The sequence below is a fragment of the Gemmatimonas sp. genome (assembly GCF_046594945.1).
Taxonomy (GTDB): domain Bacteria; phylum Gemmatimonadota; class Gemmatimonadetes; order Gemmatimonadales; family Gemmatimonadaceae; genus Gemmatimonas.
The window spans coordinates 1-56,782 of the sequence record NZ_JBKJRB010000162.1 but is presented as its reverse complement, the minus strand read 5'-3'; the positions used below and the strand labels follow the sequence as shown (position 1 = coordinate 56,782).

Sequence of the window (56,782 nt, the reverse complement as noted above, 5' to 3'; positions counted from 1 at the left end):
CGGTCTTGATCGTGCTTGGGTTCAAGTCGTCGGCGGCGTTAGGCGCGGCGTACGGCATCGCGGTCACGGGAACCATGGCAATTACCACGCTCCTCTTCGCGGCGGTGGCGCGGACGCGTTGGAACTGGCCGCTCTGGCAGGTGCTCGGTCTTGCTGCCTTCTTCTTCGTCGTTGACTTCACGTTTTTGGGTGCGAACGTGATCAAGATTGCCGACGGCGGTTGGGTGCCGCTGGCGCTGGCGGCCGCCTTGGTGCTGCTGATGACCACCTGGAAACGCGGGCGAAACGCGTTGCAGCAGTTGCTGCAGCGGGCCAGCTTGCCGCTCGACCTGATGCTCGATGAACTGGGCCGTCGGCCGGCTCACCGCGTACCCGGTACGGCCGTGTTTCTCACCAGCGACAGCAAGGGCGCGCCGGTGGTGCTGTTGCATCATCTCAAGCACAACAAGGCGCTGCACCAGCAGGTCGTCCTGCTCTCCATCACGTCGAGCAACGTCCCGGCCGTCCCTCGCGAGGAGCGGGTATCGGTGGAGCCGCTCGAGCACGGCTTCTGGCGGGTGCAGGCGCGCTACGGCTTCATGGAGAGCCCTGACGTCCCGGCGTTGCTCGTTCAGTGCGCGGAGCATGGCATCGTCGCCCGACCGATGGAAACGAGCTACTATTTGGGGCACGAGCGCGTCATCCCCACGGGACCAACCAAGATGGCGGGTTGGCGAAAGCGATTGTTCGTGCTGATGGCGCGCAACGCGCAGTCAGCGGCGCAGTTCTTCCAACTCCCGTCGAACCGGGTGGTCGAAATGGGAGCGCAGATCGAGTTTTAGTCGCGCGGTACTTTCGAATGGAGGATCAGCGCATGGGTGCCAGCAGTCACGACTTGTTCGGCCCGCCGGCCGATTCCGGGGGCGATTCCGGGGGCGATTCCGCGGGCGAGGGGGCGCTGCCCGGTGGCTACGGCCGTCCACCGGCCGGCTACCGGTTGCCGCCGGACACCCGTCTTGGTGCCGTAGAGTTGCAGGTCAGCGATCTCGCGCGCTCGCTCGAGTACTACCAGCAGGTACTCGGCCTGTCGGTGCTCGCGCAGGACGATCATTCGGTGTCGCTGGCCGGCGTCGGAGCGACGGAACCGGTGGTGGTGCTGCGTGACGTGGCTGGTACGCGCCCCGTGACGCCCGGCTCACGACTCGGGCTCTATCACTTCGCGATTCTGCTCCCCGACCGGGCCGCGATGGGTCGATTCATTACGCACCTGTCGGCGATCGGCGTACGCGCGGGCTCCAGCGATCATCTGGTGAGCGAGGCGCTGTACCTGCAGGACCCCGATGGTCTCGGCATCGAGGTGTATGTCGACCGCCCGCGGGACGCGTGGCGTCGCGCCGACCGGGAACTCATGATGGCGACCGATCCGCTGGATCTCGCTGATCTCGTGCGCGCCGCACACGGAGCACCCTGGACTGGCATGCCGATCGACACCGTGATGGGACACGTCCATCTGCATGTGGGCGAGCTGGCCAAGGCCGATGCGTTCTATGCGGAAGGGCTGGGCTTCGATCGAATGGTGTGGCGCTATCCGGGCGCGCTGTTTCTCGGCGCCGGCGGTTATCACCATCATGTTGGTATGAACACGTGGGCCCGCGGGGCATTGGCGCCTGGCCCAAACGACGCGAAGCTGCTGGTGTGGACGATCGTGCTGCCCACCGTCGAGGACGTGACCGAGCTTCGAGCACAGCAGCTGTCGCGTGGAATCGCGCTCACCGACGAGTCAACGGGGATACGTGTGGCGGATCCGTGGGGTACGCCGGTACGCGTTCGAGCTCGTGTGTAACCGGAGAGATCCGGCCACCCCTTCGTGTCGGCACATGCACGGGGCCACACGCCATGCGCCGTGCGCTCTAGCGGGTCAACCGCAAAACGGTACCTTCTGCATGAGCCACTATGCAGTTGGACGCCGCCTACTTCGTTATAGCGCGACCCACTCCTCCAATCATACCCGCCCATGTCCTCGCCTCTTCCGCATCGCCGCCGAGTTGGTCGGATTACGCTGACGACCGTTGTGGCGCTTGGCGCGGCCTCGTTACTCGGCCTTGCGGTAGCGCATGACGAGAAGCCGCTTGCCGCGCAGGACACGGCGCCAGACTTCGCGAAGGATGTCGCGCCGGTGCTCTATCGCAACTGCGCCAGCTGTCATCGTTCGGGTGGTCTCGGTCCGTTTTCCATGATGGACGTGGACTCCGTGAAAGCGTACGCCGACGACATCCGCGACGCCGTGCGCACCGGATACATGCCGCCCTGGCACGCGGAAGGACCGCATGGCGTCTTCAGTAACGACCGTCGCCTGTCCGATCTCGACAAACAGACCATTCAGCGCTGGGTTGATGGCGGCGCCAAGGTCGGCAACCCGAAGTCGTTGCCGCCCGCACCGCGCTTCGCGTCGAGCTGGGAGCTTGGAACGCCCGATGTGGTATTCACGATGCCCGAAGCGTTCACCGTGCCGGTCTCGGGGACGATCGAGTATCAGTACTTCGAGGTGCCCACCAACTTTACTGAAGACAAGTGGGTGCAGGCCGTTGAAATCATGCCGGGTTCGCGCGAAGTCGTGCACCACGTGATTGTGTCGGCGCTTCCTGCGAGAACGGCAACCGCTGCTGCGGCCGCGTCGGATCCGACCGCGTCGGCTGCACGGCCGTCTGCGCCAGCCGCGAAGCCACCGATTTCGGTTGACGAGAATAGCAAGATCCCCGACGATCCGCCCCGTGTGGACACGAGGCATGCCCCGCGCATGCGCAATGGGACCACGATGATCGGCACCACCGCTCCCGGTACGAACATGGTGCGCTTTCCTGAAGGCACCGCCCTCCGCATCCCGGCCGGAACCACGCTGGTTTTCCAGGTGCACTACACGGCGCACGGCCACGAAGTGCAGGATCGGTCGAGCGTGGGATTCCAGTTTGCCAAAGCCGTGCCCGCCGAGCGGGTGTATGCGGGCGCCTTCTTGAATGCCAAATTCACCTTGCCGGCGGGCCAGAAGGATGTCATGGTGCCGAGCACCATCACGATCAACGAGCCCGTCAAGATCTACGGCCTGTTCCCGCATACGCACGTGCGGGGAACCCGCTGGGAGTATACGCTGGAGAAGCCGGATGGGACCCGTGAAGTCATCCTCGACGTGCCGCGTTACGACTTCAATTGGCAGACCTACTACATGTTTGCCACGCCGCTGGAGCTGCCGGCGGGTGCGAAGATCACGTCCAAGGCGTGGTACGACAATTCGGCGAAAAACAAGCACAACCCCGATGCCACGGCCAACGTGCACTGGGGCGATCAGACCTGGGAAGAGATGCAGTACACCGGCATGCTGTACTCGGTAAATAGCCGGCGGCTCGCGCCCGCGCCGAAGTAGACGTCAGTCAGCTCATGACCTCAGAACACGCGGATCGGCACCACGCGGGTGAGATTGATGATCTGCTTTTCGGAGCGATCGGCGGCGGCGCGCTGAATCAGCGTGTTGGCGTTGTTCGCGCCGGTACGTTCCAGCACCAACGTTGCGAGCCAGAGTGCAACGGCGTTGGTCACGCGAAGCGATCCGTGCGACACGGCTTTGCCGACCGACGCCGAATCGTTCGTGCCGTGAATCGTGCGCGGCATGTCGTACACGAGCTGAGCGCGGCCCAATGGATTCTTCGGGTCGCCGGGCTTTCTCGGTTCGCGCTCGTCAGCCCACGTCTCATCGGGTGGAATCCACTCGGGATTGAGCACGACTTGGTTGATCGCCCACGATCCCGCCTGGGTGGGCCATTCCGTCGAACCAATCGCCACCGGATGCACGGCCAGCGTGTCGCTGCCCGCACCGAGCACGCGGACCAGGCGGGCGGCGAGGTCGACCTCGAAGCGAATGTCAGCGGTGTCGGCCGCGACGGATCGGCGCGCGGTGCTGTCGGCTGCGCGGAGGCTGCTGTCGGTCGCACCGGCGGAGCGGTTGCGGTCGGCGGGCGCGGTGTCGCGACATGCGCCGAGGCCAATGCCGACGCACAACATGGAGACCAGTGAGCGGACGATGAGTCGGATGAGTTGGGGCACAGCGGGGTCCGGTTGGGGAATGCCGCCGTTTGTGGCAAGGAGCGTGCTCAGGCGCCGACCAGGGGACCGTCGCGTAAGCACGAGTTATGCATCGGGACGGTTGGCTGCGTACACGGTGGTGACGTCAGTGCCCCGTGGCTGGTGTTTTACTCACATCGGATGGAGGCTCTATGGTTTTTGAATCTTGGCGTACGATGCAGGGAATTGGCGCGGCGCTCGTGATCGGCTCGCTGGTCGCGTGCGGTGGGGACAAGGGATCGGTGGCAGACTCGGCTGGCAGCAATGCCATGGCTGCCTCGGCGGACTCGACGGCTATGATGGCGCCGGCAGGGGCTCACTGGAACGCCACGCTCCAGTCGATGGCTGGCACGAAGGTCGCCGGCACGGCCTCGGCAATGGCCGGTACGTCGGCCGGAACCACGATGGCTGAAGTCACGATCAGCGGGGCGCCGGCGAATGGCGAACATCCGTGGCACATTCATTCGGGCACGTGCGCGAGTGGCGGCGGTATCGTCGGACCGGCCACGGATTACATGCCGATCAAGGCCGATGCGAGTGGGAATGGAAAGTCGATGGCCACGGTAAACATCGCCGCGCCGACGTCCGGTGATTATCACGTGAACGTGCACATGTCGCCGACCGACATGAAGACCATCGTGGCCTGCGGCGACCTGAAAATGGGCGCGATGTAATCACGAACCAGCTGTACGGTTGGGCGCGGTACCTCCGCACCCGATCGTATTTGCCGCTCGTAACTCGTCGGTCGTCAGCAACGCGCTGGCGACCGACGAGTCGCTTGCGCGAGGGACCTCCGAAGCGCTGGCTCACGCCGCGTGAGCCACGGTGAGCCGAAAATCGCTCCGAAGCCGCCTTCTCCAATACGGCCGTCTTCGATGCCGCATTTCCCGACCCTCACCAGACTCCCTGATGACCCGACACACCTATGGACTGGCCCTCGCGGCGTCGGCGTGCGCGCTGATTGCCGCCTGCAGCGGTGATGCCACGCAGCCGACCTCGGCCGCCGCGACTGCGCTCGTCGACCACCACGGTGCCCATGCGAAGATTGCGACCGGCTCCCTGACCGTCGACCAAAAGCAGGGAATCGCGGCCGCTCGGAATGCCACGGCGCGCTTTCACAAATTCAGCGTGGCACAGGACGCCGGCTACACGGTGCAGTTCCCCGTGGGATGCGCGCAGCGTCCGGGTACTGGCGCTCAGGCGTACCACTACATGAACGGCGCGCTGGTCGACAATACCATCGATCTCGAGCGCCCCGAACTGCTGATGTACGAGCCGCAGCGGGACGGATCACTCCAGCTGGTTGGCCTCGACTATGTCGCGCCGCGACCGGACGGCACGATGGAGAACCAGCCGGCGCCCCTCCTCGGGATGGAGTTCGCACCGCTGGTCGTGCAGGGTGTGAGCGTCTGGGCGCTGCACATCTGGGCGTGGCGGCCGAACGCCAACGGGGTGTTCACCCCGTGGAATCCCGCTGTCAGCTGCCAGTATCAGTTCCAAGACTGAGATTCGGCCGCCGATGCGCTGATTTCGGCAAGTTCTCCGCCTTTGCATAGTGGAGGCACTGGACGCTGGCCGTCCGGTGCCTCCCATGGCAGTATAGCTACGGCGCGATTCCTCCTCCCGACGGACGTGACATGAGTACCACGGACACGAGCGATCAGGGCGACATCACCAAACTGCTCCAGCACGCCGGCAACGGTGACGCGTCGGCGCTACACCGCGTGCTAGGCCTGCTGCACAATCGGTTGCGGGGCATCGCCAGCCGACAGCTGGCCGGGGAAGGGGAGGGGCATACACTTGAAACCGATGGGCTGGTGCACGAGGCCTATCTGCGTCTCGAGGGACTCGATCGAATGCAGTGGCGTGACCGCCAGCATCTGTTGGCAATGGCGACTCGTACCATGCGCCGCGTGCTGATCGATTACGCCGACCAGCGACGCGCAGACAAGCGCGGTGGTGGAGTGGTGGCCGAGACGCTAGGGGCGGCCGACGCGGCCCTGGCCGCGGTCGATCGTCGCGCCGACGAACTACATGCTTTGGACGAGGCACTCGAGCGCCTATCGGCGCTCAATCCGCGGCAGAGTCAGGTTGTCGAATGTCGATTCTTTGTGGGACTGAGTGTCGAGGAGACGGCGGAGATGCTCGACCTGTCACCCGCCACCGTGAAGCGGGATTGGACCGCTGCGCGGGCGTGGTTGAACCGAGAGCTGAGCGCGTGAGCGAGCCACAGGAGGGCGGGTGGACATCGGTGGAGGCGCTCTTTCACAAGGCGCTGCAACAGCCGTCACAGGCGCGACGCACGTGGTTGGCTGACACGTGCTCGGACGCGCAGGTGCGGGCTGACGTCGAGGCGCTGCTGACTGCACACGGACGTCGCGGTATCCTCGACGAACTGATCGACGATGTGATGGCTCCGATGCTCGCGTCGCGCACGCCGTCGCCGATGCTCCTACACTCCATGCCCGCCGGCTCGCGCTACCGCGTGATCGAGCGGCTTGGCGGTGGCGGCATGGGCGTGGTCTATCGCGCTCGCGATGAACGGCTCGACCGCGATATCGCGCTCAAGTTCCTGTCGGCGCACCTGAGCGCGGACGTCACCGCGAAGAAGCGCTTTCTGATCGAAGCCCGTGCCGCCGCGGCCATCGAGCATCCGAACATCTGCACCGTGCACGAGATCGGTGACACGGCGGATGGGCTGCTGTACATCGTGATGGCCTGTTATGACGGTGAGACCCTCGATCGTCGAATCGCCCGTGGGCCGATGCCGTTCGATGACGCCTTGCGCATTGCGGGCGAGATCGCGCGCGGACTGTCGAAGGCGCACGAGCGCGGCATCGTGCACCGAGACATCAAGCCGGCCAACGTGATGATCACCGAGGATGGACACGTCAAGATCCTCGACTTCGGTATCGCCAAGCTCGCCGATGTGACCAGTATGCAAACGGTCGGAGCCATCGGCACAGTGGCATACATGAGTCCCGAGCAGGCCTTCGGCGAATCGGTGGACCATCGCACGGATATCTGGTCGCTGGGGGTGGTGTTTTACGAAATGCTTGCCGGTGTGCGACCGTTTCGCGGACGCGGCGATCAGGCCGTGCTGGTGTCGGCGCTTACCGCTGATCCGGTACCCCTCGCGAGCGTGCGCCCCGATGTCCCGGCCGCCGTGGAATCGCTGATTCGGCGCATGCTGGCCAAGCGTCCCGCTGACCGCGTGGCCAATGCCGCCGAGCTCATCGCCGCGATTGCATCCTGCGGCTTGGCGCCGGCAGCGCCGGCCATCGCCGCGTCTGCCAGCATTGCTACTGGTGAGCCTGAACGCGACCACGTGGAACGTCGTGACAGCGCGCTCACGCGGGGCGGCGAGCGCCGGCAGGTTACGGTGGTCGCCTGCACGATCGATGGGCAGGATGCGCTGGTCGAGCGCCTCGATGCGGATGAGTCGGAACGCGTCATCGCCCGATTGCATGAGGCGGCGGCCGAGGTGGCCACGCAGAACGGGGGCATCATCAATCAGTTCGCCGGCGACGATCTCGTGATGCTGTTCGGTGTGCCGACGGCGCACGAAGACGATGCCGTGCGCGGTGCGCGCGCAGCATTGGCGTTGCGCGAACGGGTCGCGGAGGTGGCCGCGACCCTCGACGCCCGATTAGCCGCGTCGCTGCGCCTGCGCGCCGGTATCCATGTAGGGGCGCTCGTCGCGCAGCGTCTGCGCAGCGGGGATCGTCGCTTCCGTATCAGCGGCGCGCCCGCCGACATGGCCGCGCGGCTCGCGGCGGCCGCCGATCCGCACGCGATTCTGGTGAGCCCGGAGGTTCGTCGTCTGATCGCGGCCTTCATGCTCATGGAGCCCTCGGCTCACGTCGTACTGCCGGGCGATAGCACGCCCGCTACGCCGCACCGCGTCCTCCGCGAATCCGATGCACGGTCACGGCTCGATGTCGCCGTGCGCGCTGGCCTGACACCGTTCGTTGGTCGTGCCCGGGAGCGCGCGGTGCTCGCGGAGAATGTCGAGAGGGCACAACACGGACAGGGTCATTACACCGTGCTCATCGGTGAAGCGGGCGCGGGGAAGAGTCGCTTGTTGCATGAGCTGCGCGGTGTGGCGGACGCGCAAGGTTTGCGCGTGATCGATGGACGTTGTGATGCCTATGGCGCGAGCACACCGTTCCTGCCGTTCGTCGACGCCGCGCACGATCTGCTGGGCCTACCGCGCGAGCAGAGCACGCCAGAGCGGCACGCCGTGGCCGTTGCCGCCGTGCGCGCGATTGACCGGTCGCTTGAAGAGTATTTGCCCTTCTATCTCACCCTGCTGGCGATTCCGAGCGAAGCGTATCCGGTGCCCGACGTGTTGCGTGGCGAGCGCTTTCAGGGCGCCATGCTGGAAGCGATCGCGGCGCTGTACACTCTCGGGTCGCGCGCGACACCGACCCTGCTCCTCCTCGAGGATTGGCATTGGGCCGACGAGGCGTCGCGCGCCGCCCTGCGGCAGCTCGCTGAGGTCGTGCCAGCGGCTCCACTCATGTTGGTCGTGACCTCACGCCCGGATAGCGCCACCGACTGGGGCAGCGCCGAGCATCAGACGCTGTTGCACCTCTCGCCGCTCGACGGTGCGGCCTCGGCGGCGATTGCGCTCGCGGTGTTCGGGGCCGATCGCATGTCGCCGTCACTGGTGGCGCGGTTGCATGAGCGTACCGGTGGGAATCCGTTCTTCCTCGAAGAGGTGTGCGAAGCGCTTCGCGAAGAGGGCAGCGTCACGGTGCGCGACGGCGAGGCGGTGGCCGCCGCGGACTCCGAGGCACTGCATGTGCCGGAAACCGTGCAGGGGGTACTGCGCGCGCGTATGGATCGCCTCGACGCCGAGACCGCGGAAGTGCTTCGCGTAGCGGCGGTCATCGGGCGGGAGTTTCCGCGCGGCGTATTGGAAGATGTCGTGGAATCGCCGACGGATATCATGCGCTCGCTCGAACGGCTCAAGTCGTCTGGTCTGGTGCAACAGATCGCGGTGGTACCGGAACCGGCGTTTCGCTTCAAGCATGCGCTCACCGAAGAGGTGGCGTACGATAGCTTGCTGGAACACCAGCGTACAACATTGCACGATGCCGTCGGTCGCGCCATCGAGCGGCGATACGCGGCGCGCCTCGACGAACATGTGGAACGGTTGGCGCACCACTTCAGTCGAGCTGATGCCTGGTCCGATGCCGTACGTTATGGCATGCAGTCGGCTGATCGTGCCATGAGACTCAGTCAGAACGCCGACGCGCTGCACACGCTCGAGCGAGTCGAGGCCTGGGTACAGCGGCTGCCCGACGATCACGCACGTCGCGATCTCCTGGCCGACACGTTGTTGCGGCAGGAGCGCCTGAGTGAGATGCTCGGCTTGCGTGCGCGCCAGCTGTCCATCGTGGATGCGCTGATTTCCGCGCTTGCACCGTTCGGTCCATCCGATCGACTGGCGCAGGTGTATCTGCGGCAAGGGGACGCGTACACGCTGCTCAAGCGCTTTGAAGCGGCTGATCGCGCACTCGAAACGGCGTTGCGGATCTCCCGGGAACGCGCGGACGCGCAGGGCGTGCGGAACGCACTGCGCAGCATCGCCTTTTTGCGCTCGCATGAAGGGCGTCATGAGGATGCGCTCGCGAAGATCGAAGAGGTCTTGGCGTTGGGCAGGGCCGCCGGCGACACACGGGCTCAAGCCGGCGATCTGGCCACGATGGGCAATATTCTGCGTGCACTCGGGCAATTGGAACGTGCCCTGGCCGTGCTCGAGGCCTCGTTGGAACGGACCGAGGTCAGCGATCACCCGGAACGGTACGGCGCGCTGCTGAACGTGATGGGGACCATTCATCGCGAACAGGGAAATCTCGACACGGCACTGGAGTTCTTCCGTCGTACCGAGGCGTATCTCTCGGTCACCGTGTACGCCTCATTCTCGCTGACGTCAATTGCCCATATCCAGCTACAGCAGGGACGCGTCGAGGAAGCGCTCGCGACGTATCAGGATTTGCTCCGCTTGAACCGAACGGCAGGCTTCGTCGAGGGGATCGCGCTTGGCTGTCGTTCACTGGGTGAGGTGATGGTGGCCCTCGACCGTCACGCAGAGTCGGTGCCATACCTCCACGAATCCGCCACGCTGTTCGCACAGATCGAAGATTACCGCAATGAGGCGCTGATGTGGCGTCGCCTTGCTGGTGTGTATGAACACGGCAGGGCACCGGAGCAGGCGCGCGCGGCATGGATCAAGTCGCGCGCGTTGCACCAGCGCCATACGAGTCTCTCGAATGAGGCCGAGGCCGTCGAAGGTATCGCCCGCGCCGAACGTCAGCTGAACACCGGTCACCAGCACGTGGTGGAGCGTTACGAAGAGGCGATCGTGCTGGCGGTGCGCGAGGACGATCGCCTTCGTGAATTGGCGATCCGCAATTCGCTCGGCATTGTGCACTGGCAACACGGCGCGTACGCGGACGCGGTGCGCGAGTATGAGGCGGCGCTTCGCATTTGCCGTGAAACCTCCGACCGGGTGCACGAAGGGCTGATTCTGAACAGCCTCGGCGCGTCGCTCAACAAGCTGCGTCGCTGGGATGAGGCGTTGACCACGCTCACCGATGCGGTGCGCGTCAATACGGCCAGCGGTGAGCAACAGCTGCTTGGTCACGCGCTCTCGGCACTCGCCGATGTGTGCATCGGCCGCGGACGTTTCAACGCCGCACTCGATTACCTGCAGTCGGCGATGACCATCCGGCTGACGTTGGGCGACGTTCGTGGCGAGGGATGGTTGTTCGAACGAATGGCGCGGGCGCACCGCGCGCTCGGGAATCACGTCGAAGCCGCGAGCGCGACGCAGCGCGCCGTGCGGATCGCGCAGGAGGTTGACGACGTCGCGTTGGGCGAGGTACTCACCGCGAGCCCGCAGGCCGCGGCGCACGTTGTATCGTAGGGACTCCCGGTCCTGTAGGCTCTCTTTTCACTCTCGCACTCACTCACCATGCCGCACTACATCATTGAGCGTAACGTCGGATCGCTCACTGCCGATCAACTGACCGCCGCCGGTCGCATGTCCAACTCCGTGTTGGCGGAGATGCCCGAAGTGGTGTGGGTGAAGAGTTATGTGTCCGATGCCGAAGGGAAGATTTACTGCGAGTATATCGCGCCGAACCCGGAAGCGGTGCTCGAGCACGCGCGGCGAAGCGGTATCCCTGCGAATAAGATTTCCGAGGTCTCCCTCGAGATCAATCCGGCGATGTTCATGTAGGGTCAGTCGTCAACGGCGGCGGGGCATGGTGCCGTCGCCGCGCGGGTCCCCATATTTCACGGGCACCCGCCAACCCTGACTCGTCCGCCCTATTCGGAGTTGCACGATGATTGCTCGTTCGACGTTCCGCGTGATCGTGCTCGCCACGCTGCTCTTGCCGGGACTCCTGCCTGTTCTCGTGCCGCGCACCGCTGGCGCACAGGATCGCTCGCAGTCGCGATCCATGGTGTCGTCGAAGCAAGGCGTGGTGGCCAGCGAGAGCGTGCTGGCGTCGCAGGTGGGCGCGTCGGTGCTGGAGCGTGGGGGCAACGCCATCGATGCGGCCGTGGCGATGAATGCGATGATGGGGCTCGTCGCCCCCATGAACGATGGCATCGGGGGTGATCTGTTTGCGATCATCTACGAGGCGAAAACGGGGAAACTCTTCGGACTGAACGCGTCGGGGTGGGCGCCCACAGGCCTCACGGTGGCGCATCTGCGCGCCAAGGGACGGGTCACGATGCCAGCGCGTGGGATCGATGCGGCCACGGTGCCTGGCGCGGTGAATGGTTGGGAGAAGCTTCTCACTCGCTTCGGCAAGAAGCGCTTCGCGGACGTCCTCGCGCAACCAATCGCCTACGCCGAGGCTGGATTTCCCGTGGGCGAAGTGGTGAGCGTGTTTTGGAAGGACAGCGAGAAGGTGCTACGCGAAGATGCCGCCACCACGAAGACGTTTTTGCCTGGCGGCCGGCTGCCGCTGTCCGGCGAGTTGTTCCGCAATCCCGAACTGGCGTGGACGTATCGCCAGATCGCGGCTGGCGGCGCGGCCGCCTTCTACAAGGGCACCGTGGCAGCCAAGCTGCTCGCCAGCAGCAAGAGCCATGGTGGCACGATGACCGCCGCTGACCTGGCCGAGTTCGACAGCGAATGGGTGGAACCGATCTCCACGACGTATCGTGGATGGACCGTGTACGAATTGCCGCCGAACGGACAGGGTATCGCGGCGCTCGAGATGTTGAATATCATGGAGACGTTTCCGCTCGCTACGATGGGTCACAACTCGGCGTCGGCGCTGCATCACATGATCGAGGCGAAGAAGCTCGCGTATGCCGACATGCAGCAGTACGACGGCGATCCGCGCTTCGTGAAGATCCCCGTAGGCGCGATGCGCTCGAAGGCGTATGCCGCCGAGCGCGCGACGTTGGTGAACGCGTCGAAAGCGAACTGTGATGTCAGCGCGGGCACACCCAGCGGCACCGACAATGGTACGACCTACCTGAGCGCGGTGGACAAAGAAGGAAACATGATCTCCCTCATTCAAAGCAATTACTCCACCGTAGGCTTTGGCGCAGGGATTTCCGTGGCCGACGCCGGGTTCGTGTGGCATAACCGCGGCGCCGGATTTTCCTTTGATCCCGCCAGTGCCAACGCGCTGGCCGGTCGGAAGCGTCCACTGCACACCATCATCCCCGCGTTCATGGAGAAGGGCGACACGCGCGTCGCGTTCGGCATCATGGGTGGCTGGAATCAGGCCCAGGCGCACGCCCAGTTCGTATCGAATATCGCCGACTTCGGGATGAACATTCAGGGCGCGCTCGATGCGCCGCGCTTCACGAAGGAAACGTTTCCCGGATGCGATGTGAACTTCGAGTCGCGCATCGCCGATGGCGTGCTCAAGGCACTGGCCGCGATGGGGCATGAGATCGTGATGCGCGGCGACTATTCGAGTACGCGCATGGGAGCCGGGCAGGCCGTGATGCGCAATTACACCACGGGCATCAACGCCGGTGCGTCCGATCCCCGCAAAGATGGGTCGGCCGTGTCGGAACTGCTGCCTCTGCGGTCGAGCACACCGGGCGCGGTAAAGCGCTAAGCGATTCGGCGACCGCACTTGACAGTCGGCACCCGCACCCGCACCTTCTGGTCGTGAACAGACCGATCGGTCTAGCGGCGGCAGCACCGGAAGAAATGCATGCAACCAAGCAGCGACTCATCCTCGCCGGCCTTGGGCTGATGCTCGCGCGCGGCTACAACGCTGTGGGCGTTCAGGACGTGCTCTCCGCGACGGGCGTGCCGAAAGGATCGTTCTATCACCATTTCGCATCAAAAGAAGACTTCGCGCTGCACGTGATTGATGGCTATCAGGCAAACGTGCACGCGCTGCTCCATGCCACGCTCACGAATCGGAAGCGTGCTCCGCTCGACCGGATTCGTGATTTTTTCGATGGCGTCCGGGCCGCCTACGCCGCCGAGGGCTACCTCGGCTGCTTCCTCGGCGCTCTCGGGCAAGAACTTTCGGGCGCGAGCGAGGTTTTTCGGCACAAGATCGAAGGCTGTCTTGCCCAAATCTCTGGCGGCATCGGATGCTGCCTCGATGAGGCCCGCACGACCGGCGACATCGCAGCGTCAACGGATACGACCGGCATGGCGGACTTGCTGGTCAACGCCTGGGAAGGTGCGGCCCTACGCTCTCGGCTGGCGCGCAACTCGCACCCATTTGACCCGGTACTGGATTTCTACTTCACGGCCATGACGAAGCACTGACTCATTTTTTTGGCGCCACGAATAGACCGATCGGTCTATTCAATGGTCGGCGCGATAGCAGTCCGGGATTCGCGGCGTGGTTCACATAGGAACCGCGTGTCGTGAGACGGCCCGGCTGAAGGTCCACCCCCGAAAACCGGAGGTTCGAATGAAGTACGTCCTTATTTGCACGAGCACATTGCTGCTTGGCCTGTCCAGCGCTGCCGCTGCTCAGGCTACGCATGCTGCGGCGGCGTCCACGGTGTCGGGCGATCGCGCGCTTATCGCCAATGCACTGAGAGCGGCGCCAGCGTCAATCGCGGCCGGCGCGACGGTCGTGGGACACGACAAGCGCGTGCTCCGAAAAGGGAGCACCGACTGGGTGTGCATGCCGGATATGCCGGACGTCCCGAATGACACCCCGATGTGCCTCGACGCGCCATGGCGCGCACTCATCGACGCGTGGATGAACAAGAAACAACCATCGGTCACTGCCGTCGGTTTCGGCTACATGCTGCAGGGAGACATGCCCGTGAGCAATACCGATCCATTCGCGACCGCTCCGACGGCCACCAATCAATGGCTGCCAAATGGAGCGCCGCACGTCATGATGCTTCTTCCTGACCCGCAGCTGTTGAACGGCATTTCGGCCGATCCAAACAACGGAGGCCCCTTCGTGATGTGGAAGGGGACACCGTACGCGCACGTGATGATTCCGACGTCCAAGCGCTTGAAATAATGTCGCGGCGTCGTGCTCGTACGGTGTGATGCTGGCGCGCGAGGTTAGAGGACCTTTCGTCCCTGAATCACCCGCACGAGTATGACGACGACGGCGATTACGAGCAAAATATGGATGAGTCCGCCCATCGTGTAGGCGCTGACCATGCCGAGCAGCCAAAGCACGACAAGGATAATGGCGAGTGTCATGAGCATGGTGCGTTCCCGAAAAAGGTGGCAAGTCGTGATGCGAGTCGGCGTACCCAAGTGTGGACGCTGAACCGTAAAGCGATCCCTACTGCAATGGTAGTGCCACGAACTCAGCACGACCCGTCGTCGTGTCCCATCTCGCTACGCCAGCGCAGCATCCCGCCAGCCACGGACGCCGCGCGAGGGAAGCCAGCCGCCTGCAGCCGGCGCACGGCATCGGCGCTCCGCGTACCGCTGCGGCAAATCACGACCAGCTCCCGCGCGGGGTCGAGCGAAGCCATCGCGCTCGCCAGCGTGCCGAGTGGAATCAACCGCGACCACTCGATCCGGGAGCGCAGCGCCTCATGCGGCTCGCGGACATCGATCAGGTCGAAGTCGTCTCCGCGTGCTCGCCGCGCCGCGAGCAGGGCGGGGGTCATTTCCGGTACGGCCTCAAAAGTCGCCACCGAAGCCGGGCCCGCCACGCCGCAAAACTCGTCGTAGTCGATGAGCTGCGTGAGCGTGCGTGTGCCGCACGCCGGACAGTTCGGATCGCGCGTAATTGTGACCGATTGGAACTGCATCGCGAGTGCGTCGATCATGAGCAGACGCCCGGCGAGCGTTTCGCCTACCTTTAGAATGATCTTGATCGTTTCGGTTGCCTGGATCGTGCCGATAAGTCCTGGCAGCACGCCGAGCACGCCACCCTCGGCGCAATTCTGCACCATGCCCGGCGGTGGCGGTTCTGGATACAGACAGCGGTAGCACGGCCCGTGCTCCGTCGCGAACACCGAGGCTTGCCCGTCGAACTGAAACACCGATCCGTGTACGTTCGGCTTGCGGAGCAAAACACACGCGTCGTTCACGAGGTAACGCGTGTTGAAGTTGTCGGTGCCGTCGATAATCACGTCGTAGCGACCGACCAGATCGAGCGCGTTCGCCGACGTCAGCCAGACGGCGTGCAGCTCGAGCTGGACATGTGGATTCACGTCCAGCAGCCGATCACGCGCCGAGTCGAGCTTCGCGCGCCCCACGTCCCGCGTGCCATGCAGCAGTTGCCGCTGCAGATTCGTCACGTCCACGACATCGTGGTCCACCAAGCCGATGGTTCCGACGCCAGCGGCGGCGAGGTACAGCGCGGTGGGCGAGCCCAGTCCGCCAGCCCCGACGATGAGCACGCGTGCGGCCTTGAGCCGCTGCTGCCCTTCGAGCCCGACGCCCGGGAGCGCCAAGTGTCTACTATACCGATGAAGCTCGTCGGCGCTGAGCGGCGGGAGATCGGTGTCGGGACGGGCGTGGCGGTGCGCTGGTACGTCCACGATGAATTCCGGGAGGAAGTGGAGTCAAACCTGAAACACACGTTGGTCACGGGCGCTGCCGATCGCAATCGTGCCGATTCCTGAGACGACCCGTATACTTGCGATTGTCTCTGCAAGCGAGGAGCACGCGATGAGCCGAGTTCGTGTACTGGTGGGCACGCGAAAAGGTGCCTTCATCCTGACGTCGGATGGCGCCCGGAAGTCCTGGTCGGTGGATGGTCCACATTTTCCCGGATGGGAGATGTACCATCTCAAGGGTTCGCCGGTCGATCCCGATCGTTTGTATGCGTCGCAATCGAGCGGCTGGTTCGGACAGGTGATACAACGCTCGGACGACGGCGGCACAACGTGGGCGCCGGTGGGCAACGCGTTCGCGTATGACGGCCTGCCCGGCACGCACATGTGGTACGACGGCACGCCACATCCGTGGGAGTTCAAGCGGATCTGGCATCTCGAGCCGTCGCTCACGGATCGCGACATCGTATTCGCCGGTGCCGAAGACGCGGCCTTGTTCAAGTCCGCTGATGGCGGTGTAACCTGGCATGAATTATCCGGGCTGCGCGGACATGGATCGGGTGCGCACTGGCAGCCGGGCGCGGGGGGGATGTGCCTGCATACGATCGTGCTCGATCCCACCGACGAGAACCGCATGTACGTCGCGATCTCAGCCGCCGGCGCCTTTCGGACCGTCGATGGCGGTGTCACGTGGACGCCGATCAACAAGGGGCTGCGGTCGGGTCAGATTCCCGACGAGGACGCTGAAGTGGGGCACTGCGTGCATCGTATTGCCATGCATCCGTCCAATCCGCAGCGCCTTTACATGCAGAAGCATTGGGACGTGATGCGGAGCGACGACGGCGGCGATCAGTGGCACGAGGTGAGCGGCAATCTGCCCAGCGATTTCGGCTTCCCGATCGCCGTGCACGCGCACGAACCGAATACGATTTACGTGGTGCCGATCACGAGCGATGCACATCACTTCCCGCCCGACGGCAAGCTACGCGTGTATCGCAGTCGCACCGGTGGCGATGAGTGGGAGGCGCTTACCGACGGGTTACCGCAACAGGACTGCTATGTCAATGTGCTGCGTGATGCGATGGCGGTGGATACGCTCGATTCCTGCGGCATCTACTTCGGCACCACCGGCGGTCAGGTGTACGTGTCGAGTGATTCGGGTGATCACTGGGATACGATCGTGCACGATCTGCCGGCGGTACTGTCGGTCGAAGTCCAGACGTTGCCATGATCCGTGTCGTGTTGCCATCGCCGTTGCGGGTCTTGGCGCAGGTCGGCGCCGAGATCGCGGTGCCGGTACACGGCGAGGTCACCCTCCGCCGCGTGCTCGATGTCGTGGAATCGCAGTATCCCGCCTTGCGCGGGACCATTCGCGATCAGGTGACCCAGCAGCGGCGGGCATTTGTGCGGTTCTTCGCGTGCGAACGCGATCTGTCACATGACTCGCCCGACGTGCCGCTCCCGCCGAGTGTGGCCGCGGGGGAAGAGCCACTGCTGATCGTTGGCGCGATGGCTGGAGGGTAGCGAGTGGCCGTGCGCCTTACTCGGTGTGTGCCTGCTGGCTAACGTTGGATATGTCCAACTTCAGTTTCGAAACGACGCCGCGAGTGATCTGCGCAGACGGTGAGAGCGAGCGGCTGGGCGATCTGATCCGTGAATTCGGAGTCAATCGTCCGCTCGTGGTCACCGATCGTGGCCTCGTCAACGCGGGGCTGCTCGAGCCGATGCTCGCGTCGCTTCGCACGATGGGATTCGACGTCACGGTGTTCGCCGACGTGCTGCCCGATCCGCCCGCGTCGTGCGTGGAGGCGGCCGTGGCGATCGCCCTGGCGTCGCAGGCTGACGGCGTCATTGGCTTCGGGGGAGGCAGTTCGCTCGATGTCGCCAAGCTCGTGGCCCTGCTGTCCCGCTCCGGAAAATCACTCGACGCGATGTACGGCGTCGGATTGGCCGTTGGGCCGCGTTGGCCACTGATCCAGGTGCCGACTACGGCGGGCACCGGCTCCGAGGTCACGCCGATTGCGATCGTGACCACGGCAAGCGGCGAGAAGCAGGGCGTCGTGTCGCGTGTGCTGTATCCCGATGTCGCGGTGCTTGATGCCACGCTCACGGTGGGACTTCCCGAGCGGGTGACCGCCATGACCGGCATCGACGCGATGGTGCACGCCATCGAGGCGTACACCAGCCGTCATCGCAAGAACGTGCTGTCCGATACGCTCGCCATGCGCGCGCTGCGGCTGCTCTCCGATCACCTCGGCACGGCCATCGAGCACGGCGCTGATCTCGCGGCGCGTCGCGCCATGCTGCAGGGATCGATGCTGGCTGGTATGGCCTTCGCCAACGCGCCGGTGGGCGCTGTACATGCGCTGGCGTATCCGCTTGGCGGACAGTTTCACGTGCCACACGGGTTGAGCAATGCGCTGGTGCTGTTGCCCGTACTCGAATTCAATCTTCCGGAGGCCGAGGCGTCGTACCGTGAACTGTCGGATGCTATACGGGCGAGTGAGCGCACGTGGCATCGCAGCGCCAGCGGACGCGCCTTCGTGGATGCGATGGCCACCATCGTGGGTGAGCTCGGTCTCGAGCGCACACTCGGTGAGGTGGGCGTGATCGAAGCTGACCTTCCGGGGCTCGCGACAGACGCTCTGAAGGTGCAGCGGCTGTTGGTGAACAATCCCCGCGACGTCAACTACGACCAGGCGCTCGCCCTCTACCGCGAGGCATTGTGACCGGCACGACCGAGATGCGCGCACACTATGCGCACCTGACCGCGCTCGACACGCGGTGGATGGACAATGATGTGTACGGTCACGTGAACAACGTGGTGTACTACAGTTTTTTCGACACCGCAGTGAACCGGTGGCTCATTGAGCGCGGAGTGCTTGACATCACCGGCAGCGCGGCCATCGGTCTGGTCGTGGAAACGCAATGCCGGTACGCGTCGCCGATCACGTTTCCCGATCGTGTGACCGCCGGTATCCGGGTGGTCCACCTCGGACGATCGAGCGTACGCTACGAGTTGGCGCTCTTTCGCAACGACGACGAGTCGCCAGCGGCCACTGGCCACTTCGTGCATGTGTATGTTGACCGCGTATCACGCACGTCGGTGGCTATTCCTGATACAATGCGGCAGGCGCTCGAGACCCTACGCGTGTCGCCTGCATCAACCATGTCGTCTTCGACCAGCTGATTTCTATGCGCGCGGTTATCTGCAGTTCCTTCGACCAACCAGAAACGCTCACCGTCGAAACCGTCCCCGATCCCGTTGCCGCGGCCGGCGAGATCGTCGTCGAGGTGCATGCGGCCGGAGTGAACTTTCCTGATGCGCTGATGGTGATGGGGCAGTATCAGGTCCGTCCTCCGCTACCGTTTACCCCCGGTGGCGAAGCCGCCGGCGTGATCAGCGCGGTCGGTCCCGGTGTGAGCCATCTGCAGGTCGGGCAGCGAGTGGTCGTGTTCACCAGAACGGGCGCGTTCGCCGAGCGACTGTGTGCGCCGGCGTCGTCCGCGACACCAATTCCTGAATCGTTGTCGTTCGAGGTTGCCGCCACGTTGCCGCTGGCCTTCGGGACCGCGATGCACGCGCTGATCGATCGCGCGAAGATCGCCAAAGGGGAAACGCTGCTCGTGCTCGGCGCATCCGGCGGAGTGGGACTGGCCGCCGTGATGATCGGCAAGGCGCTCGGCGCGCGCGTGATCGCCGCCGCCAGTACCGACGAGAAGTTGGCGCTGTGCCGAACGCATGGCGCCGATGACGTGATCAACTACACCACCGAATCGCTGCGAGATCGTGTGAAAGCGATCACCAACGGGCTTGGACCGGACGTGATCTGTGATCCGGTGGGTGGTGACCTCACCGAGCTCGCATTCCGCAGCATCGCGTGGGGTGGGCGCCACCTTGTGATCGGCTTTGCCGGTGGAGCGATTCCGTCGCTGCCCCTCAATTTGCCGCTGCTGAAGGGAGCGTCGGTGGTGGGTGTGTTCTGGGGATCGTTCGAGCAACGCGAGCCGGTGGCGAATGCGCGCCATCTTTCGCAATTGATGGACTGGGTGGTGAACGGCACGATCTCGCCGGTGGTAAGCGCACGGTACGCGCTCCATGAGAGCGCGTCGGCGCTGCGCGCCATGCTGGAGCGACGGGTGGTAGGGAAGGTTGTGGTCGTCGCAACGCACTGATCATAGAGGCCCATCTTGGCTCAAACCGCCGTCATCATCCGCGCCGCGACGCCGGCCGATCTCCCGGCTCTCGGCCGTCTGGCTGTGCAGCTCATGCAGACGCATCACGACTTCGACCGCGCGCGCTTCATGGCGGTCACGTCGCAAACCGAGCGCGGGTACGCCTCGTACCTCGGTCGTCAGCTCGGCCAGTCGAATACCGTTGTGCTCGTGGCCGTGCACGATGGCGACCTGTGCGGCTACGCGTGGGGGATTACGGAAGGCGTGGACTACATGGCGCTGCGTGGTCCGGCCGGCGTACTGCACGATCTCATCGTCGACGCAGGATATCGCGGGCGCGGCGTAGGTGGGTTGCTGCTGAACGCTGCGACGGCGGCACTCCAGCAGATTGGTGCCACGCAGTTGGTGCTCTCGACCGCCGCGCGCAACGAAAGTGCCCAGCGTTTGTTTTTGCGTCACGGCTTTCGGCAAACCATGATCGAGCTGACGCGCGACCTGTAGTACGGGTCGTGCGTGGTATGAATCCGATAGTCGCGATGAGGCGTATCCCTCGCACAACGCAGCCGCGACGGCTGCCACCTCAACGTGACTTTACGGAGACCGTTCAATGCAAAGCGCACTCAAGATGTTTGTCGTTGCCGCCATGGTCGCCTTGCCGGCTGCCGTTCAGGCGCAAGGCATGATGGCTGGCACCAAGATGGTGGGCGGCGCCGCGATGTATCCGACCAAGGATATCATCGACAACGCGGTCAACTCCAAGGATCACACCACGCTCGTGGCTGCCGTGAAGGCGGCCGGACTGGTCGAGACGCTCAAAGGCAAGGGTCCATTCACGGTGTTCGCCCCGACCAATGCGGCGTTCGCCGCGTTGCCCGCCGGCACGGTGGACAACCTGCTCAAGCCCGAGATGAAGGCAGCACTCACCGGAGTGCTCACGTACCATGTGGTCGCCGGAAATATGACCGCCAAGGCGATCGTGAAGGCCATCAAGGCCGGCAAGGGGACGGCCACGTTGACCACCGTGAATGGTGGCAAGCTGATGGCCATGATGCAGGGCAAGAAGGTCGTGGTGAAGGACGAGAAGGGCGGGGTGGCCACGGTCACCATCGCCGACGTGAAGCAGTCGAATGGGGTGATCCACGTGATCGACCACGTCTTGCTGCCGGCTAAGTAGTCCGAGAGCAGTTCGCTTGATTACGTTATGGGGAGGATGCACACGAAAAGCTCCTCCCCATCTCGTACTCCCGAAGGCGTCCTCCGCGATGTCTTCGGGTTCGATGCGTTTCGTCCAGGACAGCGCGAAGTCATCGACGCGGTGTTGGCCGGCAAGGATTGTATTGCCTTGATGCCCACGGGCGCGGGAAAGTCGCTCACGTATCAGCTTCCGGCGCGACTGCTCGAGGGGACGGTGCTGGTGATCTCGCCGCTCATCTCGCTCATGAAGGACCAAGTGGATGCCGTCGCCGGTCTCGGGTTCTCTGTGACTGCGATCAACTCTACGTTGGACTTCGACGAACGCCGCGCCCGGATGGACGCGTTTCGCGCGGGCGAATATGAACTGGTGTTCCTCGCCCCCGAGGCCCTCGACGGCTACCTCGGCGAGTTCGTGGGCGACTGCCCGATCTCGCTGCTGGTGGTGGACGAGGCCCACTGCATCAGTCAGTGGGGGCATGATTTCCGCCCGTCGTATCGTCGGCTGCAGGGGCTCAAGGAGCAGCTTGACGTGCCGGTACTGGCGCTGACGGCCACCGCGACCCGTCGGGTTGCCCTCGACATTCTGCGACAGCTGGGCATGCGCAAGCCAGCTGGCTTCAAGGGTTCGTTTTTCCGGCCGAACCTACAGATTGCCACGCGCAAGAAGGGGCAGGGCGGTAATACGCGCGCGGAGATTCTGGCCCTCATTCGTGCCCACGACGGTGAGAGCGGCATCGTGTACTGCCAGAGCCGCAAAGGGGTGGATCAGACGGCCGAGTTTCTCTCCACGCAGGGAGTCCGTGCGCTGCCGTACCACGCCGGTCTCGAACCGGAGGAGCGGGCGCGCAATCAGGAACTGTTCAAGCGCGACGACATCGACGTGATTGTGGCCACGGTGGCGTTCGGGATGGGGATCGACAAGTCCAATGTGCGGTTCGTGATCCATCGCGACATGCCGAAGGACATCGAGTCGTGGTATCAGGAGATCGGCCGCGCCGGTCGTGACGGACTGCCCAGCGATTGCGTGATGTTTTATTCGTGGGCCGATGTGAAGCTGCACGAACGCTTTCTCGACAATCTCGATGATGAGCAGGTGCGCGAGCGGACGCGACTCGCGACGGTGGCGTTGTTCGATCTCGTGGAACGCTCGCGGTGTCGCCATCAGGCGCTCGTGGCACACTTCGACGAAGCGATCGCGTCGTGCGGGAGCTCGTGCGATGTGTGTACCGGACATCGTGCCGACGAGCGCATTGCGGAACTGGTGGAGTCTCAGGTCGGCACCACTCGTGGTCGACGCGCGGCCGTACCCACCGGCGGGCGCACGTCGCGCGGTCCCGATGCTGCGATGCTCGACGACCCTGAGCGCGAGTTGTTCGAGCGATTGCGCGCGGTGCGACGCGAACTCGCCGACGACGCGGGTGTGCCGGCGTATATCGTGTTCGGCGACAAGGTGCTGCTCGAGATGGTGGCGCGTCGGCCGGGTAGCCCGCGTGAGTTGCTGCAGGTGCCGGGCGTGGGCGAAGCGAAACTGGAGCGCTATGGATCGGCGTTTCTCGAGGTGCTGCGTGGCGGTTGAGCGCTACGCAGTGGCTACGCGCGTACGGACTCCCACGCGCGCCGCACACAGAGCACGTCTACCCAGCGTTCGATGTACGTCATGTCAACGTCGCCCTCATTGATTCGAAGCAGCGCTCGCACGTCTTCCAGTTGGCGTGACGAGGCGCCGAGGGTGGCCCACTCCAGCTTCGACAGCACGATATCCTCGAGGGTGGCGACGGCGAGCTCGACCCCGAGAAAGTGGACGAACTCACGGCGAGCGAATTCCCCTTCACTGAATGTCCGATCCTTTCGGACAATCAGGTCGGCCTTCCAGCCGGTGTTGGGATCCACCACGTTGAACATCCCGCGAAACGCGAGTGCATCACTCGCCGCCTCTTCGGACACATACAATCCGGCGTCGAGAACACACTGGAGGAAATCGCGAAGCTGAGGCGCCGTTGGATCAATCACGGCGTCCACGTTCATCGTTGCGCGGCTCGCGCCACGATAGCCGGCGGCGACCGACCCAGTCAGCATGAACGGGATACCCGCGTAGTTCAGCGCGCGACTCAAGAACTGAACAAGACTCTCGAGACTCACGTGGATCGAACCACGATGGGACCATGGCGCGCCGCCGGCAACAGCGATTCACCGGCGAGTAACTCCACGAGCTCGATCACGGATCTGTCAGGATACCGTCGGCGCAGTGTGGACAGCGAGACGGCCCGCATCGATTCGCTCAGCGCAAGTGTGGCTCGCAGACGCTCAAGCGGCGTCTGGCGTCGCAGAGCGTCTTGGACCACCTGTACTGCGGCAACGGACGTGTCGTGCATTGAGGGAATATACGAACTGCGCTATGGGATGGCGGGTAATTCGCGTGAGCTCCTGCCGGTGCCGGGCGTGAGCGAAGCGAACCGGGAGCGCGATGGATCGGCGTTTCCCGAGGTGCTGCGTGGCGGTTGGGCTCGGCGTGAACGGCAAAGCTGAGCTGGCTCGAAAGCTGCGGTGTATGAGTCTGTCACTCGGGTGATGTATCAACCTGAGATGATATTCTCTTCAGGAGGTCCAGTATGCGGCAGTCCATTCGTCAGCTCATCACGCTCTCGGCGATTACGCTCAGCGTAGCCAGCACCACAGCGCAGGCGCAGGGAGCGAGCCAAGGCAAAGCCAAGAGCGGTCAGCGCGCGGTGAAGCAGGTACCGCCAGGTCTCGCCAAGAAGCCCGGCGGCATGCCTCCCGGTCAGTACAAGAAGCGCTACGGCACGCGCGAAGGCGCAACGGTGCTGGGCGATATCTTCGGGCGGAACGGATATCCGGTGCGCCGCATCACACCGTTTGGTGAGTCACAGTACGTGTACTACCGGATGCCCGACGGCACGGAGCGCCGCGCCATCGTGAGCCCGGGCACAGAACGTCTGCGTTTCAGCAACGTACCGAGCACGCTATTGGAGCAGGTCATTGCGCAGCTGTATCGATGAACATCTGCTGAGCAGCGTTCATCATTGCTGGCTTCGTCCCGTGTCACCGCCCTCGCGGTGGCCCTTCTCTCGCACCCGCCGCGGCATCGGCAAAGGTCGGGTCTGTTCGCAGGCGTTTATCCATTACGGGAGGCACGGCGTGGCACAGTGGAGCATGGGGAACGGAAGCACGGTGCGGCGAGCACGTGGCTTTACCACACGTCAGCACGGCAATCTCCGCACGTGGTCTGTGGTGTTGCTCCTCGTTGTCGGCTGCAAGGGCCGCCGCTCAGAACCGGACGTCGCACAGGGGTGGACGCCGAGCCGTGGCGATATCGTAATGGGCGTGCCATCGAGCGCGGTCACGTCGTCGATCCAAGCGCAGCTCACGACTCGGCCGGCAACGATACCCGCCGGTCGTTGGAAGAACATGCAGCAGCTCTACGCGACCTACGGCAACGTGCCGCTCTGGCTGGAAGAAGACGGTTTCAATCAGGCGCGGAGCAAGGCGCTGTTGCGTGCCGTCGTCGATGCCGGCACCGACGCGCTCAATCTCGATGCGTATCCGCTGGAGGAATTGGTCACCACGGTAGGCGCGGTCCGCAATACGAAGCAGGCCACGGCCTCCCAGCTGGCGAGCGCTGACGTACTCCTGACCTCGGTCTACGTGGCGCTCGCCGAAGATCTGTTGATCGGGCAGGTCGACCCCAAGTCGATCGAACAGGACTGGCATATCGCCGTGGGCCACGAGTCCATCGACAGCGCCGTGGTTCGCAGTTTGCGCGATCCGCTTCTCGACTCGGCCATCGCGCGCATGCGTCCGCGCGACCCCGAGTACGACGAACTGCGCCGGTCGCTGGTGACCTTCCGCGGCATCGTTGCCGCGGGCGGTTGGGGATTGGTGCCCGCAGGAAAGGCGCTAAAACCGCGTCAAACGGACACCCCACGCCGACTCGCCGCGCTGCGCGAGCGACTGCGTATCGAGGGCTTCGGATCCTCGCCAAGCGTGGCCGGGAGCACCGCTGGTGCCAACGCGTACGACGTGGGGCTCGCTGGGCTCGTGGCCGACTTTCAGGCGCGGCACGGCATTGCGGTGGACAGCATGCTCGGCGCGGAAACCGTCGCGTCGCTGAACGTCACCGCGCAGTACCGACTGGCGCAGATCGCCGTAAATCTCGAGCGCTATCGCTGGATGCCGCGATCGTTCGCGGGACGCTACATCATCGTGAATGTCCCTGCCTTCCGGCTCGAAGCCCACGACTCGACCGGCGTGCTCGACATGAAGGTGATCGTCGGCGAGGAATTCGATGGCAAGACCACTCCGGTATTCGCCGACTCCATGGAAACGGTCGTATTTCGTCCATTCTGGAACATCACGCCGGATATTCAGGCGCAGGAAACCGCCCCCAAGATCGCGGCCGATTCGAAGTACATGGAATCGAACGACCTGGAATACTTCAAGGATGGTGGCGAGACTCGCATCCGGCAGAAGCCGGGACCGAAGAACTCGTTGGGGCTGGTGAAGTTCATGTTCCCGAACAAGTTCAACATTTACCTGCATGACACGCCCGACGGCGCCCTGTTCGAGAAGGATGTGCGCGCGTTCAGTCACGGCTGCATTCGTCTGGAAAAACCGGACGAACTGGCGCAGTGGGCGTTGGGTTGGGAGCCGGCGCGCGTCGATTCCGCGATGCAGCAGGGGGGGGACAACCAATCCACGAGGCTCTCGAAGAAGATTCCCGTGTACATCGTGTACGCGACGGCCTACGAGCGCGACGGACAGCTGTACTTCGGCAATGATCTTTATAGCCGTGACGCTGACCTCGTGAAGGCGGTGTCGTCGAGCATTTCACCGACGGCGGGTGCCCTGCAGAGTCTCGACGCGCTGCGCAAGCTCGTACAGGAGTGATTCGTGATTGCCGACGTTCGCGCTAATTCGTTCGGAGGGCTGTGCTGTCGAGCGCGGCACGCAGGCCGCGTGCGAGCGTGACCGCGTCGCCGTTCGCCCAGAAATGCATGAAGAACAGGCGCGGGTCGTCGCTCAGCATGTGGTTGTGCAGGCTGGTCACTTCGATACCCGCGCCACGCAGCGCACGAATCACCGGGTTTACCTCGGTCGCGAGCAGCACGAAGTCGCCGGTGATTGCCGCCTTACCGCCGCCAGTGGGTTGGAAGTTCATCACGGTCCCCAAGCCCATTGCTCCCGGCACGACCATGCCTCGCTCGCGAATGGTCTCCGGGCGCGGCGCGTTCACCTGATACACGCCGCCATTCGTGCGACCGGTGTATCGGAGTGCTTTTTCCACGCCTGCGGTATCCAAATCGATGCGCGGTGCGCCGGCGCTCTGGGCGGGGGCGGGCGGGGCCGGCGCGGGCGCGGGCGCGCTGGTGAGTGCGATCGCGGCCCGCACCGTCTCGGCGATCTTGACCGCGTCACCGTGCGCACTGACGTGCAGGTACAGCACACGCGGCGTTTCGCGTATCACATGGTGGTGCACGGCGGTCTGCTCGATGCCGCCTTGCTGCAGGCGAGACATCACAGCGGGTAGTTCAGTCTCGGTGACCACGAGGTCGCCCATCGCCATGACGGCGTTGTCGGCTCCCGTGCCGTGCATGGCGATCCAGCCCCCCAGAGCCATCGCGGGGCGGAGCACGACGTCGCCAAGCGGGTCGGTGACGACAACGCGTAAATCACTGCGCGGGAAATTGTACCGATGCACGTCGCCCGGCTGCGCTAGGCCGGCGCGGCCCATCGCGACATCGACGGTCTTCCAGTCGGGCGCCGCGGCGCGGGAAGACATCGTTTCACGCTGAACCGAGCTGCAGCTGACCACGCCAACCATAAGCAGGGTGCCGAGCACGGCGGTCACACTTCGTGTCGGACGCGGGGCGAGGAAATTCGAGCGGAAAGTGCGCAAGGTCGCTCAAGGCAGAGGGTACAGTCGCGTAGGGGCGTGTGAACTTATACTCGCACCGCGATGCCGGACGACGCCTGAGCGCAATATGACCCACCGCGTTTTTGGGATCTTCAGCTCACTCGGCGACGTTTAGTCGCGTGAGCGCGCGAGGCTTCGAGGCACGCGCGTACGGTCGCGGCGCGGCCCGCCCGTGTTCGTCGCCCGCCGCTATCCCTGACTGGAGTTGTCGTCGATGTCGTACACGATTGGCCTGCTGGTGGTCACCTTTGTGGCGTCGCTGGGTGGGCTGATGCTGTTCATCTGGTCGATGTCCAAGGGGCTGTTTGGTTCGGCCGACGCCGCGAGTCGCGTGATCTTCGGCGCCAAAGAGGTCGGACTGATTGAAGACCCGGCGGCACGGACCGCGGGGGCGCAGGACGATCTCCAAGAGACGATGAACCGCACGGGGCACACCGGCGAGTTCTCCATTCTCTCCGTGGAAGAAGCCGACGAGCGCGCGGAGCAGGATGCATCGGGGCGTTGGCCGGTGCTGCTGTCCATCGGATTCGCCGTGCTCTGGCTGGTGTTGGCGTCGATGTTCGGTTTGATCGCGTCAATCAAACTGCACGGTCCGGACTGGCTGGTGAGCAACGCGTGGCTGACCTTCGGACGGATCCGCCCCGCGCACCTGAATGCCGTGGCGTACGGCTGGTGCAGTCTCGCCGCGTTTGGCGTGGCGTTATGGCTGATGCCACGGCTGCTACGTACGCCACTGGTTGGGGGAAAGACGGCAGCCGTTGGCGCCGTGTTGTGGGGGCTGGGCGTAAGCGCAGGAATTATCGCCATTCTCACTGGCCACAGCGCCGGTCTGGAATGGCTCGAATTCCCGTGGCAATGTGATGTGCCCATGGTCATTGGCGGCACCATGATGGGCGTCGCCCTGCTGCGCACGCTGCGCAATCGCCGCGTGGAGCACCTCTATGTGTCGGTGTGGTACATCGCGGCTGGCCTGATCTGGCTCCCGATCCTCCTGATTGTCGCGAACTGGCCCGGCTTGCACTTCGGCGTACAGCAGGCAGCGATGAACTGGTGGTACGGTCACAACGTGCTCGGCCTGTGGTTCACACCGATCGGCCTCGCCGCGATCTACTATTTCATTCCCAAGGTGTTGGGAAAGCCCATCCACTCGTACAACCTGTCTCTGATCGGCTTTTGGACGCTTGCGTTTTTCTATAGTCAGGTGGGTGGTCATCACCTGATTGGCGGACCGGTGCCAGGCTGGCTGATCTCGCTCTCCATTGTGCAGAGCATGATGATGATCGTGCCGGTCACGGCAGTGGCGATCAATCAGCATCGTACCTCCTGGGGACATCTGGGCGCGCTCCGTCACTCACCGACGCTTCGTTTCGTCGTGCTTGGCGGCATGATGTACACGCTGGCGTCGGTGCAGGGGTCGATTGAGTCGCTGCGCATGGTGAACACCGTCACGCACTTCACGCACTACACCGTGGCGCACGCACACCTTGGCTTGTACGGATTTTTCTCGATGGTCATGTTCGGGTCGATCTACTTTATTCTGCCTCGCGTGCTCGACTGGGAATGGCCGTCGGCGCGCCTGATCAGTGCACACTTCTGGCTGGTGATCGGTGGCTTCGCGACCTACTTCGTGGGACTCTCTATTGGCGGTTGGCTGCAGGGGCTCGCCATGCTCGATGCGGCGCGACCGTTCATGGATAGTGTAAACATCACCAAGCCGTACCTGCTGGTGCGCACGATCGGCGGAACGCTGATGACGCTGGGTCATTTGGTTTTTGCGGCGCATGTGGCCATGATGCTGATGCGGCGTGGCAGCCAGCGGAATGGCGCAACGTTACTGCGTCGTCGGTCCGGCCCGCCGATATCCAGCCCGGCGATTGCGGGCGGTGCCGTATGAAGCGCGATCAGGAACTGGATGTCACACGGCTCATTGCCGGTGCGCTTGCCATTGTGGCGTTTTCCATTCTGGCGCTGGTGGTGATGCCCTACGTACTCACTGAACGCACGCCCAGATCAGGCAAGCCAGCCGCGTACACGGATGCTCAGGCCGCGGGCCGCGCGGTCTACATCGCCAACGGGTGCGTCTATTGCCATTCGCAGCAGCCGCGTGATCCGAGTATCGCTCCCGACGGTCAGCGAGGATGGGGGCGCCCTTCGGTGCCCGACGACTACGTCCGCGACAAGCCGCACCTTCTCGGCACTATGCGGACCGGTCCGGATCTGTTCAACATCGCGGTGCGGCAGCCCAGCCGCGATTGGCACCTCGGGCATTTGTATCAGCCGCGGGCGTATTCGCCCGGGTCTATCATGCCGGCGTTTCCGTTTTTCTTTGCCGAGCGTCGCGGGGCGCTGCAGTCGGGCGACATCGAGGTGTTGCTGCCACCGGGCGTGGCCCCCGCCGGCGTGCGTATCGTTGCGCGTGAGGAGGCGAAACGACTCGTGGACTACTTGCTGTCGCTCGATCACAGCTATCCGGTTGACGCCTCGGCCGGTAAACGGAGGATGCGATGACAGGCGACGGATTGCCGCCGCGCCAACGGGAAAATCAAGACCCTGATGAGCAGGTGCGTCCGATCCCGCGATTAGTGATTGGCATGCTGGTGATCGGTGTGGCGTGGGGTGCGTGGTATCTCACCCGCACCAGCACCGACGTGAGCCCGCTGTTCGGGGACGCGCGCACCGTGGCCGCATTCAACGCGGCTCCCGCATCGGATCGGGTCGATGGTGCGCAGGTGTACGCCGGCAAGTGTGCGGCGTGTCATCAGGCGTCGGGTGCCGGACTTGCCGGCATATTTCCGCCGCTCGCCGCTTCGCCGTGGGTGACGGGCAGTGAGCAACGCGTCGTGCAGATCTTGCTGCATGGTATTCAGGGGCCGATTGATGTGTTGGGCACCACATACAACGGCCTGATGCCGTCGTGGAAAACGTTGTCTGACGCCGAGTTGGCGGCTGTCGCGAGCTACGTACGCGGTGCCTTCGGCAATCAGGCACCCGCAATTACTGCCGAGTTGGTGGCGGCCGAGCGCGCGGCGACGGCGTCGCGGGTGACGCCGTGGACCGGCGGCGCCGAGCTCGAGTTGGTGAAGTAATGGCCGCGCGCGCGGCGATCGGGTTCGCTGTATCTGCCGCGTTGGTGGTGGCCATGCTGGGCGCGGCCACGCGCGGCTTCTCGGCCCTTACCACCGATTCGGCTCGTGCCCTCGATGTTGCCGCGACACCGGTGACCGTGCCAAGGATTGGACTGCTGGACATGCATCGGGCAGCACACACGTGGCGCGATGGCCAGCGCAGCACGATTGTCGATTTCATCTACACGCGCTGCGTCACGGTGTGCAGCGCACTAGGTGGCGTGTACCGGACGCTCCAATCGGATATCCGTGCGCGCGGGCTGCAATCGCAAGTGCGCTTGCTGTCGGTGTCGTTCGATCCGGTGTGGGATACCCCACGGCGACTGGCGCCGTACGTCCAGCTGATGCGTGCCGATCCCACGATCTGGACCATCGCGACCGTCGCCGATTCGAGCACCCTCACGGTGGTACTGCAGGCCTTCGGTGTGCGCGTGATCGAGGATGGCGTAAACGGCTACGTGCACAATGCGGCGTTACACGTGGTCGACCCCGATGGGCGGCTGGTGGCGATCCTTCCGTTTGACGCGATCGACGAGGCGCTTGACGTGGCGGCGAGTCATTCGCGCGCGCGCACGATCCGCCGATGACTACGGGGCGCATGGTCGTCGCCGTAAGTGTCGTGGCGGTGACCATCATCGCGCGCAACCCGCTCGAGCAGACGATGCAGCGTCATATGTTGATGCAGCTGCCGATGCTGTTCGGGGCAGGGATGCTATTCGGGTACGCCGCACCGCCGCGGAAGGACGTCCCTGCGATGGGGCGCGGATGGAATGTGCAGGGCGTGGCCGGGTTGCTTTTCGCGAGTGGCGTGCTGGCCACGTGGATGGTACCTCGCGCACTCGACGCCGCGGTCGAGCATGTCGCCATCGATGCGCTCAAGCTGCTGTCCGTCGTCGCGGCGGGAGCGATCGCGTTGCACTCCTGGCACGTCGCCAGTACGATCGTGCGGACTTTCGTACTCGGCAACATGGCGTGGATGACGGCCACGATCGGGATGCTGTTGCTGGATACGCTGGTGCGGCTGTGTACGAGTTACGGCTCGTCGGATCAACACGAGACGGGCATCGCCATGATCGCGCTCACGGTGGCCGGGGTGGCCGGGGCAGCGGTGTACGCGTTGTGGGTGCCCCGCCGGCAACCGGCTTGATCGCGGTGCCGGCGCACAGAATTGACGGCGTGTTTGGCATGCTGTTCGTGAGCTACATGTTCATGCAGGGTGTCAGCTGCTGGCATCTGCTGGCATCTCGAGCTGCAGATCGTGCGGAGGGCCAACAGCGGCTTGGCCGCGTGGTTCGCTCCGGTCTTTACCTGGCGGCGACGCACGAACCCATTGGTCATTCGAGGGGCTGCTCTGGGCGTTGTGGTCGGACACCATGAGGCTAATACCGCCGACCGGGCGTGGAGCCTCGCCATCCTCGCATTCGCCTCTGTCGAGCACGTCAACTATTGCGTCCGGCAGCTCATGCACGACACAGCGGCTGATGTCGCATGCCTGCGGCGGTACCGTCGACTCAGGCACGCGCTCGCTTGCTTAGTCGCCTTGTCGACGCGCCGATGCCCGCCCTGTACGCGCGCTTGTGCGCAGCGAGAACCCCGAGAAGGCGGTGGCGTAGCTGCGGCAACATTCCCGGTAGGGCATCCCGCGACGCGCGTGAGGAGTTTCGTCAGGGCAATACGCGGGCGAGATGACACTGACGCCGCTCCTAGGTAGCGTACGTCATGCTCGATACCCCTGTGTCTCCAATGCCTCGTGACGCGGTACCCGCGATGACCCTGGCCGAATGGCAGGCCCGCGCACTGGCGCACTTCGAGCGTGTGCAACAGTGGACGCGGCCACGCCGAGCACGGCGTGCTCGCGGGGAGTCGCATCCGGTGTACGACTTCCTCTTCCAATACTACTCGTATTCGGCAGGGCACCTGGAGACGTGGCACCCCGCACCGCATGAGGCCTTGCTCGACACCCCAGAGGCCCGCGAGCGCTTCAACGGGCCCGTATATCGTGTCACCGACGGCGTGATCGTTCGCGACGCACGCGCCCTGTCGTCTGGCGGCCGTGAGAAACTCAAGGCCGCCATGCACATCCTGACGGCCACGCGCGATCGGCCCGCCAACTTTGGCTGTTTCGGAATGCACGAGTGGGCGATGGTGTACGGCGGTCATGACGTGCGCCATGCGCAGATCGCGCCGCTCCGGCTTCCCCAAGAGCAGGTAAACGCGTTGGTGGAGAGTCGCCCTGTGGCCTGCAGCCACTTCGATGCGTTCCGTTTCTTCGCACCGGACGCGAAGCCGATGAACCGCGTGCAGCTCGAGTGGGACACACGCTATGACCGTGAGCAGCCCGGCTGCATTCACGCCAACATGGATCTGTACCGCTGGGCGTTCACGTCGATGCCCTGGATCGGGAGCGATCTGCTCTGGCAGTGCTTCGAGCTGGCGACGGAGCTGCGGGTACTCGACATGCAGGCCGGTCCATACGACCTCCGCGCTATCGGCTTCGACCCGGTTCGGGTGGAGACGTCCGAAGGGAGAGACGAATACCAACGGCGTCAGAGGGACCTGAGCGCGCGCGCGACGGTGTTGCGGGAGCGGTTGATCGAGGTGGTTGATGCGCTCGGTATCACATCGGCCTAAGGGCCGGTGCGTTACGCCGCCGAGCTTGGTGTGACCACGGTCAGTGTCTGCACGGTAGCGGACTATTGGCGCGTGTTCAAGCAGTTGGTGAACACGTTTCACTTCCCCCCCCCGCCGATCATGCGCAGCAGGCTCCGCAACTTCTACACACGGCTCACCGACACGCTTTGGTTCATCCCGAGCATGATCGCCTTGTTCATGTCCGCCCTGGCCGTGGTCATGGTCGAGCTCTCGTCGCTGGTCGATGCGGACGCGCTGGCGCGATTCCCTCGTGTGTTCGGAGCGAGTGCCGACAGTTCCCGGGCGCTGTTGTCGGCAATCGCGGGCGCGATGATTACGGTGGCCGGACTCACCTTCTCGCTCACCATGGTCGCGGTTACACAGGCGTCGACGCAGTATACGCCGCGCATTCTGCGCAACTTCATGCGCGACCGCGGCAATCAGACGGTCCTGGGCGTCTACGTCGGGATGTTCGCGTACTGCATCCTGGTCGTGCGCACCATTCGCAGCGGCGACGACGGCCAGTTCATCCCGGCACTTGCGGTCGTGCTCGGCATCGCGCTCGCGATCGGGAGCGTCGGCATGCTGCTCTTCTTCGTGCATCACATCGCCAATGCGTTACAGGCCTCTACCATCATCCACCGGATCACGGTTGAGACGCTGGTGGCCGTTGGGCGTGCCTTTCCCGCGAGACGTGGCGAACCGTTGGGCAACGGAACTCCCGACCACGCGGACATTGGCGGCATACCCGCGAATGCATGGCAATCGGTAGCCACCCGCGCCACGGGCTATGTGCAGTCGGTCGACAACGACGGACTGTTGGAGATCGCCGAATCGATGAACATCGTGGTGCGGCTCGTGCCCGCCGTGGGGGATTTCGTGATTGAGGGCCATCCGGTCGCGTGGGTGGCGTCGTCACCCGTTTCAGGACAGGGTGTGCGTCTTGCGCCCTCCGCCCAGCGCGATGTGGCGGGGACGCTGACCATCAGCAGCTATCGCACGGTCGATCAGGACGCCGCCTTCGGCATCCGGCAACTCGTCGACATTGCGCTCAAGGCGCTTTCTCCCGGCATCAACGACACGACGACGGCAATCACCTGCATCGACCACCTTGGCGCCATTCTCGTCAGCGTCGTGGGTCGGCCAGACGTCTCGGGGACTCGCGCTGTACGCGGCATCGTGCGCGTCATTGCCCCGGCGCCGACGTTTGCGTCCCTGCTGGCATTGGCATTCGATGAAATTCGTCAGAGCGCGACTACCAACGTCAGCGCCCTGACCCGCCTGCTGACCACCATCGCCACCGTCGCCAGCTGTCCGATGGAGGACGAGCGCCGCGCTCATCTTGGTGATCAGATCGTGCGAATTGCCGAAGCGGCGCGGCACGTGCCGTTGCAGTTCGACCGCACGCGCCTGCTTGCCCTCGTGGAGGAAACGCGCACGACGCTCCGCTCGGGACCGCGCTGAACTGAACCATTCCGATAACCGTCGGCGCATGGCAACGAGCACATCTTCTGTGACATGTGTGAGACTGCGGCCTGTTCCCACTGAACCAGGCGTTGGCGGTTTCACGTGGCCCGGATTTCGCACGGGGTTCGGCACACTGAAGGGACCACTGCTGAGGAGACAACCTTGTGAAACCGACGTTCACCGGCGCCCGGGATGCACCGCTCCGCCGCGAGCAGGCGACGACGGATGGGCATGAGAAGGACCAGATGAGGCATGGCTCGTACGGTCGATTTGCGGCGATGATCGTGACGTCCACTGCGATCATGTTCGTCCTGATGTACTCGCTGGTGTACCGGCCGGAGCATCTGTGGTTCGCTGACACGCGCTTTCTCATGGCGCTCTACATGGGCGCCATGATGGCGGTGGTCATGTTGGCGTTCATGCAGGGCATGTACCGCAACAAGACGGTGAACGGGGCGATCTTCGGAGGGGCAGCCGTCGTCTTCGTGGTCGCACTCTACCTCGCGCGCAGTCAGTCGACGATCGGCGACGTTGCCTACATGAAGGCGATGATTCCGCACCATTCGATCGCGATTCTCACGAGCTCGCGTGCAGCGATCAGCGACCCGCGAGTGCGCGCGTTGGCCGACAGCATTATCGTGGCGCAGAACCGGGAGATCACCCAAATGGCAGCACTCATACGCGAACTGGAGCAGCAATAGCTTCGCGCCCGCCACCCAAGCCATCCGAGCCGGGCGAGGGGCTCGCGCACGAGCGCTTCCAGCTGCTGAGGCAGATCGGGGAAGCTGTCGAGCGTCCAATGACGCTGCTGGCGTTCGTGTGGCTCGCGCTGATCATGGTGGAGCTGACCGCCGGCCTATCGCCGGTGCTCGAGACGCTCAACATCGTGATCTGGGCGCTCTTCGTTCTGCAGTTCGTGATCGAGTTCATCATCGCGCCGCGCAAGGTCGCCTACCTGCGTGAGAACTGGCTGACGGCGATCTCGCTCGTACTTCCCGCGTTCCGGATCGTGCGGCTTGCGCGCGTGGTGCGCGCGATGCGCGCGGCTCGCGGGGTACGGCTCGTTCGCGTCGTCAGCTCGGCAAACCGCGGCATGCGAACGCTCGGTCGCGTGATGGGCCGCCGCGGGCTCTCTTACGTTCTTGCCCTCACGCTGCTCGTGAACCTGCTCGGCGCCGCCGGCATCCTCGCCTTTGAACGGGAGAGCGTCGGCGGCGGGATCGACGGGTACGGCAGTGCGCTGTGGTGGACGGCGATGACGCTCACCACCATGGGTGCAGACTTTTTCCCGCTCACAGCTGAAGGGCGGTTGCTGGGCCTCCTGCTCGCGATCTACGGATTCGCGGTGTTCGGTTACGTCACGGCGTCGATCGCGAGTTTCTTTGTGGCGCGCGACGCCGAGGAGGGTGATGGCGAGCTCGCCGGCGCGGCGCACATGGCGTCACTGCGCGACGAGGTGGCCGCACTTAACCAGCGGGTGGAGACGCTGCTGGAGCGCCTAGCGGCGCCGGCGCGTCTCTCGTCGCCAGAAGAGCGACGCCCCCCACCACGTCACAACGAGTGACAGCCCGTCGTGTCGCAGCGCGCCCCGCGCCCAGCTTGCACGCACTTACGCGTGTGGACGGGCGTGCGCCCCCTCGGAGAATTCCTCGACCATTTTAGCGTTGAAGTCGTCGAGATCCTTTGGGCTGCGGCTGGTTACGAGACCCTGGTCGGTGACCACCGATTCGTCTACCCAAGTTGCCCCGGCGTTCGTCACGTCCGTGCGAATCGAAGGATATGAGGTCATGCGTCGACCGCTCGCTGCACCAGCCTCGACAATAAGCCACGGCGCGTGACAGATCGCGGCGACCGGTTTACCGGCCGAAATGAAATCACGCACGAAGGCTACGGCATCCGAGTTGGCGCGTAACATGTCAGGATTCATCACGCCACCTGGCAACATCAGCGCGTCGAAGCTGTCGGCTTTCGTGTCCGGTACCGTACCATCCACCGTGACGGTGTTCTCGGACCACCGTCCCTCGGTCCATCCGCGTATGCTGACCGCAGATTTCTCAATGGAGATAACGCTGATGTTCGCACCTGCCGCCTTGAGGGCCGCGAGTGGTGACATGAGCTCTGACTCCTCGAAGCCGTCGGTCGCCAGAATCGCTACCTTTCGATTGGAGAGATTGTACTGATGTTGGTTGATATCGAGCACTGCCATATGTTGTCGCCTGAGTGAATGTGTGGAGCGTGCACTACGCTGCATGACGACAGTTGTACCGGTGCAAAACTCATTCCCGACTTCATGTGACCCCGTGACACACTCCGCCGAACGCCACAACGACGAGCTTATTCCAGCCGACGAACAGGAAGCCACCAAGCCGGCCGGGACGATTCTTCGACAAGAAATCGCGATCGGCGAAGAACAGTTGGAGCGTAAAACATCCGGACTGTTGCTGTCGGCGGTGAGTGCCGGACTCGACATCGGGTTCGCGCCGCTGATGGTCGCGTCCGTGCTCGCTGCGAGCCCATCGGAGACGCTAGCGTCGCGACTCATCGGTGCCATGGTGTACGCCATTGGCTTCATCATTGTGATCATCGGTCGATCCGAGCTCTTCACAGAACACACGACGCTCGCGGTTCTACCTCTCCTGTCGGGCCGCACCACGGTGTCGCGCGTCGCGCGCCTCTGGTCGCTCGTGTACGTCGGCAATATCGTGGGCGCTGCCAGTTTTGCCGCCGTGGGAGCACCGCTGGGCGTCGGTCTGGGTCTCTTCATGCCAGCGGACGTGGCACGCATGAGCCATCATCTCACCGATTTCAGCACCGTGGTGATTTTCGGCAGCGCCATCGCCGCGGGCTGGATGATGGGCCTCGTGTCATGGCTCGTAACGGCCTCACGCGACACGATGGCTCAAATCCTGATCATCCTGCTTGTTGCCGGATCCATTTACTTCCTGCACTTGCATCACTCCATCGCGGGGAGCGTGGAAGTGCTGATGGGCGTGTTCGTGGGCGGTGTTCCCTTCGCGGAGTACCTGCGGTTTCTTGGCCTGGCGACCGTCGGGAACGCCGTTGGCGGCATAGTGTTCGTGGCGCTGGTGAAGTACGGACGCGTGTCGGCGTCGGAGACGGCGTCACCACGGCATAGCTAAAATTCGCTGCGCTGCGCGCGATCCGATTCGACATGCTGGTGGGCACGGGCATCACACGCGACGTCGAGGAGAGTCGCAGCACCAAACCGTACGCCAAGGGGCGGCCACCAGCCGAGTACGAACGAGGATGGATCACCGGACCGTACAACGCGCCGCCGATCGCACCCTAGACCACGTGCATCATGACGAACGCCACGATTCCCATCATGCCCAGGTTGGACAGGAAGGCTCCGGGTGGCGAAATCGGCTTCGGTATGCGGGGGGTGCATCATCGGTATCATGCCCATCGTACGGTCACCAGCGTTCCCAGCATCGAGTCGAGGTTGGCTGCCATTCGGCTCCGCATAACACAAGCCGTGCTGGAGATGCATTGGCACCACCGTCACGCACTTCGAGTCCACGCCAGCCGAACGGTCAGTTCGGAATAGCGGCTCAAGGACCGTGGCGAACTGCGCCGACGCGCTCCATCGACTGTTCCGTGTGCAAACTCAATTCGTCGCGTTCGACCGTGGCGAGCGCCAGCAGCTGGCCGTCGCGTTCGAAGGTCACCGCGATCGCAGGGTCGTCCTCAGTGCTTTCGACTCGTATCGCGTCCCAAGCCTTGGCGTGTCCGACGTAGCTGATGGACATGTCGTAGTGTCTACTCCAGAAGAACGGGACTGGTGCAAATCGCTCGCGCGCACCGAGGATGTTACGCGCGGCGGCCTGTCCCATACGCTGTGCCAGCGCCCAGTGCTCCACGCGTATGCGCTCGCCGCTGTGGGGGTCGGGCCACCGCGCGATATCGCCGGCGGCGAAGATGCCAGGCACGCTGGTCTCGAGGTACTCGTTCACGAGGACGCCGCGATCGAGCGCGATGCCCGCGGCGGTGGCCAACTCGAGCCGCGGATGAACGCCGACGCCAACGACCACCAAGTCGGCCAGGAGACGCGTCCCGTCATCGAGCACCACGGCGTCGTGGTCGATTCGGACGGGCGTGTGCCCAAGGTGGAACGACACTCCATGCTTCTCGTGCAGATCGCGCACGACGGCCCCCAGCTGCGGTCCGAGCACACGCTCGAGCGGAAGCGCATCGGGCGCCACCACGTGCACGTCCAAGCCCCGGGCACGCAAGGACGCCGCCACCTCGAGTCCGATGAAACTCGCCCCGACGACCACCGCGCACCGCGCCGTCTCCGTGGCGGCAATCACGGCACGGCCATCCGTCAGCGTCCTCAAGTAGTGCACATGCGGACGGTTTTCGCCCGGCACATCCAACCGAATGGGCTCGGCGCCGGTCGCGAGCAGCAGCGCGCTGTAGAGCACATCGTCGTGTCCGGCAACGCTGACCGACTTGTCGTCCGGGTTGATGGACGTGACGCGTCCACGCATGATGTAGATGTCGTGCTGCGCGTAAAAGCCCTCGGGACGCAGCGGCATGTATGCCTCCGGCGCGTTGCCGGCGAGAAAATCCTTTGAGACATTGGGGCGATCGTACGGGGCCTCCTCCTCGACATCCACCAACGTCACTTCCCCGTCGAATCCCGATCGGCGGAGCATTTCGGCGGCGGCCGATCCGGCGGCGCCGGCGCCAACGATCACCACGCGCTCGAGCTCGGTGATACGGTCGTCGTTCGCGGGCACGCGCATGGTGGGGGCGAGCGGGTCCCGTTCGATCTTATTCGTTACCATCACCTTGCCGCCGTGCTGTTCAACCTGCCAGCATGCGACCGGCGACAGGGCCGGCGCGCGCAACGCCTCGCCGGTGCGCACGCTAAAGCAGGCGTGATGCCATGGGCAGCGAATCGTCTCGCCGTCGAGCACGCCTTCGGCCAAGGGGCCGCCGTAATGTGAGCAGTGCGCGGAAATTGCGAACACGTCATCGCCATTTCGCGACAGGAGTACGGCCTCGCCGTTGGCGTGCCCCAGCAGCATGCCATTCGGTGCCAGATCGCTGAGCGTGATGCCACGACCGAGATCGGGCCCGGTAAGCGTCGAGTGTTCGATGGTCATCTGCCCCGAAGTAGAAGAAAATTACGAAAGCACATGCAGGAATCTCGCCGCAACGCAGCGGAATGGCCGATAACCTTGCTCCGTATCGAATGGGCACGGTGACTATGGGGTATGAGCCCGTTCGCGAATCCAGTGGTCACTCATCACTGTTGCTGCGTACTGATGCGCATCGCCCCCGCGAGATGCCGATCGTCTCGCCCTGCACGCGTGCGTGAAGCACGGGAGTTCATCATGATTCGCACAAGTCGACGTACGTTTCTGTTCACCGCCGCGCCGCTCGCCTTCTTTCCGAGCACCGCACTTGCCGCATTGAACGCCTGCTCCGGAGATGTCGCTATGTCCAACGCAATTGAAGGCACGCTCCAAAATGGGCAGGACGTCGTTCGCAAGCTCGACAAGCCTCACATAGAGTGGAAGAAGGAGCTCAGCAACGGTCAGTACGACGTACTGTTCAACGAAGCAACCGAACGCGCGGGCAGCAGCCCGTTGGATGGCGAAAAGCGGTCGGGCACTTTTGTGTGCGCGGCGTGCTATCTGCCACTGTTTACTTCAACTGCGAAGTTCAACAGCGGAACAGGCTGGCCGAGTTTTTATGAATCGATTGCCGGGCATGTGGAAACGAAGCGAGACTTCAAGCTCATCTGGCCACGTACCGAGTACCATTGCGCTCGTTGCGGAGGGCATCAGGGGCACATCTTTGACGACGGCCCAAAGCCCACCGGCAAGAGGTACTGCAACAACGGCATCGCCTTGCGATTCGTGCAGACAAGCGAGAAACTTCCAGAACTGAGAGGCTAACGCATGCGACGGCTTTTTGCTCCAGTTGCGCTCTCGCTCGCGTTGGTTGGCTGCGGCCCGAGCGACAGTGATGCGCGCACCGGCCGTGCGCCGTCTGATGCGGTGCAAGGAAATGCAGCAGCCAGTTTGACGATCGCCACCACGGCTGATGTCGCGAAGAATGCACCGTCTGCCGAGATGTCGGCAAAACCTGCTTCCCGCTCGACGCCTGCTGGCGCAATCGACACGGCCATTTTCGCCGGCGGGTGCTTTTGGTGCATGGAGCCGCCGTATGACAAGCTCGATGGCGTGCTCTCTACCATCAGCGGCTACACCTCAGGTTCGGTGGTGAACCCCACGTACGAACAGGTTTCGGCCGGCGGCACCGGACACACGGAAGCGATGCAGGTGGTGTTCGACCCTTCGCGTGTCACTTACGATCGTTTGCTGCACGTGTTTTGGCGTAACATCGACCCGTTTGCACGCAACCAACAGTTCTGCGACCGCGGCAGTCAATACCGGAGTGGCATTTATCCGCGTACTGCGTCGCAGAAGGCAGCGGCCGAGGCATCGCTCCGTCTACTCGCCGCGCGCTTTTCGCCGCCAATCGCAACCGAGATCGTTGCCGCGACGCCCTTCTACGCCGCCGAGGCTTACCACCAGGACTATTACGCCAAAAATCCATTGCGCTACAAGTTCTATCGGGCCAGCTGCGGGCGTGATAAACGGCTTGAGGAGATATGGGGAGACGAAGCAGGCAAATGACCGCACCGCGTCACCGTCGGCTGGTCCTGCTCGGCGGCGGCCACGCGCACATTGAAGTGCTGCGGTTGGCTGCGCAGCACCGATTTACAGGCGGCGAGATACTCGTGATCTCGCCGTCAGCGCATTCGCACTACACCGGCATGATTCCGGGCTTTGTGCGCGGCTCCTATGCGGAGTCGGCGCTGACCATCGATGTCGACTGGCTCACGCGTGAGGCGGGAGGAGCGTTCCAGGAAGGATGCGCCGCTGCCGTGGCCGCCGACGGGCGTTCGGTGACGCTCGAGAATGGTGACGTGCTCGAGTGCGATCTGGTGTCGGCGGATGTAGGGAGCGAACCGTCTGGCTTACGCGACGTACCAGGTGTCGCCGACCACGCCTTCACGGCGCGTCCTATCGATCGATCGAGGGCGCTCGCTGGGGCCATCGAGCAGGCTATTGCGCGTGCTCGGCGTCGCGGCACTTCCGAAGACGCCGTTGCCATTGTCGGCGGCGGTGGCGGTGCGGTGGAGATTGCGTTCGCCATTCGTGCTCGCGCTGAGGCCGCCGGCGTATCGCTTCCGTTGACAGTGATCGAAGCCAAACCAGACCTGCTTCCTGAGTTCGAATCCGCGATGGGGCGAACGGCAGGCCGGGTGTTGCGGAACCGTTCGGTCGATGTACTCACGAATGCAAAGGCGACATCGGTTACCGCAACGGAAGTGCTCCTTGCCGACGGACGACGCGTGCCGTCGACGGTCACCGTCTGGCTCGGGGGTGCGGCACCGGTTGCGGTCACGCGCAACAGCAGTGTGCCGAAAAATGCACACCACTTCTGGGCAGTGGATTCGACCTTGCGTTCGACTAGCGGCGCGCCTGTGTGGGGGGCAGGCGATTGTGTTGCGCTTCGAGACTTTCCGTGGGTGCCCAAGGCGGGTGTGTATGCGGTTCGCGAAGGGCCCGTGCTCGCGGCGAATCTGCGCGCTGCCATGGCGGGCGACACACATCGTGGCTTGGTGTTGTACCAACCGCAGTCGAGTTACCTATCCATTCTCGACACGGCGGATGGTCACGCGATCATGCGATGGAAGGGACACGTGTTTCGCGGCCGCGCCGCGCTCTGGCTCAAGGTGTATATCGACTCGCGATTCGTTGACCGCTATCGGCAGCGCTGATGAGTGTCTAGCGATCGCCCTCGTCGGAGGACGTGCGTGAGCCATCGGCGGGCAGCCAGCATAAGCAGCGCCGCGAGATAGGGAATGCTCGGGGGCCTGGATCGCGACCAGCAACACGACCACAATCGTCAGCATGTCCGCGCGCACTCGTCGCGTGCTGGGCACAGGACGCCTACGGCGCGATCACCGTCCACCGAGGAGCGGTTACAAAAGTATGCGGCATGCTCGGCCAGATGTAACGCCGCGTATGTCACGGCGGCGTCGTCGAGACGCGGTGCATACCAGAGCCACCTGACAAGCGAAGGTAGCACACAGGAAGGTGCGGCAATCCGCCGTACTGAATCGACAACAACGAACTCGCGTTACCGTTTGCGATCGCCATGTCCGACGCGCTGCGGCGTCGGTCTTGCATCGCGGGTGTGTGCGCGATCACGACGGACACGTGTCATGCCACGCGACTCGTCTCACACCCGAACCTGTCTATGCAAGATGACCTGAAACCCGGCGTCGACCGGCCTCGACGTGGTCAGTACGTGATAGCGGTACTCATCATCGCGTTGTTGACGATCGCCGCTTACGTCTACCGTCGATCGGGCGCACAGCTTCCACAGCATCGCGCAAGCGACGTGACCGCGCTGGTGCAATGGCCCGGTCGTTAAACGGGGATAGTCGAGGCCCTACGGCATTGCCCCTGCCATGGATCGTAAGACCGCACTCGCCGATGTTGCCGCCGAAATCCCACCGCTTAGAGCGTGCTCGGACCAATTCGAAGAATCGCGCTCGGTGAGCATGGTCCCCGCAGCTCCTTGCGGCGCGTGTTGCAGCAGCACGCGCCGCGACGAATCCGAGCAGGGCCGTCGTCCCGATCCTCACGTGAAAAGTGACTATGCCGGCGCTGCCCGACGTCGCGCCGGGAACGACGGCGCCGTGCTCAGGCACCACCGCGCATCGCGCGAACAGCATCGGCGGCGTCGGAAAAGAACCGGTTGACCTCCGCACGCTGCTCCAGCAGCGGCCGCTCCTTGCTGATCGCGCTGGCAGCCTGGCGCACCGATCCCACCTGTGCGCTCGCGTTCGGGAAACTGCGCTGCTGCACGTTCAGGAGAAGCTGCGCCGCCGAGCCGAACGCAGCGTTGGCGAGGTCGGCGTGCTTAAGCGATTGCGGTTCCGTCTGCAGTCGGTCGGCGAGCATGTTGAGGGCGCTGACTTGTTTGTTCACCTCACTGCCCCCCAGCGAGTCGCCCCGCGCGATGGAGGCGATAGCGCCTGCGAGCTGCCGGATGCCGGTCGCCGTGTACTCGTGGCTCAGGTCGCTCGCGGCAGCAGAGTTCGTGGTGTCGATGTTCCCGACCCAGGAGAGGAAACCATCCACCGCCGCGCGGTCCGCCGTGACAGCTGCCGGCACGCGTGTGCTGTCGGACGCGCCGACCGCCGTGCTGTCATTGCGCCTGCCGAAGAACCACCATACCAAAAGCGCCAGTACTAGCAGTGCGAGCACTACCCACAGCCACCCCTTGCCTTCCTTCCGTTCAACTCGAATCTCGGCCATCTCGTTGCTCCTCCTCCCGCCATGCGGGACGTTGCATTGCATTTCCGTAGAGCGCTGGTGCCCGAAGGCGCTGCCACGAGTTGTGTGAACTTTGTAAGGGCAAGTACCAGAAACCCGCCCGTGTCTAATAGCAAACGGCCGCAACATCTGTGCCGGGCATGTCGAAGCGACGGATTGGCGCCGCCGCGACGATGATCTACTACTTCTTCCTCTCGCAGTGTTTGGTTGTGCGTCGACTGCGCGCGCTACCGCCGCGTGTACGGCGTGGTCGGTGCCGTGATCGTGCTGCTGATCCGGTTTTACATTGCGGCGCTCGCGGTCCTCGTCGGCGGCGAATTGGCTGCCACGCTGGAGTCGGGCGGTGCAGCGCGCGGGGCGGCGCGCGGCTCCGGCACCTCGCCGCTACCGGCGGGCCATCCTTCACGCTGACGGCGACGGTCGCCGTCGATGCGTTCGGTCTGATCGTGAAAGAGGATCTGCTGCGTCGGGAATGGTAGATCGATACCCGCGTCGGTCAGCACCTGCTTGACGCGCGTGAGCACGCGGTCCTGCGCCTTCAGTCCGTCCGTCATCTGCGACCTGGTCCACCAACGCGCACGCAGGTTGACGGTGAAGTCCCCAAGCGCCACGAGGATCACGTCGGCCTGCGGATCCGGAGAAACCTCCTCTGCCTCCCGCAGCGCTTGCAGGATGATGCTCCGCGCCTTCTCGATGTCGTCGCCATACCCGATACCGACGTCGTATTCCCAGCGGCGCTGCGGAAACGCGGTGTTCACGAGCACCGAGTTCGTATACAACTCGCCATTCGGGATGATGGCGCGACGCCCGTCGTACGTCTTGATGAAGGTGGCGCGGGTCTGAATATCCTCGACGGTCCCTTCGTACTCCTTAAACCGGATCTGGTCGCCCACACGGAACGGGCGCGTCACGAGAATAAGAATGCCCGCGAGGAAGTTCTGGAAAATGTCTTTGAAGGCGAAGCCGATCGCGACGCCACCAATGCCCAGCGTGCTGACGAGATTCGCCGGCGTGAAGCTCGGGAACGCGGCCGTTACACCGATGAGAAACCCGAGGATGATGATCCCCACCTGCGCGAGCCGGCCGATGGCCAACTCCAACGTGCGAGCCTCGCCGCGGCGCATCGCGTTGCGTCGAATGAGCGCGCGCGCGAGTTTCGCGAAAACGACGAACATCGCCACGATTGCCGCGGCGATGAGGAGCCGAGGCACGGTCGCGAGGAAGTCAGTGCCGATCCGCTGTACGGTTTGCCATGATGCGGACCAATCGAATTGCATTCAGCCTCCACGGAGTGACGACGGCGCCGTGACGATCATGTGTTAGTTCATGCTCGAACCAATACGTCAGTATAGTGTAGAACAACGGGTGCGTTAGCCAACCGGGTGACATTGATCTCTGCATCATGCGATGCGCGAATGGCACCACTCGTGCGCTGTGAGTCTCGCAGAGCAGTACGCCTGTATGCGCTTCACGCTGAAACGCTCGTTCGCACGAGCCCTGCGAGCAGGCTCATCCGCCGCACGCAACAATCGATAAGGATTAGGTACGGTGGAGACGGTCACATACACGAGACGTCGCGCGAGAATGGTGTGTTGCTTCATTGTCGTGACGGCCCTGTTGCTGGCGCCTGCGCTTTGGGATGGCGCCAGCGCGTTGGCCGGCACGCTTCCCGAAGGCGGGCGAGTCTTCACCGAGGGCTCACACGATGCATCCGCCCGGCCTCGCGTCGATTCCCTCTCCGCCGAGATACAGCGGATCCTGTCGGCGCGACGGGGGGCAGAGGTTTACGGCAGCGGTGACTGGAAGCGCGTCCAACGGATCTATGCCGCTGGTGGTCACCGGCCCGTATGGATCGACAGCACCGGTGACACGTTACGATTTCAGCACCGGACCGCATCGCTGGTCGATGCGTTGGCTGCGGCCGGTGATCATGCGCTTCGTGTCGGCGCCTATGAGAGCGCCGCGTTGCGCGAGTCGCTCGAGGCGCTGCACGCCGGCGGCACTATCACTCCCGGGATGGAGGCGCGCGCCGATGTCCTGCTCACCGCATCATTCGTCGCGTATGCAACGGACTTGCTCACCGGACAGATCGATCCGCGTTCGGTCAACCGGGAGTGGCACATCGACTCACGCAGCGTAGACCTCGACAGCGTCTTGACCAGTATGCTGCACCAGGAGGTGCTTTCGGATGCCATCGCAGCGCTCCAGCCGCGGGATCCCGAGTACGCGATCCTCATGCAGGAGTTCTCGCGATACCGACAGCTCGTCGCGTCGGGTGGATGGACGCAAGTAGCGTCGCGCCGCGTCTTGCATCCGGGGGACACCGCCACGGCACAGGTGCTGGGCGCGCTGCTCGGACGCTTGCACGCCGAGGGTTACACGCTCCTCGTGCCGCTGGTGTCGGCCGACACGGGTCCACCCGCGCTACCACGCGAGACCAGCATCGCGCGCGGCCCCAGTGGTCCGGCGGTGTACGATCTCGCGCTCGCGGGCGCGGTCGCGGCGTACCAACAGCGTCATGGGCTCACGGTCGACAGTGTGGTGGGACCGAACACGTTGCTGTCGCTCAATCGCCCAGCCGAATTCCGGATGCGCCAACTTGCGGCTAATCTTGAACGCCACCGCTGGCTTCCGCGCGAGCGCGGCAATCGCTTCGTGGTCGTCAACGTTCCCGCATTCCGTCTGATCGCCTACGACGCCGGACGTGAGGCGCTGTCGATGAATGTCATCGTCGGTGCAGAATACGGTGGCCGCAGTACACCCGTGTTCAGCGACTCGATGTCCTACGTGGTTTTCCGTCCCTACTGGAACGTGCCGCAAGGCATCGCGAGCCGAGAACTGTGGCCGATGCAGCGCAAGGACCCGAGCTACTTCCAGCGCCACGGCTACGAGGTGGTGCGCGCGTCGTGGGGTACATACGTGCGTCAAAAGCCGGCGTTGGATAACGCACTCGGCCGGGTGAAGTTCATTTTCCCCAACGAGCATGCCATCTACCTGCACGACACGCCGGCGCAGGCGTTGTTCGCGGAGAATGTGCGGGCGTTTAGTCATGGGTGCATCCGCGTGGAACATCCCGATCAGCTCGCGCAGTTCGTGCTTGGGCCGCAAGGATGGGACATCGGTCGTGTGCGCGAAGCGATGACGAGCAGTGGAGACGATCATCGCGTGAATCTCGAACACACGCTGCCGGTGTACATCGTGTACTTCACGACCTACGTGCGAAATGGTACACTGCACTTCGCCAACGACATTTACGACCGGGATGATGCGCTGGTGCGTGCCATGGGCGCTCCTGACCCGCTGCACTCGAGGATGGTCCAGATCCCGCCGCATTCTGCTTCACGACTGGAGCGCCACTTCAAATGATCACTGACGCCGCCGCGTTTCCACCGCACTTCAAGTTTGGGGTTGCCACCTCCGCGTACCAGATCGAGGGCGCCATTGACGCCGATGGCCGTGGACGCTCGATCTGGGACACCTTCTGCGACACGCCGGGCGCCGTCGAGCGTGGCGAGAGCGCCGCCGTGGCGTGCGATCACTATCACCGTATGCCTGAGGATGTCGCATTGCTTCGCGACATGGGCGTGAGTAGCTACCGCTTCTCCATCGCCTGGCCACGCATTCAGCCCACGGGCACGGGACCGGCAAACGCCAAAGGCATGGCATTCTACGACCGGCTGGTCGATGAACTGCTACGCGCCGGCATACGTCCTTTTCCCACGCTATACCACTGGGATCTGCCGCAGGCGCTGGAAGACGCGGGTGGCTGGCCGGCACGCGATACGGCGACACGATTCGCCGACTATGCCGCCCTGATGGCGACGGCGCTCGGTGACCGTGTGCAGGACTGGGCGCTCTTCAACGAGCCGTTCATCTTCACCTCACGCGGCTATCTATTGGGGCGCTACGCGCCGGGCAAGCGCGACCTTGGTGCTTTCCTGCGGTCGGTTCACACGGTGTCGCTCGCACACGGCGACGGCTTTCATGCTATCAAGGCCGTGCGTCCACAGGCGCGCGTCGGCTCCGTGTTCGCGCTCGCGCCATGTGAGCCAGCGGTGGACACGCTTGCCGACCGGGAAGCGGCAGTCTATGCTGATGCGCTGTTCAACCGACTGTTTCTCGACCCGCTTTTTCACGGCACGCATCCCGCAGAGTTTCTCGAGTCCGTGCCGGAGAACGTCTTGGGCCAAGAGTCCGGCGACGAGCGCCGCATGCGCGCGCCGCTCGACTTCATCGGCGTGAACTGCTACTACCGCCTGATCGTGAGCGCCGGCGGTGAGCGGCCCAATCTCCCATTCTTCCTGTTCAGTATTCGCAACGATGCTCGGTCCACCGGCGGACATAGCGATTTCAGCGGACGACGCGCGACCGACCCGCATGAGAACCCGCATGAGAACGGGTTTGGGACGCCGTATCGGAACCCGTCTGGAACCGGCCTCCGCATCGAGAACGCGTTTGGGCGCGATCAGGGGGCGCGCACCGAGATGGGCTGGGAGATCTGGCCCAACGCCCTCCGCGACGCGTTGCTCCTGCTTACGGAGCGCTATGGCCCCATCGCCATCGAGGTGTGTGAGAGCGGTTGCGCGTTCGCCGACGTTCCGGATGCGGATGGGGTGGTACGCGACAGCGCACGTGTTACCTACCATCAGGATCATCTCGCGGCGGTGGCCGAAGCCATTGCCGGTGGCGCCGACGTGAGGAGTTATCACGCCTGGAGCCTGTTCGACAACTTCGAGTGGGCCTCCGGCTACCGACCGCGATTCGGGCTCGTCCACGTCGATTATGCAACGCAGCGTCGCACGCTCAAGTCGTCGGGCGCGTGGTACCGGACGCTTTGTCAAGCGGCGCAGCAACGTCAGCCGTGGCGGCTGCCTCGACCGTAAGCGGTGGTGCGCGTTGCCTCTTCGGTCAGAGCGTCCGGCGTCGTCCAGCGATCACGTGCAGCAGGAACAGCAGCACCACAGCGCCGATGAAGGCGGTGAAGATCACGCCGGCCAGCCCGGAAAAGGGTGTGCTCACGCCGAGCTGACGGAAGATCCAGCCACCGACAAAGGCGCCCACGATACCCACGATGATGTCGCCGATAAGGCCGACACCGCCGACGATGAGAGATGCGAGTACGCCGGCCACCAGCCCGACGATCAGCCAGGTCACGAGGTCCATGAATACGCTCCGATTAAATGATGGATCAGCTGCCTGCCACGGTGATGGCAAGCTTCACGCCAGTGCTCCGGCCGACGCGAGGTAGCCAGCGTCACAGCTGTGAGCGCAGCAGCGCGGCCGCATGCTCCACCAGCTTCTCTCGCCACGGACGTTTCTGCCACATCTCGAACGTGATCGGCCGGGATTGTGCGCGGTCGGCATCAAAATCTGCGATCTGCGTGGCGGCAAAGGCGCGGTCGTACACGTTCAAATTCGCCTCGTCATTGAGCCGGAACGAGCGGTTGTCGAAGTTCGTCGATCCCACCGACGTCCAGATATCGTCCACGATCATGATTTTGCAATGGTACATCGTGGGCTGGTACTCGTGGATGATGACCCCGGCTGCCAGCAGCTTTCCCCATCGCGCGCGCGAGGCGCGGCGCGTGAGCTCGGTATCGACCAACGGTCCCGGAACAATGATCTCCACGTGCACGCCGCGTCGGCGCGCGGCGACCAACGTCTCAATCGAAAGGTCATCGGGTACAAAGTAGGCGGCGGCAATGCGCACGCTCTGCTTCGCGCTGGCTATCGAGAGGAGGTACATGAGGCGCACGCTTTCCCCGCCTTCGCCGGGATCGCTGCGAAACAGCTGCGCGCTCACGTCGCCCTGCGACGGCAGGGCCGGGAAGTATTCTTCCCCATGCAAGAGTTCGCCAGACGCTTTCATCCAGTTGTCGAGAAACGCGGCCTGCATTTGCGCCACCGCCGGTCCGTCGAGCCGGTAGTGCGAATCACGCCAATGCTCCTGGTCCTGCGCATCACCCAGCCACGGATCGGCGATGCCGACCCCACCGGTGAAGCCGACGGTGCCATCGATGACTAACAGCTTCCGGTGCGTCCGGTTATTCATCTTCGACAACGTATACCAGCGCGGTGGATGATAGCGTCGCACCTCCACGCCGGCGCGCTCCAAGCGTTCCAGCAGTTCCGGCTCCATTTTCGTGCTCCCCACCCAGTCCAGAAGCACATGGACTTTCACGCCGGCGCGGGCACGCTCGCTGAGAGCGTCCGCGACGTCGCGGCCGATACTTCCCGACCAGTAGATAAAGGTTTCGAACGTGATCGTACGCTTTCCCGCCTTGATGGCTTCGAGCATGGCCGGGAAGATCGCCACTCCGTTGCGCAGCGGGGTCACGCGGTTTCCACCGATGATCGGCGGACCGAGCAGTGTGCCCATCGATCGCAGGAATTGGGCATCGCCGACGTGATACAGCGCGCCAATCCGCTCCTGAATCTTCTTCTCGCCGGAAGAGAGATTGAGCACAAGAACCGTGATCAGCGCGGTGATGAGAACGGTAGCGAGAACGGTCACGACTGGGTGCCGGCGGAAGTACGTCATGAAACGAAATGGGAAGGGGTATGTAACGCCTCTGCACAATGAGTGCCAACGGGCTCGAGCGTACAGCCGTCGACTGAGAACCCTCATGGTCGAAGCGCGTTGGTAGATTGGACAACGCAGAAGTGAGGTGGGTAGCTACCGCGCGCGAACCGCTTCCGGAGAGTGGCATGCAGCTGGGAATGATCGGACTTGGGCGGATGGGGGCGAACATGGTCCGCCGTCTGCTGCGTGGTGGTCACGCCTGTGTCGCGTACGACGTGTCTGCCGCCGCCGTGCAGGGGATGGCCGACGAGGGCGCGACCCCGGCCACGACGCTCGACGCATTTGTTGCGGCGCTGACGACGCCGCGCGTGGTGTGGATCATGGTGCCGGCCGCCGTGGTGCAGTCCACGCTCGATGGGTTGGTGCCGCATCTCGACGTCGGTGACATCATCATCGATGGTGGCAACAGCTACTATCGCGACGACATCGATCGCGCGCGTCTGTTGGCGGAACGCGGCCTGCACTACGTGGACTGTGGCACGAGTGGCGGTGTGTTTGGACTCGAACGCGGCTACTGCCTCATGATTGGCGGTGAGGTCGACACGGTAACCCGTCTCGACTCGCTCTTCGCGACACTCGCACCGGGTGAGGGCGCGCTTGCCGCGACGGCGGGACGCGATGCCTCCATTGGAACGAGTACCCGCGGCTACCTGCATTGCGGGTCGCATGGTGCCGGCCACTTCGTCAAAATGGTGCACAACGGCATTGAGTACGGCATGATGGCCGCGTTCAGTGAAGGGCTCAATATCCTCAAAAACGCAAACATCGGTACACGCGATCATGCGCAGGACGCCGAAACGACACCGCTCAGGCACCCCGAATATTATCAATACGATTTCGACTTGGCGGACATCACGGAAGTGTGGCGTCGGGGAAGCGTGGTCACGTCCTGGTTGCTTGATCTCACGGCGGCCGCACTGGTGCGCGATCCGACACTCGAACAGTTCAACGGGCACGTCTCCGACTCTGGTGAAGGGCGTTGGACCATTCAGGCGGCGATCGACGAAGCGGTGCCGGCGCATGTGCTCACCGCGGCGCTCTTCGAACGATTCAGTTCACGCGGCGAAGCTGAATTCCAGAATCGCGTGCTGTCGGCAATGCGCTTCGGATTTGGCGGACATCTCGAGCCCAAGAGTCCCGCATGACGGTATCACAATCTGCGCCGACATCCGCCCTGCCGCACGCCGATGCGATGGTGTTCTTTGGTGGCACCGGCGATCTGGCACGCAAAAAGATCTATCCCGCGCTGCTGGCGCTGTCGCGAAACGGTCGACTCAATCTTCCGGTCATCGTCATCGCGCGTTCCGGGTGGAGCATCGACCTCCTACGGGAGCGTGTGAAAACGGAACTCGAGCAACGCGGCAACGTCGATACGGTTGCGCTCGCAAACCTGCTCGCGCGTCTCGTGTACGTCGAGGGCGATTACAGCGAGCCGAACACGTACGTGGCGCTTCGCGCAGCGTTGGGTGATGCGAAGTACCCGCTGCACTATCTGGCGATTCCACCCGATATGTTCTCGACGGTTGCCACTGGACTCGGTGTGTCCGGTTCGTCCGTGAACGCCCGCATCGTGGTGGAAAAGCCGTTCGGGCGTGATCTGGCATCGGCCAGGCAACTCAACGCCACGATCCATGCCGTATTCGACGAACACAACATCTTCCGTATCGACCATTTCCTCGGTAAGGAAGCGGTGCAGAATCTGCTCGTCTTTCGCTTTGCGAACACGTTTCTCGAACCGATCTGGAACAGCGAGTTCGTGGACAGCGTGCAGATTACCATGGCGGAGTCGTTCGGCGTGAACGGCCGCGGACGATTCTACGAGGAAGCTGGCACCATTCGCGATGTGATTCAGAATCACCTGCTCGAAGTGCTCAGCTTTCTCACCATGGAGACGCCCCACTCGGGCGAGTGCGGCGACTTGAACGACCAACAGGCGCGCCTGTTTGCGTCGGTGCGGCCGCTGGCGCCCGTCGATGTCGTGCGTGGGCAGTGCCGTCAGTATCGCGACGAGAAGGATGTTGCAGCAGATTCGACTGTAGAAACCTTCGCGGCGGTGAAGATCTACATCGATTCACCACGATGGAACGGCGTACCCTTTCTGATTCGCGCCGGAAAGTATCTTGCCGTGACGGCGACAGAAGTGCTCGTCACGCTCAAGCAACCCACGCATCAGGCGTTGCCGGCCGGCGCGGCAAACTTCATTCGCTTTCGTTTGGGGCCCGATGTGAAGATCACGATCGGCGCGCGCGTGAAGCGTCCCGGCGAATCACTCGATTCCGACCCGGTCGAGTTCACCGTACTGCACACACCAGGCACGAACGAAATGGATCCGTACGAGCGGCTGCTTGGCGACGCGATGGAAGGGGATGCGATGCTCTTTGCACGCGAAGACTTTGTCGAAGCCGCATGGGCGACGGTCGGACCGGTGCTGGGCGACACGACGCCCGCGTATTCGTACGAGCAGGGGCAGTGGGGGCCGCGCGAAGCGGACCGGCTGGCGGAGAGTGCCGGCGGCTGGATCAATCCTGCCGCATCAGTCTGACTTGCAGAGATTCGAGAGTGACGGAACGGTGAAGCGAGAGATTCAGGTGGTCGCATCAGTTGATGCGTTGGCGCAGTGCGCCGCCGAATTGATGGTCGTGCGTGCGGCCGATGCCATTCGCGAACGCGGTCGCTTCATCGTGGCGCTCTCTGGTGGATCGACGCCTCGGTCGCTCTTTCAGCTGTTGGCGTCACCATCGTTTTCCACGAGAATCGACTGGCCGCACGTGCACGTGTGCTGGGGCGATGAGCGTTGTGTCCCGCCGGAAGATGCGCGCAGCAACTATCGCATGGCGTGCGAGGCGTTGCTGGATCATGTCCCAATTCCCGACGCGCACGTGCATCGTATGCACGGCGAAGCGGTGCCTGCGGTGGCGGCCACGGCGTACGAAGCAGAGCTGCGGGCACTGTTCGACGGGCATGAACTGCACGACGACTTCCCGTGGTTTGATCTCATACTGCTCGGACTCGGCGACGACGGGCACACGGCGTCACTGTTTCCTCATGGACGCGCGCTCCATGAACTGTCTCGATGGGTGGTCGCGGACGATATCGAGGTCGTGTCGATGTGGCGAATCACGCTCACCTTGCCACTCATCAACGCTTCGCGCTCCGTGCTCTTTCTGGTCGCCGGTGCGGACAAGGCGGACGTCGTGCAGCAGATTCTCGCCATCCCTTCCCACGCTGATGTGTCGCCCGCGGCACGTGTGGCGCCGTCACGTGGCACGGTGCAGTGGATTCTCGATGGTGCCGCCGCTGCGAAGATGCCGAGTTCGGACGCTCGCGACTCGTAGCGTCGGTGGCATCTATCCGCGCCCGATCGGGCGCGATGCATACATGACGACGATCTCCAATGTTGCGCCTTCAAACCTGTCCCTCGTATCGACGTAGGGCTCGAGCGCTACGCTACGGGTCCCGGTGATCGGCAACCGAGGCGCGACCATAGGCTCTGTCTCCCAGACGTCCGTCGCGAATCCAGTCGACGGACATCGCCAGAAAGCCCTCCGCGAAGCGGGTGCGAATTCGCTGCCCGACGCGCGGCTCCACGAATTCGACAATGCCGTGGTCTGTGTCCGGGAATATCACGGTGGTGATCGGGCGCCCCTCGGCGGCGAGCGCCTGTAGTCGGCGTTGCGTTTCCGCCGGCGGCGCTTCGCGGTCGTCGGCGGCAATCATCCACAGTTGTGGCGCTTGCACCGACCGCAGTACAGGCACCGGATCGTGGTTCCACGGCGTGCCGACGTCAACGAATGGGAGTGCCAGACGCGTGATCCACGTTGGGTAGCGCAACACGCTGCCCGTGTACTCGCCTCGCATCGCTTTCCACCAGGGCTCGCGAGAATACCGGCGCGCGGCGCGGATTGCTGCGCCGCCTTGACGTCCGCGAGTCGCCATGAAAAGCGCGGTCGCGTCGGTCACCTCCCGTGCTTTCGCGAGGACGTCGGGACCGTACCCCGCCATGCGGAGGTCGGACATCACCTGCTCGCGGTCTTCTGCCGCCGGACTTTCGGCGAGGCCGTAGGCAATCTGTACGAAATCCACCGTCGCGCGCGTGGCGGCCAACGGTGCGACCCAGCCACCTTGGCTGCTGCCGCGAAAGCCGATCCGCGCGGTGCGGGAGCCGGCCAGCCGCCGGGCCTCCGCCAACGCCGCGACGGCATCGTTGGCGAGCGCGTTGAAGTCCTGGGTATAGCGTCCGCTCGACTGACCCGTCCCGCGTTTGTCGTAGACGAACACACCGACGCCGTGAGCAGGGAAGAGGTGCTGCTCGTGGTAGAAGTCGACGCCCGAATACTTCTCGGAGCCGTGGACCAGTATCACGATGGGCGCGCGCGCGTCGCCAGGCGGCATAACCAGACGGCCGCGCAACTGTTGCTTCCCGCTCGCAAAGCGCGTGTCTACCACGTGCAACGCGACCCGGTGCGCTGGGCGCCCGTCTACCTCGATCGCGGCCACATGGCATTGGTCCATGCGTACCACCGTCGGGTCGATCTCAGCGGTCCATCCGCGGTTGCCCCGCCATAATCCATCAGGCCCTGCCACAAGCGTACCGGTTCGCCCGTCGAGGCGATGCCAGCGGAACGTCCGTGCCTTTGCGGTGCGTTGGATATCGATGACACTGCCGTCGGCAAGCGAATACGCACCGGCGTAGCAGCTACCATCGGAGGCGACGGACGCCGATGCTGACGCCGCGGTCACGCCAGCGGGAACTACACCGTCCACCGCAAGAACGCGCGTGGACGGTGTTGCCTGCGCACAGCCCACGATGAGAGCGATGAAGGCCGACGTGGTGCAAGGCTTGGCAAAACGATGGACCACAGTCACGAGCAGCATACGTGATGGAAGCGTTGAGGGCTCGAAATCCTGGTTGGCCACCGGTCCCCAAGGAAGTCTTGGGGCCGGCATAATGGGAAGCGGCTCTGGAAATGGCTGAAGGGGCGGCTACGGCGGACCAGGAATGCTCGTCGTGGTGCTCCTTGTCGCTGGTCTCGTGGCCTGGCTCGTTGCGCGTGCGAACAATAGAAACTAAGCTGCGCCGAACGCCTTCGTGAGCGCGTCGGAGGCCATGCGTTGCGCTTCCTTCGCCTTGCTCACCACGGGAGCCATTCCGAAGAACTCGTGCGTGACGCCACCGAAGGTGCGCTGCGTCGCCTCGACGCCTGAGTTCTTGAAGCGCTTCGCGAGTAGCTCGCCATCGGACCGCAGTGGATCCAGCTCGGCGTTGATAATCGTGGCCGGTGGAAGGCCGGAAAGATCGGCTCGGTCGAGCGAGATGGCCGGCTCCTGCCCGTTCGCAGGATTGTTCAGGTACTTGTCGAAGAACCAGTGCATCATCGACGTGTTGAGTGGCATGGCGGCGTTCATCTCACGATACGACTCGGTGGTGAAGTCGTAGCCGGCGATCGGGTACACGAGCACCTGATGGACCGGAAGCTGAAAGCCTTCGTTGCGCGCCGTCAGGCAGATCGAAGCGGCCAAATTTCCGCCAGCGCTCTCGCCGACCACGGCAATGCGTGAGGCATCGACGCCGAGATCACGCGCGTTTGCGATCAACCATTTATAGGCGGCGTACACGTCGTCGTGGGCGGCCGGATATCGGTTCTCGGGGCCTTGGCGATAATGCGTGGATACGACGAGGCAGCGTGCGGCGTTGGCGATCGCGCGTGGACTGGCGTCATACACGTCGAGGTCCGCGATCACCCATCCGCCGCCGTGGATGTAGAGCACGGCCGGGAGCAGTTGATCGCTGGTTGTCGCAGCGGGCTGGTAGAGGCGGATCTTGATTTCCCCGTCTGGTCCAGCGATCGCTCGATTTTCGATGTTGCCGACGGCTTCCGGGGCGGTGCTCTCGCCGCGCTGCTTGAGCACGGCTTTCACGGCATCGGCCGGCGTGGGCTGCTTGCGGGCCTCCTTTGCGTTGAGCGTTTCGATCGGCTTCGCGCCCGAGGTTTGCATCACCGCAAGGACCGCTGCCATGTCGGCGTCGGGCGTCCGCCCAGCGAACATCGAGGCCATCTGAGCCGCGCTCTGGGAAGCGTGCTGCTCCGTACCAGCGCCCATTTCCGTGGTGCCGTTTCGCATCTCGTCCATATGCATACTCCTGCGCCTCGCGCATTCTAACGATGAATCGCGGCACGCCGCCGCGGGCCAATGC

Annotated in this window: 55 protein-coding genes (1 of these 55 cut by a window edge); 41 read left to right on the top strand and 14 right to left on the bottom strand. The window is 63.9% G+C overall.

What is annotated here, in order from left to right; genetic code table 11:
• The 3 genes from ACLL97_RS19495 to ACLL97_RS19485 form a co-directional block, all read left to right on the top strand.
• Window positions 1–821, top strand: partial view of a potassium transporter Kup gene (locus ACLL97_RS19495; RefSeq protein WP_411282143.1) — the end only. It extends 1,087 nt beyond the left edge of the window; the window shows 821 of its 1,908 coding nt (coding positions 1,088–1,908); the start codon falls outside the window, past its left edge; it ends in the stop codon at window positions 819–821.
• Window positions 822–853: 32 nt separating this feature from the next.
• Complete coding sequence (locus ACLL97_RS19490; protein WP_411282142.1) at window positions 854–1,822, top strand: VOC family protein; 969 nt, start codon at window positions 854–856, stop codon at window positions 1,820–1,822.
• Window positions 1,823–1,993: 171 nt separating this feature from the next.
• A complete protein-coding gene (locus ACLL97_RS19485) occupies window positions 1,994–3,397 on the top strand; it encodes a c-type cytochrome (protein ID WP_411282141.1) in 1,404 nt (467 codons plus the stop codon).
• A 20-nt stretch (window positions 3,398–3,417) separates the two neighbouring features.
• Here the strand turns inward: ACLL97_RS19485 and ACLL97_RS19480 are convergent, their stop codons facing one another.
• On the bottom strand, window positions 3,418–4,074 hold the full coding sequence (locus tag ACLL97_RS19480) for a L,D-transpeptidase (protein WP_411282140.1): 657 nt from the start codon (window positions 4,072–4,074) through the stop codon (window positions 3,418–3,420).
• Window positions 4,075–4,244: 170 nt separating this feature from the next.
• On the opposite strand from ACLL97_RS19480, the gene ACLL97_RS19475 reads away from it, so the two are divergent.
• From ACLL97_RS19475 to ACLL97_RS19440, 8 genes are all read left to right on the top strand, one after another.
• Entirely contained in the window at window positions 4,245–4,766 is a 522-nt protein-coding gene (locus tag ACLL97_RS19475) for a hypothetical protein (protein ID WP_411282139.1), read from the top strand.
• A 235-nt stretch (window positions 4,767–5,001) separates the two neighbouring features.
• Window positions 5,002–5,598 carry a hypothetical protein gene (locus tag ACLL97_RS19470; RefSeq protein WP_411282138.1) on the top strand — a complete coding sequence of 199 codons (597 nt, stop codon included), beginning with the start codon at window positions 5,002–5,004 and terminating at the stop codon, window positions 5,596–5,598.
• A gap of 131 nt (window positions 5,599–5,729) precedes the next feature.
• Entirely contained in the window at window positions 5,730–6,314 is a 585-nt protein-coding gene (locus tag ACLL97_RS19465) for an ECF-type sigma factor (RefSeq protein WP_411282137.1), read from the top strand.
• Window positions 6,311–11,029, top strand: coding sequence for a serine/threonine-protein kinase PknK (locus tag ACLL97_RS19460; RefSeq protein ID WP_411282136.1), 4,719 nt, complete (start codon window positions 6,311–6,313; stop codon window positions 11,027–11,029). The genes ACLL97_RS19465 and ACLL97_RS19460 overlap by 4 nt, the downstream gene beginning before the upstream one ends.
• Window positions 11,030–11,077: 48 nt before the next feature.
• The gene (locus tag ACLL97_RS19455; protein WP_411282135.1) at window positions 11,078–11,344 is read left to right on the top strand and encodes a DUF4242 domain-containing protein; all 267 of its coding nucleotides are present in this window, start codon (window positions 11,078–11,080) and stop codon (window positions 11,342–11,344) included.
• Between the two features lie 106 nt (window positions 11,345–11,450).
• The gene (gene ggt / locus ACLL97_RS19450) at window positions 11,451–13,196 is read left to right on the top strand and encodes a gamma-glutamyltransferase (RefSeq protein ID WP_411282134.1); all 1,746 of its coding nucleotides are present in this window, start codon (window positions 11,451–11,453) and stop codon (window positions 13,194–13,196) included.
• 95 nt (window positions 13,197–13,291) lie between these two features.
• The gene (locus ACLL97_RS19445; RefSeq protein WP_411282164.1) at window positions 13,292–13,867 is read left to right on the top strand and encodes a TetR family transcriptional regulator C-terminal domain-containing protein; all 576 of its coding nucleotides are present in this window, start codon (window positions 13,292–13,294) and stop codon (window positions 13,865–13,867) included.
• A gap of 148 nt (window positions 13,868–14,015) precedes the next feature.
• Window positions 14,016–14,585, top strand: coding sequence for a hypothetical protein (locus tag ACLL97_RS19440; RefSeq protein ID WP_411282133.1), 570 nt, complete (start codon window positions 14,016–14,018; stop codon window positions 14,583–14,585).
• A 44-nt stretch (window positions 14,586–14,629) separates the two neighbouring features.
• Here ACLL97_RS19440 and ACLL97_RS19435 read toward each other — a convergent pair whose 3' ends face one another.
• On the bottom strand, window positions 14,630–14,779 hold the full coding sequence (locus tag ACLL97_RS19435; RefSeq protein WP_309669700.1) for a lmo0937 family membrane protein: 150 nt from the start codon (window positions 14,777–14,779) through the stop codon (window positions 14,630–14,632).
• A 104-nt stretch (window positions 14,780–14,883) separates the two neighbouring features.
• Entirely contained in the window at window positions 14,884–15,984 is a 1,101-nt protein-coding gene (gene moeB / locus ACLL97_RS19430) for a molybdopterin-synthase adenylyltransferase MoeB (RefSeq protein WP_411282132.1), read from the bottom strand.
• Here moeB and ACLL97_RS19425 point away from each other — a divergent pair, their 5' ends adjacent.
• From ACLL97_RS19425 to ACLL97_RS19385, 9 genes are all read left to right on the top strand, one after another.
• The gene (locus ACLL97_RS19425) at window positions 15,985–16,155 is read left to right on the top strand and encodes a hypothetical protein (protein ID WP_411282131.1); all 171 of its coding nucleotides are present in this window, start codon (window positions 15,985–15,987) and stop codon (window positions 16,153–16,155) included.
• Window positions 16,156–16,201: 46 nt separating this feature from the next.
• Window positions 16,202–17,317 (top strand): WD40/YVTN/BNR-like repeat-containing protein, encoded by a 1,116-nt coding sequence (locus tag ACLL97_RS19420; protein ID WP_411282130.1) that lies wholly within the window; start codon window positions 16,202–16,204, stop codon window positions 17,315–17,317.
• Complete coding sequence (locus tag ACLL97_RS19415) at window positions 17,314–17,610, top strand: MoaD/ThiS family protein (protein WP_411282129.1); 297 nt, start codon at window positions 17,314–17,316, stop codon at window positions 17,608–17,610. Before ACLL97_RS19420 ends, ACLL97_RS19415 begins: the two co-directional genes overlap by 4 nt.
• Before the next feature lie 50 nt (window positions 17,611–17,660).
• Window positions 17,661–18,815 carry an iron-containing alcohol dehydrogenase gene (locus ACLL97_RS19410; protein WP_411282128.1) on the top strand — a complete coding sequence of 385 codons (1,155 nt, stop codon included), beginning with the start codon at window positions 17,661–17,663 and terminating at the stop codon, window positions 18,813–18,815.
• A gap of 14 nt (window positions 18,816–18,829) precedes the next feature.
• The gene (locus tag ACLL97_RS19405; RefSeq protein ID WP_411282163.1) at window positions 18,830–19,276 is read left to right on the top strand and encodes an acyl-CoA thioesterase; all 447 of its coding nucleotides are present in this window, start codon (window positions 18,830–18,832) and stop codon (window positions 19,274–19,276) included.
• A 5-nt stretch (window positions 19,277–19,281) separates the two neighbouring features.
• The gene (locus ACLL97_RS19400; RefSeq protein ID WP_411282127.1) at window positions 19,282–20,262 is read left to right on the top strand and encodes an NADPH:quinone oxidoreductase family protein; all 981 of its coding nucleotides are present in this window, start codon (window positions 19,282–19,284) and stop codon (window positions 20,260–20,262) included.
• A gap of 15 nt (window positions 20,263–20,277) precedes the next feature.
• Window positions 20,278–20,763 (top strand): GNAT family N-acetyltransferase, encoded by a 486-nt coding sequence (locus ACLL97_RS19395; protein ID WP_411282126.1) that lies wholly within the window; start codon window positions 20,278–20,280, stop codon window positions 20,761–20,763.
• Window positions 20,764–20,869: 106 nt separating this feature from the next.
• On the top strand, window positions 20,870–21,436 hold the full coding sequence (locus ACLL97_RS19390) for a fasciclin domain-containing protein (RefSeq protein ID WP_411282125.1): 567 nt from the start codon (window positions 20,870–20,872) through the stop codon (window positions 21,434–21,436).
• Between the two features lie 36 nt (window positions 21,437–21,472).
• Window positions 21,473–23,032, top strand: a complete 1,560-nt coding sequence (locus ACLL97_RS19385; RefSeq protein WP_411282124.1) for a RecQ family ATP-dependent DNA helicase — start codon at window positions 21,473–21,475, stop codon at window positions 23,030–23,032.
• 14 nt (window positions 23,033–23,046) lie between these two features.
• Here the strand turns inward: ACLL97_RS19385 and ACLL97_RS19380 are convergent, their stop codons facing one another.
• Window positions 23,047–23,568, bottom strand: a complete 522-nt coding sequence (locus ACLL97_RS19380; RefSeq protein WP_411282123.1) for a hypothetical protein — start codon at window positions 23,566–23,568, stop codon at window positions 23,047–23,049.
• A 23-nt stretch (window positions 23,569–23,591) separates the two neighbouring features.
• On the bottom strand, window positions 23,592–23,828 hold the full coding sequence (locus ACLL97_RS19375) for a hypothetical protein (RefSeq protein ID WP_411282122.1): 237 nt from the start codon (window positions 23,826–23,828) through the stop codon (window positions 23,592–23,594).
• Window positions 23,829–24,065: 237 nt separating this feature from the next.
• Here ACLL97_RS19375 and ACLL97_RS19370 point away from each other — a divergent pair, with 237 nt between their 5' ends.
• Window positions 24,066–24,473 carry a hypothetical protein gene (locus ACLL97_RS19370; protein ID WP_411282121.1) on the top strand — a complete coding sequence of 136 codons (408 nt, stop codon included), beginning with the start codon at window positions 24,066–24,068 and terminating at the stop codon, window positions 24,471–24,473.
• 139 nt (window positions 24,474–24,612) lie between these two features.
• Complete coding sequence (locus ACLL97_RS19365) at window positions 24,613–26,361, top strand: L,D-transpeptidase family protein (RefSeq protein WP_411282120.1); 1,749 nt, start codon at window positions 24,613–24,615, stop codon at window positions 26,359–26,361.
• Window positions 26,362–26,383: 22 nt separating this feature from the next.
• Here ACLL97_RS19365 and ACLL97_RS19360 read toward each other — a convergent pair whose 3' ends face one another.
• Entirely contained in the window at window positions 26,384–27,295 is a 912-nt protein-coding gene (locus ACLL97_RS19360; RefSeq protein ID WP_411282162.1) for a DUF1259 domain-containing protein, read from the bottom strand.
• Between the two features lie 307 nt (window positions 27,296–27,602).
• On the opposite strand from ACLL97_RS19360, the gene ACLL97_RS19355 reads away from it, so the two are divergent.
• From ACLL97_RS19355 to ACLL97_RS19315, 9 genes are all read left to right on the top strand, one after another.
• Complete coding sequence (locus ACLL97_RS19355) at window positions 27,603–29,282, top strand: cbb3-type cytochrome c oxidase subunit I (RefSeq protein ID WP_411282119.1); 1,680 nt, start codon at window positions 27,603–27,605, stop codon at window positions 29,280–29,282.
• Window positions 29,279–29,896 (top strand): cbb3-type cytochrome c oxidase subunit II, encoded by a 618-nt coding sequence (locus ACLL97_RS19350; RefSeq protein ID WP_411282118.1) that lies wholly within the window; start codon window positions 29,279–29,281, stop codon window positions 29,894–29,896. The genes ACLL97_RS19355 and ACLL97_RS19350 overlap by 4 nt, the downstream gene beginning before the upstream one ends.
• Entirely contained in the window at window positions 29,893–30,474 is a 582-nt protein-coding gene (locus ACLL97_RS19345) for a c-type cytochrome (RefSeq protein ID WP_411282117.1), read from the top strand. The genes ACLL97_RS19350 and ACLL97_RS19345 overlap by 4 nt, the downstream gene beginning before the upstream one ends.
• The gene (locus ACLL97_RS19340; protein ID WP_411282116.1) at window positions 30,474–31,100 is read left to right on the top strand and encodes an SCO family protein; all 627 of its coding nucleotides are present in this window, start codon (window positions 30,474–30,476) and stop codon (window positions 31,098–31,100) included. Before ACLL97_RS19345 ends, ACLL97_RS19340 begins: the two co-directional genes overlap by 1 nt.
• Window positions 31,097–31,660, top strand: a complete 564-nt coding sequence (locus tag ACLL97_RS19335) for a hypothetical protein (RefSeq protein WP_411282115.1) — start codon at window positions 31,097–31,099, stop codon at window positions 31,658–31,660. Before ACLL97_RS19340 ends, ACLL97_RS19335 begins: the two co-directional genes overlap by 4 nt.
• 572 nt (window positions 31,661–32,232) lie before the next feature.
• The gene (locus tag ACLL97_RS19330) at window positions 32,233–33,144 is read left to right on the top strand and encodes a 3-methyladenine DNA glycosylase (protein ID WP_411282114.1); all 912 of its coding nucleotides are present in this window, start codon (window positions 32,233–32,235) and stop codon (window positions 33,142–33,144) included.
• A 30-nt stretch (window positions 33,145–33,174) separates the two neighbouring features.
• Entirely contained in the window at window positions 33,175–34,608 is a 1,434-nt protein-coding gene (locus ACLL97_RS19325) for a DUF2254 domain-containing protein (RefSeq protein WP_411282113.1), read from the top strand.
• A gap of 248 nt (window positions 34,609–34,856) precedes the next feature.
• Window positions 34,857–35,312: a DUF305 domain-containing protein gene (locus tag ACLL97_RS19320; RefSeq protein WP_411282161.1), complete on the top strand. Its 456-nt coding sequence runs from the start codon at window positions 34,857–34,859 to the stop codon at window positions 35,310–35,312.
• Between the two features lie 98 nt (window positions 35,313–35,410).
• Window positions 35,411–36,175 carry an ion transporter gene (locus ACLL97_RS19315; protein WP_411282112.1) on the top strand — a complete coding sequence of 255 codons (765 nt, stop codon included), beginning with the start codon at window positions 35,411–35,413 and terminating at the stop codon, window positions 36,173–36,175.
• Window positions 36,176–36,220: 45 nt separating this feature from the next.
• Here the strand turns inward: ACLL97_RS19315 and ACLL97_RS19310 are convergent, their stop codons facing one another.
• A complete protein-coding gene (locus tag ACLL97_RS19310; protein WP_411282111.1) occupies window positions 36,221–36,817 on the bottom strand; it encodes a type 1 glutamine amidotransferase domain-containing protein in 597 nt (198 codons plus the stop codon).
• 94 nt (window positions 36,818–36,911) lie between these two features.
• Here ACLL97_RS19310 and ACLL97_RS19305 point away from each other — a divergent pair, with 94 nt between their 5' ends.
• Window positions 36,912–37,751 carry a formate/nitrite transporter family protein gene (locus tag ACLL97_RS19305; RefSeq protein ID WP_411282110.1) on the top strand — a complete coding sequence of 280 codons (840 nt, stop codon included), beginning with the start codon at window positions 36,912–36,914 and terminating at the stop codon, window positions 37,749–37,751.
• A 32-nt stretch (window positions 37,752–37,783) separates the two neighbouring features.
• Window positions 37,784–37,921, top strand: a complete 138-nt coding sequence (locus ACLL97_RS19300) for a hypothetical protein (RefSeq protein ID WP_411282109.1) — start codon at window positions 37,784–37,786, stop codon at window positions 37,919–37,921.
• A 262-nt stretch (window positions 37,922–38,183) separates the two neighbouring features.
• Here the strand turns inward: ACLL97_RS19300 and ACLL97_RS19295 are convergent, their stop codons facing one another.
• Entirely contained in the window at window positions 38,184–39,743 is a 1,560-nt protein-coding gene (locus ACLL97_RS19295; protein ID WP_411282108.1) for an FAD-dependent oxidoreductase, read from the bottom strand.
• A gap of 231 nt (window positions 39,744–39,974) precedes the next feature.
• Here ACLL97_RS19295 and msrB point away from each other — a divergent pair, with 231 nt between their 5' ends.
• From msrB to ACLL97_RS19280, 3 genes are all read left to right on the top strand, one after another.
• A complete protein-coding gene (gene msrB / locus ACLL97_RS19290) occupies window positions 39,975–40,541 on the top strand; it encodes a peptide-methionine (R)-S-oxide reductase MsrB (RefSeq protein WP_411282107.1) in 567 nt (188 codons plus the stop codon).
• A 177-nt stretch (window positions 40,542–40,718) separates the two neighbouring features.
• On the top strand, window positions 40,719–41,285 hold the full coding sequence (gene msrA / locus ACLL97_RS19285; protein ID WP_411282160.1) for a peptide-methionine (S)-S-oxide reductase MsrA: 567 nt from the start codon (window positions 40,719–40,721) through the stop codon (window positions 41,283–41,285).
• Window positions 41,282–42,436 carry an FAD-dependent oxidoreductase gene (locus ACLL97_RS19280; protein ID WP_411282106.1) on the top strand — a complete coding sequence of 385 codons (1,155 nt, stop codon included), beginning with the start codon at window positions 41,282–41,284 and terminating at the stop codon, window positions 42,434–42,436. The genes msrA and ACLL97_RS19280 overlap by 4 nt, the downstream gene beginning before the upstream one ends.
• A gap of 931 nt (window positions 42,437–43,367) precedes the next feature.
• Here the strand turns inward: ACLL97_RS19280 and ACLL97_RS19275 are convergent.
• Window positions 43,368–43,985 carry a hypothetical protein gene (locus tag ACLL97_RS19275; RefSeq protein WP_411282105.1) on the bottom strand — a complete coding sequence of 206 codons (618 nt, stop codon included), beginning with the start codon at window positions 43,983–43,985 and terminating at the stop codon, window positions 43,368–43,370.
• 299 nt (window positions 43,986–44,284) lie between these two features.
• Window positions 44,285–45,280 (bottom strand): mechanosensitive ion channel family protein, encoded by a 996-nt coding sequence (locus ACLL97_RS19270; protein ID WP_411282104.1) that lies wholly within the window; start codon window positions 45,278–45,280, stop codon window positions 44,285–44,287.
• 328 nt (window positions 45,281–45,608) lie between these two features.
• Between ACLL97_RS19270 and ACLL97_RS19265 the strand changes: the two genes are divergently transcribed.
• Window positions 45,609–47,369: a L,D-transpeptidase family protein gene (locus tag ACLL97_RS19265; protein WP_411282103.1), complete on the top strand. Its 1,761-nt coding sequence runs from the start codon at window positions 45,609–45,611 to the stop codon at window positions 47,367–47,369.
• A complete protein-coding gene (locus ACLL97_RS19260; RefSeq protein WP_411282102.1) occupies window positions 47,366–48,886 on the top strand; it encodes a glycoside hydrolase family 1 protein in 1,521 nt (506 codons plus the stop codon). The genes ACLL97_RS19265 and ACLL97_RS19260 overlap by 4 nt, the downstream gene beginning before the upstream one ends.
• A 25-nt stretch (window positions 48,887–48,911) precedes the next feature.
• Here ACLL97_RS19260 and ACLL97_RS19255 read toward each other — a convergent pair whose 3' ends face one another.
• Window positions 48,912–49,166 carry a GlsB/YeaQ/YmgE family stress response membrane protein gene (locus tag ACLL97_RS19255; RefSeq protein ID WP_411282101.1) on the bottom strand — a complete coding sequence of 85 codons (255 nt, stop codon included), beginning with the start codon at window positions 49,164–49,166 and terminating at the stop codon, window positions 48,912–48,914.
• A 91-nt stretch (window positions 49,167–49,257) separates the two neighbouring features.
• Complete coding sequence (locus ACLL97_RS19250; RefSeq protein WP_411282100.1) at window positions 49,258–50,544, bottom strand: phospholipase D-like domain-containing protein; 1,287 nt, start codon at window positions 50,542–50,544, stop codon at window positions 49,258–49,260.
• 167 nt (window positions 50,545–50,711) lie between these two features.
• Here ACLL97_RS19250 and gnd point away from each other — a divergent pair, with 167 nt between their 5' ends.
• From gnd to pgl, 3 genes are read left to right on the top strand one after another with little or no spacing between them, the layout of a single operon-like run.
• Window positions 50,712–51,731 carry a phosphogluconate dehydrogenase (NAD(+)-dependent, decarboxylating) gene (gene gnd / locus ACLL97_RS19245; RefSeq protein WP_411282099.1) on the top strand — a complete coding sequence of 340 codons (1,020 nt, stop codon included), beginning with the start codon at window positions 50,712–50,714 and terminating at the stop codon, window positions 51,729–51,731.
• Window positions 51,728–53,128 (top strand): glucose-6-phosphate dehydrogenase, encoded by a 1,401-nt coding sequence (gene zwf, locus ACLL97_RS19240; protein ID WP_411282098.1) that lies wholly within the window; start codon window positions 51,728–51,730, stop codon window positions 53,126–53,128. Before gnd ends, zwf begins: the two co-directional genes overlap by 4 nt.
• A 1-nt stretch (window position 53,129) precedes the next feature.
• Window positions 53,130–53,921: a 6-phosphogluconolactonase gene (pgl, locus tag ACLL97_RS19235; RefSeq protein WP_411282097.1), complete on the top strand. Its 792-nt coding sequence runs from the start codon at window positions 53,130–53,132 to the stop codon at window positions 53,919–53,921.
• Window positions 53,922–54,033: 112 nt separating this feature from the next.
• On the opposite strand, the gene ACLL97_RS19230 is transcribed toward pgl, so the two are convergent.
• Both ACLL97_RS19230 and ACLL97_RS19225 read right to left on the bottom strand, forming a co-directional pair.
• Entirely contained in the window at window positions 54,034–55,461 is a 1,428-nt protein-coding gene (locus ACLL97_RS19230; protein ID WP_411282096.1) for an alpha/beta hydrolase family protein, read from the bottom strand.
• Between the two features lie 192 nt (window positions 55,462–55,653).
• Window positions 55,654–56,718: an alpha/beta hydrolase gene (locus ACLL97_RS19225; RefSeq protein WP_411282095.1), complete on the bottom strand. Its 1,065-nt coding sequence runs from the start codon at window positions 56,716–56,718 to the stop codon at window positions 55,654–55,656.
• Window positions 56,719–56,782 lie beyond the last annotated feature (64 nt).

What these genes read in the sequence shown, in the direction of transcription:
- ACLL97_RS19490 (WP_411282142.1), top strand. Translation starts at nt 854, where the DNA reads ATGGGTGCCAGCAGTCACGACTTGTTCGGCCCGCCGGCCGATTCCGGG.
- ACLL97_RS19485 (WP_411282141.1), top strand. Translation starts at nt 1,994, where the DNA reads ATGTCCTCGCCTCTTCCGCATCGCCGCCGAGTTGGTCGGATTACGCTG.
- ACLL97_RS19475 (WP_411282139.1), top strand. Translation starts at nt 4,245, where the DNA reads ATGGTTTTTGAATCTTGGCGTACGATGCAGGGAATTGGCGCGGCGCTC.
- ACLL97_RS19470 (WP_411282138.1), top strand. Translation starts at nt 5,002, where the DNA reads ATGACCCGACACACCTATGGACTGGCCCTCGCGGCGTCGGCGTGCGCG.
- ACLL97_RS19465 (WP_411282137.1), top strand. Translation starts at nt 5,730, where the DNA reads ATGAGTACCACGGACACGAGCGATCAGGGCGACATCACCAAACTGCTC.
- ACLL97_RS19455 (WP_411282135.1), top strand. Translation starts at nt 11,078, where the DNA reads ATGCCGCACTACATCATTGAGCGTAACGTCGGATCGCTCACTGCCGAT.
- ggt (WP_411282134.1), top strand. Translation starts at nt 11,451, where the DNA reads ATGATTGCTCGTTCGACGTTCCGCGTGATCGTGCTCGCCACGCTGCTC.
- ACLL97_RS19445 (WP_411282164.1), top strand. Translation starts at nt 13,292, where the DNA reads ATGCATGCAACCAAGCAGCGACTCATCCTCGCCGGCCTTGGGCTGATG.
- ACLL97_RS19440 (WP_411282133.1), top strand. Translation starts at nt 14,016, where the DNA reads ATGAAGTACGTCCTTATTTGCACGAGCACATTGCTGCTTGGCCTGTCC.
- ACLL97_RS19435 (WP_309669700.1), bottom strand. Translation starts at nt 14,779, where the DNA reads ATGCTCATGACACTCGCCATTATCCTTGTCGTGCTTTGGCTGCTCGGC.
- ACLL97_RS19420 (WP_411282130.1), top strand. Translation starts at nt 16,202, where the DNA reads ATGAGCCGAGTTCGTGTACTGGTGGGCACGCGAAAAGGTGCCTTCATC.
- ACLL97_RS19415 (WP_411282129.1), top strand. Translation starts at nt 17,314, where the DNA reads ATGATCCGTGTCGTGTTGCCATCGCCGTTGCGGGTCTTGGCGCAGGTC.
- ACLL97_RS19410 (WP_411282128.1), top strand. Translation starts at nt 17,661, where the DNA reads ATGTCCAACTTCAGTTTCGAAACGACGCCGCGAGTGATCTGCGCAGAC.
- ACLL97_RS19405 (WP_411282163.1), top strand. Translation starts at nt 18,830, where the DNA reads ATGCGCGCACACTATGCGCACCTGACCGCGCTCGACACGCGGTGGATG.
- ACLL97_RS19400 (WP_411282127.1), top strand. Translation starts at nt 19,282, where the DNA reads ATGCGCGCGGTTATCTGCAGTTCCTTCGACCAACCAGAAACGCTCACC.
- ACLL97_RS19390 (WP_411282125.1), top strand. Translation starts at nt 20,870, where the DNA reads ATGCAAAGCGCACTCAAGATGTTTGTCGTTGCCGCCATGGTCGCCTTG.
- ACLL97_RS19385 (WP_411282124.1), top strand. Translation starts at nt 21,473, where the DNA reads ATGCACACGAAAAGCTCCTCCCCATCTCGTACTCCCGAAGGCGTCCTC.
- ACLL97_RS19375 (WP_411282122.1), bottom strand. Translation starts at nt 23,828, where the DNA reads ATGCACGACACGTCCGTTGCCGCAGTACAGGTGGTCCAAGACGCTCTG.
- ACLL97_RS19370 (WP_411282121.1), top strand. Translation starts at nt 24,066, where the DNA reads ATGCGGCAGTCCATTCGTCAGCTCATCACGCTCTCGGCGATTACGCTC.
- ACLL97_RS19360 (WP_411282162.1), bottom strand. Translation starts at nt 27,295, where the DNA reads ATGGTTGGCGTGGTCAGCTGCAGCTCGGTTCAGCGTGAAACGATGTCT.
- ACLL97_RS19355 (WP_411282119.1), top strand. Translation starts at nt 27,603, where the DNA reads ATGTCGTACACGATTGGCCTGCTGGTGGTCACCTTTGTGGCGTCGCTG.
- ACLL97_RS19350 (WP_411282118.1), top strand. Translation starts at nt 29,279, where the DNA reads ATGAAGCGCGATCAGGAACTGGATGTCACACGGCTCATTGCCGGTGCG.
- ACLL97_RS19345 (WP_411282117.1), top strand. Translation starts at nt 29,893, where the DNA reads ATGACAGGCGACGGATTGCCGCCGCGCCAACGGGAAAATCAAGACCCT.
- ACLL97_RS19340 (WP_411282116.1), top strand. Translation starts at nt 30,474, where the DNA reads ATGGCCGCGCGCGCGGCGATCGGGTTCGCTGTATCTGCCGCGTTGGTG.
- ACLL97_RS19335 (WP_411282115.1), top strand. Translation starts at nt 31,097, where the DNA reads ATGACTACGGGGCGCATGGTCGTCGCCGTAAGTGTCGTGGCGGTGACC.
- ACLL97_RS19330 (WP_411282114.1), top strand. Translation starts at nt 32,233, where the DNA reads ATGCTCGATACCCCTGTGTCTCCAATGCCTCGTGACGCGGTACCCGCG.
- ACLL97_RS19320 (WP_411282161.1), top strand. Translation starts at nt 34,857, where the DNA reads ATGAGGCATGGCTCGTACGGTCGATTTGCGGCGATGATCGTGACGTCC.
- ACLL97_RS19315 (WP_411282112.1), top strand. Translation starts at nt 35,411, where the DNA reads ATGACGCTGCTGGCGTTCGTGTGGCTCGCGCTGATCATGGTGGAGCTG.
- ACLL97_RS19310 (WP_411282111.1), bottom strand. Translation starts at nt 36,817, where the DNA reads ATGGCAGTGCTCGATATCAACCAACATCAGTACAATCTCTCCAATCGA.
- ACLL97_RS19300 (WP_411282109.1), top strand. Translation starts at nt 37,784, where the DNA reads ATGCTGGTGGGCACGGGCATCACACGCGACGTCGAGGAGAGTCGCAGC.
- ACLL97_RS19295 (WP_411282108.1), bottom strand. Translation starts at nt 39,743, where the DNA reads ATGACCATCGAACACTCGACGCTTACCGGGCCCGATCTCGGTCGTGGC.
- msrB (WP_411282107.1), top strand. Translation starts at nt 39,975, where the DNA reads ATGATTCGCACAAGTCGACGTACGTTTCTGTTCACCGCCGCGCCGCTC.
- msrA (WP_411282160.1), top strand. Translation starts at nt 40,719, where the DNA reads ATGTCGGCAAAACCTGCTTCCCGCTCGACGCCTGCTGGCGCAATCGAC.
- ACLL97_RS19280 (WP_411282106.1), top strand. Translation starts at nt 41,282, where the DNA reads ATGACCGCACCGCGTCACCGTCGGCTGGTCCTGCTCGGCGGCGGCCAC.
- ACLL97_RS19275 (WP_411282105.1), bottom strand. Translation starts at nt 43,985, where the DNA reads ATGGCCGAGATTCGAGTTGAACGGAAGGAAGGCAAGGGGTGGCTGTGG.
- ACLL97_RS19270 (WP_411282104.1), bottom strand. Translation starts at nt 45,280, where the DNA reads ATGCAATTCGATTGGTCCGCATCATGGCAAACCGTACAGCGGATCGGC.
- ACLL97_RS19260 (WP_411282102.1), top strand. Translation starts at nt 47,366, where the DNA reads ATGATCACTGACGCCGCCGCGTTTCCACCGCACTTCAAGTTTGGGGTT.
- ACLL97_RS19255 (WP_411282101.1), bottom strand. Translation starts at nt 49,166, where the DNA reads ATGGACCTCGTGACCTGGCTGATCGTCGGGCTGGTGGCCGGCGTACTC.
- ACLL97_RS19250 (WP_411282100.1), bottom strand. Translation starts at nt 50,544, where the DNA reads ATGACGTACTTCCGCCGGCACCCAGTCGTGACCGTTCTCGCTACCGTT.
- gnd (WP_411282099.1), top strand. Translation starts at nt 50,712, where the DNA reads ATGCAGCTGGGAATGATCGGACTTGGGCGGATGGGGGCGAACATGGTC.
- zwf (WP_411282098.1), top strand. Translation starts at nt 51,728, where the DNA reads ATGACGGTATCACAATCTGCGCCGACATCCGCCCTGCCGCACGCCGAT.
- ACLL97_RS19230 (WP_411282096.1), bottom strand. Translation starts at nt 55,461, where the DNA reads ATGCTGCTCGTGACTGTGGTCCATCGTTTTGCCAAGCCTTGCACCACG.
- ACLL97_RS19225 (WP_411282095.1), bottom strand. Translation starts at nt 56,718, where the DNA reads ATGGACGAGATGCGAAACGGCACCACGGAAATGGGCGCTGGTACGGAG.